This window comes from Agrobacterium sp. SORGH_AS_0440 (assembly GCF_031453135.1).
Classification (GTDB): domain Bacteria; phylum Pseudomonadota; class Alphaproteobacteria; order Rhizobiales; family Rhizobiaceae; genus Agrobacterium; species Agrobacterium pusense.
In genome coordinates this window covers 343631-400506 of sequence record NZ_JAVIYR010000001.1, presented here as the reverse complement: position 1 = coordinate 400506, position 56876 = coordinate 343631, and the positions used below count along the sequence as shown (strand labels likewise).

Sequence of the window (56876 nt, the reverse complement as noted above, 5' to 3'; positions counted from 1 at the left end):
GAATAGGTATAGCCATGGCCGACCGCCGCTTCGCCTGCGAAATCGGCAATCGTGTCGTAGACATGATCAGCCATGAATACTGCGCCCATCGGCACGTAGCCGGACGTGAGGCCCTTCGCCGCGGTGATGAAGTCGGGCACGATATCTTCGTCGGCGCAGGCAAAAAGCGGGCCGGTACGCCCGAAGCCGGTGATGACTTCGTCGGCGACGAAAAGGATGCCGTATGACTTACAGAGGTCCCGCATGGCCTTGATCCAGCCGGGCGGCGGCACGAGCACCCCGCCGGAACCCTGAATGGGCTCCGCATAAAAGGCGGCGACGCGCTCCGGACCGATCGTCTCGATCTTGTCCTTCAGAATTTGCAGGGAAGAGGTGATGATGGCGGCGGGATCGCTTCCGGCCGGGTTGCGATAGGCGTAATGCGACGGGATTTTGTGCTGCCAGTCGTAAGGCACGCCGAAACCAGCATGGAACGCGGGCAGGGCGGTGAGGCCCGAACCGGCGGTGGTGGAGCCGTGATAACCCTGTTCGATGGAGATGAACTGGTCACGCTGCGGCTCACCCCTGGCGTGCCAGTAATAGCGGATGAAACGGATGGTGCTGTCCACGGCATCGGAGCCGCCAAGCGTGAAATAGACATGGTTCAGGTCGCCGGGCGCTCGGTCGGCGAGTTCCGAAGCAAGCCGGATGGCCGGCTCGCTGCCAATGTCGAAATAGGCTGTGGCATAGGGCAATTCCCGCATCTGTCTGGCCGCGGCCTCAACGATGCTGTCATGACCATAACCGGCATTCACGCACCACAGACCGGCAAAGCCATCGATGAGCTGGTGGCCGGTGATGTCGGTGACGGTGGCGCCGCTTGCCGATTTCAGCACCCGCACGCCCAGCTTCTCATGGCCGCGGAAGGAGGAGACGGGGTGCACCAGATGGGCGCGGTCCAGTTCGATCAGGGAATTGCTTAACATGGGTCTCTCTCCGGATTCAGCCGAGTGCCTGGCTGGTCAATGCAAATGTTTTGAATTTTCTGCCGGGGGCGATATCGGTCTTCGGTCGGCGCATGGCGATGCCGCCGCCGACATGGGCAAGACCATTTTCGACGAGCCATGGGGCGAGACCCGTATCGGCGGTGGTGTCCACCCGCAGGAACATGCCGGGGCGCTCGGCAATGACGAAAGCGATGAGGGCCTTTGCAGTTTCAGCATTTTCTGCCACGACCGGGCCTATGACCTCACCGCGCCCGAAGGCGCGCAGGGCTGCAAAGCCCTTGAGGACGCCCTCCTGCCGGACTTCGGCAAAACGCGCTCTCGCGACAAGCGCTGCAAAGAGCGGGGTGCGGTCCGCACCGAACGCCTGCGCATCAAGCACCGCAAGCTCCCCTGGAACGACGGTCTCGAGCCAGGCGACACCCGCCGGCTTTTCGCCAGGAACAGGAACACCCTGATGCTGGAGCACTTCCCCCGAGGCGACAAAGCCCATTTTTTCATAGAGGGGAAGGCCATCGGCCGTGGCGACCAGGCGGCATTCGCGCTTTTCGGTGGCGCCGATCGCCGCATCCATCAGACGGCGGCCAAGACCGCGCCCGCGCATTGCCTCATCCACGATCACCATATTGACGGTGGCGCAGCCATCTCCCAGCAACGTCGCCATTGCGGTTCCGACGACACGGCCGTTTTCGAGCGCGACGAAGCCATTGCTGATCGAAAGGACAAGCGCCCAGTCTTCCTTGCGATGCGGCCAACCGGCCTGGCGCGAGAGTTCGACGGCGGCGTCAAGATGGTCAGGTTGAAAGGACTGGATGTCGATGGGGCTGGCGTGCATGCCGAAACTCCGTTTGCTCTGCTGGTTCATTGATAGACTGAGGTTTGAAGAAGATTGTCCCGACAAATGGGAAGGTTCGATATGTTTCGCTGTTGCTTTTATCCGTTGCCGCATCTTATGCCGCCTGTCGTGCGCGCCTGGCGGCAAACCGGGCTAGGCGAGGGCATCCGGGTTTCTCCGCGCGCAACTCTCTGCCAAACTGGCAGCTACATACGCAACAATCTGCTTTCGCGACGGGCAATTGCGGTGCGCCGACGGGACAAAGGCTTTCTATGATCTCATTATTCCGGCCACACTCGATCCCCAATCAAGGATGACGACGACATGACCATCTTCCGCCCGAAATACATCACTTTCGATTGCTACGGTACGTTGATTAACTTTCAGATGGCCGAGGCCGCCCGCGATCTTTACGGCGACCGCCTGGATGAAGCGCAGATGCAGGAATTCATCAAGAATTTCTCCGCTTATCGTCTGGACGAGGTCATGCATGACTGGAAGCCTTACGCTGAAGTCGTTCACAACGCGCTGTCACGGACATGCAAGCGCAACGGCGTATCCTTCAAGGATGAGGATGCCATCATGACCTATGAGCGCGTTCCGACCTGGGGTCCGCACGCGGATGTCCCCGCTGGTCTGGCGAAGGTCGCCAACGAAATTCCGCTCGTCATCCTGTCCAACGCCATGGATTCGCAGATCATGTCGAATGTCGCAAAGCTCGGTGCGCCGTTCCACGCCGTCTATACGGCCGAGCAGGCGCAGGCCTACAAACCGCATTTCAAGGCTTTCGAATATTTGTTCGACATGCTCGGTTGTGGTCCGGAAGACATTCTGCACGTCTCGTCCTCATTCCGTTACGACCTGATGTCGGCCCATGATCTCGGCATCAAGAACAAGGTCTGGGTCAATCGCGGCCACGAACCGGCAAACCCTTATTATGGTTATGTCGAGATCGCCGATATTTCCGGTCTCGCGGGTGTTGTCGGACTGTAAGGAAAGGACCAGGCCATGAAGCTCGTCTCCTACTGGCACGATACTGCCCCCTCTTTCGCGGGGGCGGCGGAAGGTCCTGTAGAGGGTCACTATGATGTGGCCGTCATCGGCGGCGGCTTTACCGGTCTTGGTGCCGCGCGCCAGCTCGCGAAAGCGGGCGCGCGCGTCGTTGTTCTGGAAGGGCAGCGGGTCGGCTGGGGTGCTTCCGGCCGCAATGGCGGGCACCTCAATAACGGCCTTGCCCATTCCTATCTTTCCGCCAAGGCGGAGCTTGGCAAGGAACGGGCCGTTGCCCTTTACAAGGCGCTGGACGCGTCAATCGACACGCTGGAGAGCCTGATCGCCGAGGAAGGTATCGACTGTAATTTCCGCCGGGCGGGCAAACTGAAGATGGCCTCGAAGCCGCAGCATTTCGAAGGGCTGGCGAGGAATTTCGACGCTGTCCACGCCGAGGTCGATCCCGATACGGAGCTTCTGTCCGCCGCCGATCTTACGGCGGAAATAGGATCGCCCTTTCATGGCGCCATGCTCTCGAAGAAGAGCGCCATGATGCATATGGGCCGTTATGTGGCAGGGCTCGCCGAAGCTGCCAGCCGTCATGGCGCGGTGATCTTCGAAAATGCGTCGGTGACGAAACACATCCAGAACGGCGGGCTTCACGAACTTGAAACCGCGCGCGGCAAGGTGACCGCGGACAATGTTCTCGTTGCGACGGGCGCTTACACGCCCTCCGGTTTCGGTTATTTTCGCCGGCGCATCATCGCCGTCGGCAGTTTCATCATCGCCACGCGGCCGCTGACGGATGCAGAAGTGAAGGCGTCGGTTCCGAGCAACCGCACCTATGTCAACTCCATGAACATCGGCAACTACTTCCGGCTGGCTCCGGATAACCGGCTGATCTTTGGCGGCCGTGCACGCTTCTCCGCCACGTCGGACCAGCGTTCTGACGCCAAGAGCGGAGCGATCCTAACGGAAAGCCTCCATCGCATTTTTCCCCAGCTTTCGCATGTGCGGATAGACTATTGCTGGGGCGGACTGGTGGACATGACCAAGGACCGCTATCCGCGGGCCGGCTATCACGATGGCGTCTGGTATGCCATGGGCTATTCCGGTCACGGGGCGCAGCTTTCCACACATCTCGGCATGGTGGTGGCGGACGCCATTCTGGGGCGGCCGGACAACAACCCGCTAAAGGGGCTTGAGTGGCCGGCGGTGCCAGGTCATTTCGGCAAGCCCTGGTTCCTGCCGCTCGTGGGTTTATATTACAAGATGCTGGACAAGATACAGTAGCCGGCCGCAATTTGTGGCCGCGCCAGCCAGGCGCGGCCTCTCCTTGAATGCCCCGGATGAACGGTCAACCCGCGCGCTTCAGTTGAAGGTGGGATACACCCGCTGCAACATTCACGCCGGTTCCCACTTCGGCGCTGATCGGCTGCAGGGCAAAGTTTTTGGCATTGCCGCCGATCAGCGCATTGGCACCGAGACCGACCCCGACCGACGCTCCTGCGGAAGCGCCGACATAATCACCGCTCAGCGCGCCGTCACCCACACGGCTTGCCGCCGTGTTCAGCACGATCCAGCTCATATAGGTCTTGCCGGTCACGCCGATGTCGAGACCGAGCTTGCCGATCTTTCCCGTGTAGCGCTCAGTCTTTCCTGAGCGCTGGCGGAATTCGCAGTTCACCGCCTTGCTGGATCCGACGACGAGGCCGACGCCGCCGGCGATTTCACACGACAGCGTGCCGACACGCTCCTTCTGCGCGGTTTCCGTAGCGCGCTTGCCGTTGTGCTTCGTCTCGGCGGAAGCGAGTGGGGCAATGGCCAGCGTTGCAATTGCAGTTGCGAGAACGAGTTTTTTCATTGTCTGTCACTCCTGTTATCATTCACGAGGCGGATGCGTGGGGAAGAGGCATCCAGATAGGGATAGGGCGGCTGCCGGATCGCCAGATCCGCAATGATCGGCCGCGATGCGAAACATTCCGCGATGATCACCGCACGTTCGAAGGCAGAGAGCGTTTCAACCTCGCCCGAGAGCACAATACGGCCCTCGACCGACGTGACGGAGATTGAGCTTTTCTCCTGTCCGTCCGCATAGGCGATTACGGCCTGCAAGGCGGCGCAGAGGCTGACCTCCTGCGGAAGGCAGCTTGCCGCCGGGTTTGCTTCGCATGCAAGCATCATGGTGAAACCTCCTGCCTTGAACATTGACGGTTCACTTGAATGCTTTTTTGACGGTATCCTTCGTCTGGCCCAGCTTTTCCTGCGCCTGGCCGGCCAGTTTTTCGGCCTTGCCTTCAGCCTGAAGCTTGTCATTGCCGGTGATCTTGCCGGCTGCTTCCTTGATCGTGCCCTTTGCCTGACGGGCGATACCTTCGATACGGTTATTGTCCATGACGAACTCCTTCCATCGTTTGAGCGTGCCGCGGTTGGTAACGGCATGATGGAAAGGTAGCCCTGGAATAGTGCTCCTTGCAGAGCATTAGCTACTAGTTCAACTGGTACAAATTGACCTATTTTGCGGGTGGCGAATGTTGTTTTTACCGGCGGCCGGCAAAACCGCGCTCCCTAGCCCAGATGACCGCCGCCGTGCGGCGGTTGACGCCGATCTTGCCGTATAGCGACGCGATATGATTGCGGATGGTATGTCTGGACAGGTTCAACCGGTCGCTCATTTCCTTGTCGCTGCAGCCGTCGCAGATCAGAGACAATATCTGCTCTTCACGCTCGGTGAGATCCTTGAGCGAAGCGGAGGATGACGCCCCGCGGGAATTCTGCCTGAGCCCTGCCAGCCGTTCCACCACGGTGCGACTGAACCATGATGTATCGGCCATGACGCTCTCGATCGCCTCGATCAGTTCGTTCTCGGAGCGGCGTCGCTCCGTCACATCCTGTATCGCCCAGATGACACAGAGCTGGTCATTGATCTCGGCGCGTTCTGCAGAAACGATACATTCGGCCGCGCTGCCATCGGCAAGGTTCATGCGCAGGTTCTCGTTGCGGATCGGGATATTGTCCTTCAGCCGCTTTTCGACATCGCGCCGTGCTGCCACATCGTCCCACAATTTCAGTTCGCTCGCCGTCTTGCCCACCACCTCGGCTTCCTTGCGTCCGCACAGCGTCAGAAATGCATCGTTGACTTCTGTCAGCACGAAATCTTCAAGCCTCGAAATCGCAGCCGGTGCAGGCGAGAGTCGGAAAGATTTGAAAAAGCGCTCCTCGCTCTGGCGAAGGGCATTTTGTGCTTTCCGGCGGCCGTCGAGATCGGCGAAGGTAAAAAGCATGCACGGCTCTTCGGCAACGGCGATGGTTTCTCCCGCCACAATCACCAGCCGGTCGCCGCCGGGAATGGGGATGAGCGCCTCACGCTGGCGTATGACACGTCCTTCATGCAGGCGTTTCAGCGCATCCTCGCCGGTATCGCATTCGGAAAACAGGCCGAGTTCCTCGACGCTGATGCCGATAATATCCTCCCGGCTGAAGCCGGTCATTTCCAGAAAGCCCTGGTTGACGCGAATGAAGCGCTGGTCTTCAAGCCTGCAGATGAGACCAGGTGCGGGATTTGCGTTAAAAGCACTCTCGAAACGTGCCTCCGCTTCGTAGCGCGGCGTCTCGTCACGAATGATCAGCACCAGCACATCCGGTTTCGCGCCGGCATCTTCCAGGATGAGGCCACGCACGGTGTGCACCCAGCATTCGGTTTCATCGTCACTCGGAGATATTTCCACAGTGACGTCTTCAAAGGTCTCGCCGGCAAGAAGCCGCTCAAGCGGATATTGCCCTGCGTCTAGAAGGTGATTATTGCGATACCGAAGCGTGAAATTCCGCCGGTAGCTTTCGGTATCGTCGCCGAGTTCGGATACCGATTCTATGCGGTGCATCACAAGCGCCGCCCTGTTCGCCCAGGCGATTGTTCCGTCGTTTTCGAGAAGGATCAGCCCGTCGCTCAGCCCGGTTACCAGATTTTGCAATACGAGCCGGTTGATCTTGGGAATGGTCACGCTGTCGTCCATGTCGCCCCTGGCATCTACAAACTTTATGCCTTTATAACGCCAAGTTCCGCCAAGTGTTGCAAGGCACGGATAGACGACACGATAACGCGCCGCTTGACCGCGATAAGCGCGCCGGAATCGGATGGTGCGGATTTGTTGGCTGTCCGTCATCCCGTCACCTCAAAGTTCATTTTCGCCCCCTGCAAACGCGGCGGTGATCACTTGCTTATGGGCGCGCCCATCGGACATACTGCCTCTTGAACCACAGATGCCAAGGGCGAGACGACGCCAGAGACTTGAAGCTGGATCGCGCAGCCATCCGAGAAGATTGAGCCATGAATACCCGATTCCTCGAAACCTTTCTCTGGGCTGCTCGATTGAGCAGCTTTTCGGCAGCCGCGGAACGCTTGCACACGACCCAGGCATCTGTTTCAAACCGCATCGCCGCGCTGGAGCGGGAGCTCGGCGTCGTGCTGTTCACGCGTGATGTGCGCTGCGTCAACCTGACGCCCGCCGGTCGTCTGGCGCTGCAACATGCCGAAAAGATCGTCAACCTCACCGGCGAATTCCGGCAAATCGTCAGCAATCGGGAAGCGCTGAGGGGGACTGTGCGGATCGGTGCTGCCGATACGATCGTGTATGCCTGGCTGCCGCTTCTCATCCGCCGCATGAACGAGCAATATCCCGGCGTCAGTCTGGATCTGACAATCGATACCAGCCTGAAACTTTCACAGCGTATCCAGAACGGCGAGGTGGATGTCGGCTTCATCATGGGGCCGATCATGGCTGCTGACATCTATAACTCACCGCTTTGCACCTTCGAATCCTGCTGGGTGGGCGCGGTCGAACTGCCGCTGCCGGAAACCGGCGTGACGCTTGAAGATATCGCGCATTTTCCGTTGCTTACCTTCTCCACCGGCTCGCAGCCGCATCAGGCGTTGCGGGCGCTTCTGGATTCGCACGGCCTGTCCGACAGCCGGATTTATAATTCGAATTCGCTGTCGATCATGACACGCCTCGTGGCCACGGCCGTCGGCGTCGGTGCGCTGCCGCGTGTCTTGGTGGACGGCATCATCAAATCTGGCGAAGCGCGTATTCTCGACATCACGCCATCGGTGCCGCCCCTGACCTTTCACACGGTTTACCAGGAGCGAGGCGACAATGCGCTCGCCCGCGCGATCGCCGACATGGCGACGGAAATCGTCAGTGAAACCACGATTCAGTGGATGACCGCCGCAGCTTAATTTTTATGCTGCATTGCAAGATGATTAATCTATAAGCTTATCTTATGGGTTTCGATAGAGTTTTTCCGTTTGTCACGAAAACAGTTCCCGTTCTTAATTCTCCTCGCAACATGAGAGGAGAGCAACGTGAAAGTCTCACTTGTTCAAATGAATACCCAGAATGACAAGGCAGAGAACCTGAAGGTTGCTGCCGATTTGATTGAGAAGGCAGTCAAGGCGGACAATCCTGACCTTGTTGTTCTTCCTGAATACTTTGCATTTCTTGGAGATAATCCTCAGGAAATGCATGAAAGCGGCGAGGAATTTCCCGGCGGTGAAATCTATACGCTGCTTTCGGGGCTCGCGAAGAAGCATGCCATAACGCTCCATGCCGGCTCCATCGTCGAGAAGGAAGGCAACCGCTTCTATAATTCGACCCTCGTTTTCGGCCCTGATGGCAAGCAGATCGCCCGTTATCGCAAGATTCACCTGTTCGACGTCGATACGCCGAACGGCATCAGCTACCGCGAATCCGATTCCGTCGCCCGCGGCGAAGAGGTCGTAACCTATAAGGTTGGCGACAAGACGGTCGGTTGCGGCATCTGCTACGATATCCGCTTCCCGGAACTGTTCCGTGCGCTGCGGGACAAGGGCGCGGATGTCATCGTTCTGCCGGCTGCATTCACGCTGATGACGGGGAAGGACCATTGGGAAGTGCTGGCCCGCGCCCGCGCCGTCGAGACGCAGACCTATTTCCTCGCCGTGGGACAGATCGGCACCCATGCGGGTGGAAAGAAAGCCTGCTGGGGACATTCCATGGTCATCGATCCGTGGGGTCACATCGTCGCGCAATGCTCCGACACTGTCGGTACAGCCGGCGCCGCTCTCGACTTCGACTATTCGGCCAAGGTGCGCGCCAACGTGCCGGTGGCGAACCACCACGTTCTCTGATCGGAGAAAGACCCAATGTTTATCGTTAACCCCATGCCGGAACAGATCGGCCCCGACATCATCGAACTTCTTGAAAAGGTCGAAGTCGCGACGATCGGCCATGTGCTCCATTCCGGTTTCGTCGATCCTGAAATCCGGGCGGTCCTTCCGGGCAAGCGCGTAGCGGGCACCGCCGTCACGCTTCGCATCCCGAATGCGGATTCGACCATGCTGCACTACCTGACGCAACTCGTGCGTCCGGGCGATATCGTTCTCATCGACCGTTGCGGTGATACCCGCCACGCCTGCTGGGGCGGCGTCATCACCAACACCATGAAGATGGCCGGTGTCAAAGCCGGTGTCGTCGATGGTCCGGCGACCGATTTTTCGGAGTTCACGAAGGTGGACATGCCCATGTGGTGCCGCGGCCCGTCGCCGATCACCACGAAGATCCTCGGTCTGGAAGGCGCGGTCAATATTCCGATCAGCGTTGGCGGCCAGGTGATCAATCCGGGTGATGCGATCCTGTGCGATGAGAGCGGCGTGGTCGCCCTTCATCCGAGCCAGGCTCGCGCCATGGCGGAGCGCGCCATCGGCATGCAGGAAGCCGAGATCGTGCTTCTGGAGCGCCTGCGCAACGGCGAGAAGCTGCCGGATATTTCGGGCGCCAATAAATTCGTCCAGGCCAAGCTCAGCGCCTGACACAGGCTTACGGGTGGCGGATCCGTTCGCCACTCCCAATAACAATAGAGGAGAACAGGACAATGAAGAAAACGATACTTCTGAGTGGGATTCTCATGCTCGGTGCGGCTGCCCTGCCGGCGCAGGCTCAGCAGACCGTGACGTTCCTCGGCTATAGCGGCCTTTTCCAGGAGCGTTACACGAAGGCCGTCATCGAGCCTTTCATGGCCGCCAACCCTGACATCAAGGTCGAATATTTCCCTCAGCAGGGTTCTGCCGCCATGCTCGGCTCGCTGCGCGCCCAGAAAGCTGCACCGCAATCCGATATCGCGCTGATGGATGTCTCTGTTGCCAAAACCGGCACGGATGAAGGCCTGTTCGACACGATCGATGAAAGCGTGACGAAGAATGTCGCCGACCTTTATCCGAACGCGCGCTTCGAAGGTGTGGCCGGTGTTGGCGTGACTTTCGACAACCTGGTTCTCATCTACAATACCGATGCGGTGAAGACCGCCCCGGACAGCTGGAATGCCCTGAAAGACAGCGCCTTCAAGGGCAAGGTCGCCATGCTGAGCGCCCCTGACATCGTCGGTATCGGCACGACGATCATCATGGATCACATGAATGGCGGCAAAGACTTCATCAAGAATATCGACGCCGGCATCAATGCGATGGCGGAAGTCGCGCCGAACGTCCAGACCTGGGAACCGAAACCGGAAGTCTATCCGAGTGTCGTCAATGGCCAGGTATCGCTGGGCGTGGGCTGGAACGCCCGCAGCCAGGTGAATGCCGATGGTTCCAAGGGCAAGATGAAGGTCGTTCTTCCGAAGGAAGGTACGATTCTCCAGATCAATACGCTCAACCTCGTCAAAGGAGGCCCTTCGTCCGAGGCGGCCCGCAAGTTCGTCGATTATGCATTGAGCCCGGAAGCCCAGGCCGCCTTCACCGCCGCCATGTATTATGCGCCGACCAATGCCAAGGCCACGGTGGCTGCCGATGTCAGCGATCGCACGGTCGTCAAGGCGATGGACAAGGTCATTCCGGTTGACTGGATCGGCCTCTCGAAGGTTCGTGACCAGATCACGCAGGACTGGCGTCGCAAGGTCATTCCGCTCAGCCGCTGAGGCTTTTCGCGCCTGGCGTGAGAAATGGCAAGACTTCCGCACCCCTTATCGGCTGCGGAAGCAGCATACCAAACCCCTCGGTTCATCTTCCCCACCGACGCTCGGATCGGTGGCGAGGTGGGTCGGCGCGCAAGGGACAGGACATGTTCAAGACGCCAAGTGTCTGACATGCTCTGGAGAAAGGCAAAAAGCCAGAATGGGAACTTCAGACATCATGCAGCCAGGATTTCTCTCAATTCGTTCACTGACCAAGCGCTATGAAACCATGGTAGCCGTGGATAATCTCAATCTCGAGATACCCAAGGGCGAACTGGTCGCCTTTCTCGGTCCGTCCGGCTGCGGCAAGTCGACGTCGCTGCGCATGATTGCCGGGCTTGCCCCGGTGACGTCGGGCTCGATCCTGATCGATGGCAAGGACGTAACCCGGCTTGCGCCCTACAAGCGCGATATTGGCCTTGTCTTTCAGAGCTATGCGCTGTTCCCGCATATGACGGTTCTCAAGAACGTCATGTTCGGTCTTGAAATGCGCAAGGTGCCGGCTGCGGAAGCGGAACGGCGTGCCCGTGAGGCAATCGCCATGGTGCGTCTGGAAGGGCGCGAGGACCGCCGACCGGCCCAGCTTTCCGGCGGCCAGCAGCAGCGTGTCGCACTGGCACGTGCTCTCGTCATCCAGCCCTCCATTCTCCTGTTCGACGAGCCTCTTTCCAATCTCGACGCCAAGCTGCGCGACGAGATGAATCCGCTCTGAAATCCGCCGTATCCAGAAACAGCTCGGCATCACTTCAATCTTCGTCACCCATGATCAGGTGGAGGCGCTCAGCATGTGCGACAAGGTCGCCGTCCTCAATGGCGGGCGTCTGGAACAGCTCGGCACGCCGCACGACCTCTACGAGCGCCCGGCGACGGCATTCGTCGCCTCTTTCGTCGGCCGCACCAACCGCCTGGTCGGAAACGCGGTCGGCGATCACATCACGGTCGGTGATGCGGTATTGCGGGCGCCCGGTTCGCACAATGGCAAGATCGACCTTATGGTCCGGCCGCATCGCATGGCCATGACGGTGGCCGGTGACGTCGCGCCCGATTTCGAGGGAGCGCCGGTCAATCGTATCGCCGGTGAAGTCCGCGATGTCTATTATGCCGGTGACATCCTCCATTACGAGATCGCCGCGGGCGGCCAGACGCTGTCCGTAGAGCGTGCCACATCAGGCGGCGAAACGCCGGTGGCGGCGGGCAGCGCGGTCAGCCTCGTCTGGCGCGTGGAGGACACGCTGGTCTTCGGAGCAAATCAATGACAGCGGCGGTCATGATCACGGCTCCCGGCAGCCGCACATCCTCCATGGTGTTTCTCGCAACGCTTCTTCTCGGGCCGATCATTGCGGTCAACGGCCTTGCCTTTGTGATGCCGGTCTTCAACCTGCTCCTGCTTTCCTTCCGCGAAAGCCTCGGCGGCGGCGGTCTTGGCGAAGCCCACACACTCGACAACTGGACATCGACGCTGACCGACGGTTTTTATATCGAACTGATCGGCCAGAGCATTCTGACCAGCCTCTTGATCACCGTCCTCACGCTTATCGCTTCCTATCCCATCGCGCTCTATCTTCACCGGGCGCAGGGTCGCTGGAAGACGCTGCTGCTGGTACTGGTCATCTCGCCGCTTTTGACCTCGGCCGTGGTGCGTACCTATGGCTGGATCGCGATCCTTGCCGATGACGGCCTCATCAACAATATCCTCTTCGCATTCGGTGCAGAAAGCGGTGTGCGGCTGCTGTTCAACAAGGTCGGCGTTGTCATCGGTCTCACCGAAATCCTGATGCCCTATATGATCCTGGCGCTGCTTGCCGGTTTCGGCAGGCTCGATCCGCGTGTCGAGGAGGCGGCCGAAACACTCGGCGCATCGCCCTGGAAGGTGTTCTGGCGCATCATCGTGCCGCTCACCATGCCCGGTGTCGCGCTCGGTTGCCTGCTCTCTTTCGTCCTCGCCGTCAGTTCGTTCATCACCCCCAAGCTGCTTGGCGGCGGGCGTGTCTTCCTTCTGGCGACGGAAATTTACGATCAGGCCATCGTGACGCTCAACTGGCCGCTCGCTGCGACGTTGTCTATGATCATTCTCGTGATCTTCGGTGCGGCTCTGGTGCTTTATTCCCGGCTTCTGCGGGCCATTCTTTAGGGGAGATCGAAGATGGAAGAACGTCCCGTTCCGCTGGCACTGAAAATCGTCGCCTTCATCATGTTCGTTTTTCTGCTGGCGCCCGTGGTGCTCGTGGTGCCGATCTCGTTTTCGGCCGATAGCTACATGGCTTTCCCGCCTTCGGGCTGGAGCCTGCGCTGGTATGTGGATCTCATGCATAATTCGAAGATGATGGGAGCGCTGGGCACCAGCACCCTTCTCGCCATCATCGTCACCGTGCTGTCCATGCTGATCGCGCTGCCGGCCTCCTATGCCATCGTTCGCATGCGGGTCATCGGCGCGGACGCGCTTCTCGCCTTCTTCACCGCGCCGCTGCTGCTGCCGACAATCGTTCTCGGCCTTGCGATCCTCATCGTCTTTGCCGGTGCCGGTCTGCTCGGCACCTTCGCCGGTCTGGTGATCGCGCATCTTATCATCGTGCTGCCTTATGCGCTGCGTGTGCTTACCACCTCGCTTGCCGGCCTGCCGCTGATCTTCGAAGAGGCCGCCTCCACCCTGGGCGCATCGCCGCTCACGGTTTTCCGCCGCGTGACCATGCCGATGATTGCGCCGGGTGTCGTGGCGACGGCGGCGCTTTCCTTTTTGGTGTCGTTCGATGAAGCCGTGATTTCGCTGTTCCTCACGGGTCCGCGCATCACCACGCTTCCGGTCGCCATGTATCAGCATGTGGAGACGCAGGCGGATCCGCTTGTTGCGGCCATTTCCGTTCTCTTGATCGTGCTTACACTTGCCGTCGTCTTCATCGTTGACCGCACGGCGGGCCTGACAAAGACTTTTGTGAAGTAAAGTCGCGGGGGTCGCCGGCCGGTGCCGGCTGCCCCTGACTGGCAAAGGCGAAGATTTCATCCCCGTTTATCAACACCGCTGCTGCATCGGTGCGACTCGTCGCGCCTGTTGATCTCGCTTGGAACGACGAAGGCAAAGGTAACCCCATGGCCGAGACCCCCTCTACGGAATTTGATGTCGCCGTCATTGGCGCCGGTGTCGTCGGTTGCGCGGTCGCCCGCCGTTTCGCACTGGCCGGTGCGAAGGTGGTGGTGATCGAAAAAGGCCCCGACATCCTCTCCGGCGCTTCCAAGGCCAATAGCGCCATCCTCCATACCGGTTTCGATGCGCCGGAAGGCAGCCTGGAGCTGGAACTGGTGAAGGCAGGCCGGGCGGAATATCTCTCCATTCATCGCCCGATGGGTCTCAGCATCGTCGAAACGGGCGCACTGGTCTGCGCCTGGAACCCGGGCGAAGCGGAAAAACTGCAGGCGATCGCCGAACAGGGGCGGCGCAACGGCATTGCCGGGCTTGAGTTACGCACGGCCGAGCAGGCCCGTGAAGCCATGCCGGGCCTGTCCGGCCGCCTTGTCGCCGCACTTGACGTTCCGGGCGAACATATCATCGATCCCTGGTCCGCGCCGCTCGGCTATCTCACGCAGGCGGTGGCGCTGGGTGCCCAGCTGCTGCGCAACGCGGAGGTCCTGTCCGGTGCATTCGACGGCGTGTGGCAGATAGAGACGACGGCAGGCACTATATTTGCCGCCAGCGTCGTCAATGCCGCCGGGCTGTTCGGAGATATCGTCGACGCACGTCTGGGATTTCCGCCCGACTTCACCATCAAGCCCCGCAAGGGGCAGTTCGTGGTGCTTGATAAAGCTGCCCGTCGGTATGTGCCGCGCATTGTTTTGCCCGTTCCGACCGAAATCACCAAGGGCATCGTGGTGTGCCCGACCGCCTTCGGCAACGTTCTTGTCGGTCCGACGGCGGAAGAGCAGGAAGATCGCGAACGCGCGACGGTCGAGACGGCGACGCTGGAAAGACTGCTGGAACGCGGTGCGGAGATCGTTCCCGCGCTGGCCTCCGTTTCCGTGACGGCTGTTTATGCCGGTCTGCGCCCGGCCTCTGAAAAAAAGCACTACCGGATTTCCACCCGGCCAGACCGGCGGGCGATCACGCTCGGCGGCATTCGCTCCACGGGCCTCAGTGCCGCGCTCGGACTGGCGCAGCATGCGCTGAGGCTTCACGAAGGTTTCGGTACGCGTTTTAACCCGCCATCCTCAATCCCTAAAGTGACGATGCCCAATCTGACCGAAACCTGCGGGCGGGACTGGCAGCGTGCCGATCACGGCGAAATCGTCTGTCATTGCGAACTCGTCACCCGCAGGGAAATCGAGGCGACATTTTTGAGCCCGGTGCCACCCGGCGATTTCGGAGGCCTGCGGCGGCGTACCCGCGCCGGCATGGGGCGCTGTCAGGGCTTTTATTGCAACGCGCGGTTGGCCGCGATGACCGGCGACCGTCTGGCAACGCCGCTTTCCGTCCGGGAGGGAGCGGACCTATGAGCGCCGGGGAGCCGTTTCAGCGCGTGCATCAAAACCTTGAGAATGCAGATGTCATCGTGGTCGGCGGTGGTCCGGCGGGCGTGGCTGCGGCGCTTGAGCTGAAAGCGCGCGGTATCCCCCGCGTGATGATCCTCGACCGTGAACCCGCTCTCGGCGGCGCGACCCGGCATTGCGTGCATTCGCCCTTTGGCATGCGCGAATTCGGACGCGTCTATTTCGGCCCGGCTTATGCGCAACGCCTGCAGCGGCAGGCGCAGGAAGCGGGTATCGATATCCGCACCGGTCATTCCGTGGTCGAACTGCGGCAGGATGGCACGCTGCTGGTGACATCGGCACGCGGCGTCGAGACACTGAAGGCCCGGCGCATCGTGCTGGCCACGGGCGCGCGGGAAAAACCACGCTCCGCGCGGCTTCTGCCTGGTGACAGGCCGGTGGGCGTCCTCACCACCGGCACGCTGCAAGCCTATGTCGCCTTTCACGGCATCATGCCATTTCGCAGGCCGCTGATCGTCGGTTCGGAACTGGTTTCCTTTTCTGCGCTTTTGACCTGCCTTACGCATCATGCCCGGCCGGTGGCGATGATCGAGCCGGAACGTTATCCATTCGCGCGGTGGCCTTTTCGATGCTTCCCGCCGGTTGTTGGGGTGCCCTTTCATTGTGGCGCCGCACTCACGGATATCCGCGGACGCGGCCGGGTCGAGGAGGCGGATATCCGTCTGGTGGATGGTCGTATCCTGACAGTTCAATGCGATGGTGTTCTGCTCACCGGGCGGTTCACGCCGGAGGCGGCGCTTGTCGATGCATCCCCGGTAGAGATGGCGGCAGGCAGTGCCGGGCCGTTGATCGACCAGGACGGGCGAAGGGCCAATCCGATCTTCTTCGCCGGCGGAAATGTCTTGCGGGCCGTGGAAACGGGCGGCTGGGCGTTTCGCGAAGGCCGTCGGGTTGGCGCGGCGGTGGCAAACGATCTCGCCCGGGCACCCTGCAGCGCGCCGGGCGTTCTCGTCACGTTCGCTGAACCGCTCAAGCTGGTAGTCCCCGCCATGCTGCGGCCTGGCGGGTTTAAACGACCGGCTTTTCGCGACTTCCAGCTTCGTTTCACCAGGCGCGTCCGAGGCCTGCTTTCGCTTCATCTCGACGGAAAGGAAGTGTGGAGCAAGACCGGCCAGTGGTTCCCTGAACGCCGTGTGCTTGTGCCCATTCCCGCTGCGGCGTTTGAAGCGGCTCAGATTTCCTTTCATTTTCAGGAGACCAGTTGATGCGCATTGCGGCGATCGACCAGGGGACGACGTCAACCCGGTGCCTTGTGGTGACCGATGGCGGCACGGCGGAGGTGGTGGCCAGCCGGCGTCACGCACAATTTCACCCCGCCGCCAATCATGTTGAGCATGATCCGGAAGAACTGCTTGTTAATATCCGCGCGGTGCTCGCCGCCGCCGGGCCGGTGGACGCCATCGCCATCGCCAATCAGGGCGAAAGTTGTCTGGCGTGGGATGCCGTCAGCGGTGAGGCGCTCTCGCCAGTCATCGTCTGGCAGGATGCCCGCACCGCCCAAACGCTGGCCGCCCTGCCGCCCTCGGCAACACATCTTTCGAAAGAGATTTGCGGGCTGCCTCTCGATCCGTATTTTTCGGCCAGCAAACTGGCCTGGCTGGTCAGGCACAATCCGGCAGTGGCAGAGGCGAAGGCATCCGGGCGTTTGCGGCTGGGCACCACCGACGCGTTCTTTCTGGACCGGCTGACGGGCTGTTTCCGCACCGACCTTGCGACGGCGTCGCGCACGGGGCTGCTGGATCTTTCAACCGGAGACTGGAGTCCGGAGCTCTGCGCGCTGCATGGCGTGACGATGGATTGCCTGCCCATGGTCGGCCCTGTCGACGGCGGCTTCGGCTCGATCGAGGGAACGCCCATCCGCGTTTCCATCGTTGATCAGCAGGCCGCACTTTATGGCCACGGCTGCCGCACGGCAGGCGATTGCAAGATAACTTTCGGAACGGGGGCCTTCCTGTTGTCCGTTGCCGGTAACGGGCGCCCATCGACGGGAGAGCTTCTGCCAACAATTGCCTGGCAGATGCAGGGCGCGCGTGCCGTTTTTGCCATTGAAGGCGGCGTCTATGATGCCGGCGCGGCGGTCGAATGGGCGAGAAAGATTGGCTTCTACGCTGAAAATGCCGAACTCGATTGTTTTGAGGGGCCATCGGCCATTCGCCGTGGTCTCGCGTGTCGTACCCGCGTTTTCGGGCCTTGCCGCGCCTTATTGGGACAGACACGCCGCGCCGCTGTTCATCGGTATGAACCACGCCACCGAGCGGAGTGACATGGTGCGCGCGGTGCTGGAAGGCATTGCCCTGCTGACGGCGCGGCTGATCGAAGCGGCATCGGCGGTTGCTCCCATAGGCGACACGATCTCCATCGATGGCGGCCTGTCGAACAGCCGCTATTTTGTCCGTTTTCTGGCAGCAGCCAGCGGCCGGACCATTTGCGTGCCGGCCATGCGCGAGTTGACGGCGCTCGGTCTGGCCGAACTGTGCGGCATAGATGTCGCCGCCATGCGGCGCGAGACCGAGATATTCGCGCCCGATGGATCAGTCGGCGCCGAAGATCATGCCCGGTTCGCACGCGCCATAGACAATGCCCGCTGCTGGGGGCGGTAAGGCGCCTCGGCAACAGCTGTCACACCTCCCTTGGCGTAGAGCGACCAGTGGGTGGAATTGAACAGGCGACAAAGGCGACGAAATTTGATAAATTACAAGTCGGCCGGTTGCTGTTTGACGCACGGGTGAAAGTCGCCGGGCGTTCCCATACTGCCAGCCGGATCATGGCGCAGGAGGAGAAGTGCTATGACGGCATTCCATGTCATGGCCGGTGCGAGTGGCGAATTTGCCCGCCCGGAAGTCCGCAAGATTGGTATTGCAGATATAGCCGACGCGTTAAGGCTGGGACTGGAGGACTTTAAAGAAAAGCCGTCCCATTATTTTTTTCTCTGTCTCATGTATCCGATCGCCGGTGTTTTCATGGTGATGTGGAGTGCCGGCGCTAATATGCTGCCGCTGATCTATCCTCTGATGTCGGGTTTTGCACTGATTGGCCCAGTCGCGGCGATCGGCCTCTATGAAATCAGTCGACGGCGCGAACAGGGGTTGGATAGTTCGTGGCGGCACGCGCTGGAGGTTCGTCACTCTCCGGCACTGCCGTCGATCATCGCGGTCGCCGTCATGCTGCTTGCGCTTTTCGCCGTCTGGCTGATTGTTGCGCAGCGCATATACTCCGTGAATTTCGAGGCGACGGCACCGGTTTCGCTCTCCACCTTCCTCTCCGATGTATTGATGACCTCGCAAGGACTCTCTCTCGTCATCTGGGGCAATCTGGCTGGCTGCGTTTTTGCCGTCATCGTGCTGGCGACAACGGTGGTGACGTTTCCTCTGCTGCTTGATCGGGATGTCGGCGCGGTCGCGGCGGTGGATGCAAGCATCCGTGCCACGCTTGCCAACCCGGTTCCGGTGGCGCTGTGGGGCTTGATTGTCGCTGCGCTGCTCGTTCTCGGGACGATCCCGGCATTCGTCGGTTTAGCGGTTGTCGTGCCCGTTCTCGGCCATTCTACATGGCACCTTTATCGGAAAATGATCGTCCCCGATTATTCCAGCCGTATGCCTTGAATTTATCGAGCAAACCTGTCGTGCCGTTCTTGCGGTGATGACGGGTAACCTTCGAAAGCGGCGGTTCGTAAGATCGGCGCAACCACATTCAGGATTGTGGAAGCAGCACGCCAACGGCAAATTCTTCCTCGGTTGCCGTGTGGCCTGCCTGTGTCTTGCGATATTCGCTGGGCGTAAAACCGCGCTCGGTTCGAAGCGTACGGGAAAGGTGGGGTGCGTCGCAAAAGCCGGTGGCAAGCGCGATCTGGGTGATTGGGTCGTGCGTGGTGCGCAGGAGCGAGAGCGCCCGGTCGAGACGGAGCTCCAGATAGACCTTGGATGGCGTGGCCTTCAGATCATTGAGGAAACGCCGCTCGAGGCTGCGGCGGCCAAGGCCGAGGTCGCTTGCCAGTTCCAGCACGGTCTTGGGAACCTCGATATTCTGCTGCATCCGCAGGATCGCTTTTTTGACAAGGGGATCGCTGGCCTTACGTGTGCTCTGCTGACCGGGCTGGGGTTTCTCACCGCTCAGCGCGCTGTCGATCATCATGATGTTAAGGCTCTTGATGGCGGCGGATTGGCCGACATGGCGCTCGACGAGGAAAGCCGCCAGATGCGCGGCACCATGGCCGCCCGAACAGGTCAGCCGGTCGCGGTCGATGACGAAGATCTGGTCGGAGATCATCTGAACCGTATCGAAACGGTCGAGAAAATCCTGGTGGTGGAACCAGCTTACGCAACAGCGATAGCCATCGAGCAGCCCCGCTTCGTGGAGGATGAAGACGCCGGTGCAGAGGCCGACAATCGGAACGCCTGCCGTTGCGCGGTCTTTCAGGAAGCGCAGTGCTTCCGGCGGCAGGGCGCTGTGATCGCTGATCAATCCGCCGACAACGACGATGTAGTCGTAGTGACCGGCATCGCTCAGCCGCGTATCCGGCTGCACTTTCACGCCGCAGCTCGACTGCACACTGCCGAGCGTTCCGGAGAGCACCGACCATTCGCAGAGGATGGGTCGGGAGCGGTCCGCCTCGTCCGCGGCTAAGCGCAGCACGTCGACGAAATTCGCAAAGGCTGACAGCGTAAAGCGGTCGGCAAGCAGGAAGGCGACGCTGAGGCGTTTTTTGGCGGCGTGCGATTTCATGACGCAAATATTCATGCAAACAGACGCGATTGTCCAGCCGGGCGATGGCAAATGATCTTAGCTTTTACGACAACAGATTTTCCAACCGTCGGGTCCGATCATGACGCGTTTTAATGCTTTCAGTCTTTTGAAGAATGCCCTGACGGGCAATAAAAACTGGGAAGAACAATGGCCCGACAGCCAGCCGAAGGCCGAATATGACGTGATCATCGTCGGTGCCGGCGGCCATGGTCTTGGGGCGGCCTATTATCTGGCCAGCCAGCACGGCATCACCAATGTTGCGGTCATCGACAAGGGCTGGCTCGGCGGCGGCAATACCGGCCGCAACACGACGATCATCCGCTCCAACTATCTCTATGACGAAAGCGCCCGTCTTTACGATCACGCCGTCGATCTCTGGGAAAATCTCAGCCAGGAACTGAACTACAACGTCATGTATTCGCGGCGCGGCGTGCTGATGCTGGCCCATAATGTTCACGACGTGCAGAGCTTTAAGCGTCATATCCATTCCAATCGCCTGAACGGTGTCGACAATCGCTGGCTCACGCCTGAGGAATGCAAGGAATATTGCCCGCCGTTGAGCCTTTCGCCTAATGCGCGTTACCCTGTCATGGGGGGCGCATTGCAGGAGCGTGCGGGCACGGCGCGCCACGATGCGGTCGCCTGGGGTTATGCGCGCGGTGCCGCCGCCCGCGGTGTGGATATCATCCAGAACTGCCCGGTCACCGCTATTCGCCGCAACGCCGACGGTTCCGTTGCCGGTGTCGAGACGGCGAGGGGCTTCATCAAGGCAAAGAAGGTCGCAGTTTCGGCCGCCGGCCACACCTCTGTCGTCATGGATACGGCCGGTGTCCGCCTGCCGCTCGAGAGCTATCCGCTACAGGCGCTGGTATCGGAGCCGATCAAGCCGATTTTCCCCTGCGTTGTCATGTCCAATGCGGTCCATGCCTATATCAGCCAGTCGGACAAGGGCGAGCTGGTGATCGGTTCGGGCACGGACCAGTATACGTCCTATTCGCAGCGCGGTGGCCTACCGCTGATCGAGCATACGATCGCCGCCATCGTCGAAATCTTCCCGATCTTCAACCGCATGCGGATGTTGCGCAAATGGGGCGGCATTGTCGACGTCACGCCGGATCGCTCGGCCATCCTCGGCAAGACCCCTGTCGCTGGTCTTTATGTGAATTGCGGCTGGGGCACTGGCGGGTTCAAGGCCACGCCGGGTGCTGCCCACACCTTCGCCTGGACCATCGCCAAAAACGAACCGCACCCGATCAATGCGCCGTTCACGCTGGAACGCTTCCGCTCCGGCCGCCTGATCGATGAGGCCGCCGCCGCCGCCGTGGCGCACTGAGGATAACGACCATGCTTTTGATCCGCTGCCCCTATTGCAACGAAACGCTGCCCGAAGCCGAGTTTACCTATGCCGGGCAGGCCCATGTCGTCCGCGCTGCTGATCCCTCGTCGCAGAGTGATGAGCAATGGGAAGAATTCCTGTTCATCCGCGAAAACGTCAAAGGTCCGCATTTCGAGCGCTGGCGGCACCTGCATGGTTGCGGCCGCTTCTTCAACGCCGTGCGCGACACGGTAAGTGACCGTTTCCTCACGACCTATCGTGCGGGTGAGCCGCGCCCTGAACTGTCCTCCCTGACACGCTTGACCGCAAGCTCCGAGGTGTCGAAATGAACTCCTATCGCGTTTCCGGCCGGGGCCGGGTGGATGCTTCCCGTTCGGTCAGCTTTACCTTCGACGGCAAGACCTATCGCGGCGTCAAGGGCGATACCGTCGCCTCCGCGCTTCTCGCCAATGGCGTGCATCTCATGGGCCGCTCGTTCAAATACCACCGCCCGCGCGGCCCGGTGGCGGCGGGTTCCGAGGAGCCGAATGCGCTGATCGGCACCCGCCGCAGCGCCGGCCGGTTCGAGCCCAATACCCGCGCCACGGTGCAGGAAATCTGGAACGGGCTGGAAACCACCTCGCAGAACAAATATCCGAGCCTGAAATTCGATATCGGCGCTGTCAATGACATGGCCTATATGCTGTTTTCGGCCGGGTTCTACTACAAGACGTTCATGTGGCCGAAGAGCTTCTGGAACAAGGTCTATGAGCCCTTCATCCGCGCGGCCGCGGGTCTCGGCGTTTCGCCGACGGAAGAAGACCCTGATACCTACGCCTCGCGTAACCTACATTGCGATGTGTTGATTGTCGGTGCCGGCCCCGCCGGTCTCGCAGCCGCGCGCGAGGCGGCGGTGGATGGCCTCAAGGTCGTGCTGGTCGATGAAAATGCCGAAGCCGGCGGAACGCTGCTATCTGAACCGCAGGCGAAGATCGATGGCAAGCCCGCATGGACCTGGCTTGCTGATGAATTGAAGGCCCTGAAGGATCAGGACGTCAAGGTGATGACACGCACCACGGCGATTGCCTATTACCACCAGAACATGATCGGCCTTTGCGAAAAGCTGACCGACCATCTCGAAACCGTGCCGAAGGATACGCCGCGCGAACGCCTGTGGCGCGTCCGGGCACGTCAGGTGGTGCTGGCGCAGGGTGCACTGGAAAAGCCGCTGGTTTTCCACGGCAATGACCGGCCGGGCGTGATGCTCGCGGGTTCCGCGCAGACCTATCTCAACCGCTATGGCGTCAAGGTCGGTAACCGGCCGGTGGTGGTGACGAGCCATGACAGCGCCTGGTATGCCGCTTTCGATCTTCACGGTGCTGGCGCACCTGTTCAGGCCATTGTCGATACCCGCGCCAAGGTGCGCGAGGAGCTGGTAAACGAGGCGCGTGCGCTCGGCATTCCGGTCAAGCTCTCACATACGGTCACGGCGACGTCGGGGCGGTTGCGCGTCAAGTCGGTTCGCGTCAATCCGGTGAATGGTTCCACGGTCGGCGCAGGTCAGGAAATTGCCTGCGATGCCGTGTTGATGTCTGGCGGCTGGACGCCGTCGCTGCATCTCTTTTCCCACACGCAGGGCAAGATTGCCTGGGATGACGAGCGCACGACCTTCCTGCCAGCGCTCACCAACGAGGATTGCGTGATAGCGGGCGCCGGTCGCGGGCTTTGGGGCATCGAGGCCGCACTGAAGGACGGTGCGGAACGGGGCCGTGAAGTCGTTGCAGCCCTTGGCAAGAACGCCAATGTTTCCAGCCATGCGGTCGATCATGATCGCATCGGCAGCGGTGTATCGCACACGGAACTACCAAGCGACCGCGATGCCGGCAAGGCCAAGGCCTTTGTCGATTACCAGAATGATGTGACCGCCAAGGATCTGCGGCTTGCCGTGCGAGAGGGTATGCGCTCCATCGAGCATGTCAAACGCTACACCACCAATGGCATGGCCACCGATCAGGGCAAGATGTCCAACATCAACGGCCTCAACATCGCTGCGGAAGCACTGGGCAAACGCCAGCCGGAAGTTGGGCTCACCACCTTCCGTCCGCCCTATACGCCGACAACCTTTGGTGCCTTCGCCGGTTATCACCGCGGCGCGCATTTCGAAGTGACGCGCAAGACGCAGATCGACAGTTGGGCTGAGGCCCATGGCGCGGTTTACGAGCCGGTCGGGCAATGGCGTCGCGCCTGGTATTTTCCAAAGCCTGGCGAGAATATGGATGCCGCCGTTCGCCGCGAATGCCGGGCGGTGCGCCAGAGTGTGGGCATTTTCGATGCCTCGACGCTGGGCAAGATCGAGGTCGTCGGTCCTGATGCGGTCGAGTTCATGAACCGCATGTATACCAATCCCTGGACAAAGCTGGCTGCCGGTCGCTGCCGTTATGGTCTGCTGCTTGGCGATGACGGCTTCATCCGTGATGATGGCGTTATCGGCCGCATGACCGAAGACCGTTTCCACGTCACCACCACCACGGGCGGTGCCGCCCGGGTGCTGAACATGATGGAGGATTACCTCCAGACGGAATGGCCCGATCTCAATGTCTGGCTGACCTCGACCACGGAGCAATGGTCCACCATTGCGCTAAACGGCCCGAACGCGGCAAAGCTGCTTGCGCCGCTGGTGGAAGGTGTGGAGCTCACGGAAGAGGCCTTCCCGCACATGTCCTGCGTGGAATGCACCGTTGCCGGCATGCCGGCGCGGCTGTTCCGCGTCAGCTTCACGGGCGAGATCGGCTTCGAGGTCAATGTGCCGGCACCGCTCGGTCGCAAGCTCTGGGAAATCCTGTGGGAGGCCGGTCAGCAATATGGGATCACGCCTTATGGCACCGAGACCATGCATGTGTTGCGCGCGGAAAAGGGCTACATCATCGTTGGCCAGGATACTGACGGCACGGTGACGCCCTATGATGCGGCGATGGGCTGGGCCGTTGGCAAAAACAAGCCCGATTTCGTCGGCAAGCGCGGTCTTGCGCGACCCGATCTCGTCGCCAAGGGGCGCCGCCATCTCGTCGGTCTACTGACGGAAGACCGTTCGAAGCTGGAAGAGGGCGCGCAGATCGTCTTCGACCCGAAACAGCCGATCCCGATGAAGATGGTTGGCCACGTAACGTCATCCTACCATTCGGATGCCGTTGGCCAGCCGATCGCGCTGGCTCTCGTGGAAGGCGGCCATGAGCGGATGGGCGAGACCGTCTACATTCCCATGCTGGACCGCACCATTGCCGCAAAAATCACCGGGATGGTCTTTGTCGATCCCGAAAACACCCGCCTTAAAATCTGACCCGGAGCCGACAATGAACATGCGCGTTTCCTCCTCCGTTTCCGGCGTGCTTGCCGAAAGCAAAGCGGCACGGGTCAGCATCTCGGCCGCACAAGCCCGGTTTTCGCTGCGTGCGCGCGGCGATCTGGCGCCGCTCAACGCTGCCCTCGGCCTCGACTTGCCCGACCGGATCGGCGCCCGCGCCGCTTCCGGTGAGATTGAAGTTCTGCGCCTTGGTCCCGACGAGTGGACCGTCGTTGCACCGACGGCCGAAATCAACAGGCTGATCGCGGCCTGCGCAGACGTTTATGCCGACCTTCCGCACAGTCTTGTCGACATTTCCGGCCGTGAAGTGACGATGTTAATCGAAGGTCCGCGGGCTGCTGAGTTGCTGACATTGGGCTGCGCCCGCGACATCGACACGATTGCCGTTGGCGAGGGACGCCGGACGATTTTCGACGGCGTGTCCGTGGTGCTGTGGCGAGATGCCGAACACCGGTTCCGCATGGATATCTGGAACAGTTTCGCGTCGCATCTCGGCCATCTGCTTGAGACCGGCTGCAGGGAGCTCGCCGCCGAAACCGCGTGAACGCGTTGCAGTTTCAGAACCGTCCAGGAGCTGATCCACCAAGGGGAGCAGGATTTGACCACCTATGTCATGAAAGTCTCGTGCCCGGCGCGCAGCGGCATCGTTGCGGCCGTATCCGGATATCTCGCGCGGTCCGGCTGCAATATCAATGACAGCTCGCAATTCACCGATCAGGAAACCGGCCGTTTTTTCATGCGGTTGAGCTTCGTTTCGGAGCAGGGGCTGGAGCGGGACGCTCTCGCCGAGGGTTTTGGTCCGGTCGCCGTCGACTTCGACATGCAATACGACATCCACGACCTTTCCCGCAAAACCAGAGTGGTGATCATGGTGTCGCGCTTCGGTCATTGCCTTAATGATCTGCTTTATCGCTCCCGCATCGGCGCATTGCCGGTGAAGATCGTCGCGGTGATATCCAATCATCTCGATTATCAGAAGCAGGTCGTGAACGACGACATTCCGTTTCATCATATCCGCGTCACGCCTGAGACAAAACCGGAAGCCGAAGCGGAAATCCTGCAGGTGGTGCAGGATACTGGCGCGGAACTCGTCGTTCTCGCCCGTTACATGCAGGTTCTGTCGGACCGGCTGTGCCAGGAAATGTCGGGCCGCATCATCAACATCCACCATTCCTTCCTGCCATCATTCAAGGGCGCAAATCCCTACAAGCAGGCCTATGAGCGCGGGGTACGGCTGATTGGAGCAACCGCCCACTACGTCACCGCCGATCTCGATGAAGGGCCGATCATCGAGCAGGACACGATCAGGGTAACCCATGCACAGAGCGCGATGGATTATGTGTCACTCGGCCGCGACGTGGAGAGCCAGGTGTTGGCGCGCGCGATACATGCCCATATCCACCACCGGGTTTTCCTGAATGGCAACAGGACCGTGGTTTTCCCCGCCTCGCCGGGAGAATATGTCTCGGAGCGGATGGGCTGAGCGCGGCGCTGCCGTAGCCCCGGCTCCGCCATCCCCTTGAACAGGCGCGGGCTGCTGAACGGCAGCCGCCCTCGTCCGGTGCCGGGTCAACCGTCATACTCATCGTCGGAGACCTGTTCCAGCCAGTCCACCACCTTGCCGTCCTTGACTTCCTGAAGCGCGATATGGGTCATGGCCACATCAGGTGCGGCCCCGTGCCAGTGCCTCTCGCCCGGTGCGAACCAGACGATATCACCGGGGCGGATTTCCTCCACCGGGCCACCGTCACGCTGCGCCCGGCCGAGACCGGAAACCACGATCAGCGTCTGACCGAGGGGATGGGTGTGCCATGCCGTTCGCGCCCCGGGTTCAAAGGTAACCTGAGCGCCCTGCACCCGCTCTGCATCGAAAGGGTTGAAGAGCGGATCGATGCGGACCGTGCCCGTGAACCAGGCCGCGGGGCCTTTTGCCGATGCCCGTGTTCCTGCGCGCAATATTTCCATGGTCATTCTCCTGACTGATGTTCCAGGCCGGCGGGAAGCGCGGGGCCTGCCGTCGCCCACAGGGCAGGGCGGGGTCATCGCTTTCCGCATTCTGTGAAGCCCTGCCTCCGGTCTCCGCCACGCGCTTCATTCTCGCGCGTTTCCGACAGTTGCGCCGGCCGCTTCCGGGACTTTTTCAGACCGCTCGACAAAAATCAATCTCGGGATTGACTCACTTATGAAAACGGTTACATTCGCTGATGTAAACGGTTTCATAGTTGATATCCGTTGCTTGGAGGAGCAAGTTTTCATGTTTAGACATTTGTTGGCTGCTACCGCGATGGTGCTGGCGGCGGGCACGTCCGTGCACGCGCAGGAACAGAGTTTCAAGATCGGTCTTTCCAATTCTTTCGTCGGCAGCGAATGGCGCACGCAGATGATCGAGGAAGCTCAGGCTGCCGCGAAGGCGTGGGGCGAAAAGGGCGTCAAGGTCGAGGTTGTCGTCCAGAGCGGCAATGTCGACGTGCAGGGGCAGATCGGTCATATCCGAAATTTCATGAACCAGGGCGTTGATGCGATCCTCATCAATCCTGGCAGCCCGACCGCCTTCGATCCAATCTTCGCGCAGGCCAAGGCGCGCAACATCCTCGTCATCGCAACCGACGCCGAAGTGTCCTCCAAGGATGCGATTTATGTCGGTATCGACCAGAAGGCATGGGCCGCGCAGTCGGCGCAATGGCTGGCGGATGCGCTGAAGGGCAAAGGAAGCGTCGTCGCCATCAACGGTATCGCGGGCAATCCGGCAAACGAAGCCCGCGTCGCCGGTTATCGCGAAGTGTTCAAGAAATATCCTGACATCAAGGTGCTGAACGAAGCCAATGCGAGCTGGGATCAGGCGCAGGGGCAGCAGGCCATGCAGAACCTGCTTGCCACTTATCCCGACATCAGCGGTGTCTGGGTGCAGGACGGCATGGCCGACGGCGCGTGGCGCGCCATCGAAGCCGCCGGCAAGACCAAGGACATTGCTGCGACCGGTGAAATCCGCAAGGACTTCATGACCCGCTGGGAAAAGGAAAAATTCAACTCCGGCGCCTCGGTCAATCCGCCCGGCGTGATGGCCAGTGCGCTCAATGTCGCTGTCCTGAAGCTTCAGGGCAAGGAATTCAAGGACGGTATCTTTGGCGGCACCTATGGCAACGCCATCTATATTCCGATCCCCTTCGTCAGCAACGAAAACCTTGCTGACAATATCAAGGCTGCAGAAGGCAAGCCCGGTTACTGGTCCGTCACGGCGACCGTGACGCCGGAACAGGCCGGCGAGTTCTTCAAATAAGAACCGTCCCGGGCCGGCGGAAGCGCCGGCCCGAACCGGAATTTCGAGTGCGGACCGCGCGTTGGCTGGCCGCCTGTGACAAGCATTATTCGGGGACATGCGATGGCGAACGCTTTGGAAGCGGCCGGCATAACGAAGAATTTTGGCGCCGTACGTGCGCTTTCGGACGGCAGGCTGACTGTTGGTCGCGGTGAAATTCACGCGCTGCTGGGCGCCAATGGCTGCGGCAAGAGCACGCTCTGCAAAATCGTTGCGGGCGCGGTGGCGCCGACGAGCGGCACGGTCAAATTCAAGGGCGAAGATGTGCGCTTCAAGAGCCCGCGTGACGCCGAAGACGCCGGTATTGCGCTGTTTTACCAGGAACTCAGCCTTGTTCCGCAGCTTTCGGTTGCCGATAACATCTTTCTCGGCCGGGAGCCGAAACGTGGCATTTTTGTTGACCGTAAGGTGCTGAAAGCCGAGGCGGCAGGGCTGATCGCCCTGTTTGAAGGCGTGGCCGGCGAAGGACTGGAGCCGGATGCGATCGTTGGCACTCTGCCGCCCGATCAGCGCCAGCTCGTCGAAATCCTCAAGGTCTTTGCCCAGAATGCCAGCCTCATGATTATGGATGAGGCTACGGCAGCGCTCGATGGCCGCCAGTCCCAGCGTTTTTTTGAGATACTCCGGGCCAAGAAGGCCGATGGCGTCTCGACCATCATGATTTCCCACCGTCTCGACGAGGTTTTTGCCGTCTGCGACCGCATTACCGTGATGCGAAACGGCGCAACGATTTCCGAGCTCGATACGGCGGCAACCACGCGTGAAGCTGTGGTGCACGATATGGTCGGCGATGTCCGCGCAGCACCTGCCCGCCAGCAGGGACGCGCTGCCGCAACTCCCAGCCTCAAGGTGACGGATGTTACAGGCGAAGGCGTGCGCGGTGTCAGTATTGACGCCTATCCGGGTGAAATCGTCGGTCTGGCCGGCCTGCAGGGGCAGGGACAGTCGGCGCTTTTGAAGGGGCTGTTCGGCGCGACGCCCTTTGCGACGGGCCAGACATGGTTCGATGGCCGTGAAATTACCATCGGCAAGCCATCGCACGCGGTTCACAACGGTTTTGCCTATGTCTCGGGCGACCGCGGGCGTGACGCTTCCCTTCAGGGCCGGTCGATCTTCGAAAATCTCGTCGCGGCCCTGATGGTGCGCGAAAAGATGCGGCTGGTCCGACCCGCCACGCTGAAGCCGCGGGTCCAAAAGGTCGCTGATGATATGAAGACGAAGTTTGCCGGCCTGGATATGGCGATCGGCACGCTTTCGGGCGGCAATCAGCAGAAGATATTCATTTCCCGCTGGCTTGCCACGGCACCGAAACTGCTGCTGCTCGACGATCCGACCAAGGGCATCGATCTCGGCGCGAAGGCCGACCTCTTTGCGCTGATGCGGCAGCAGGCCGATGCCGGCGCGACCATTCTTCTCTACTCCTCGGAGGATGCGGAAATCCTCGAATATGCCGACCGCATTCTTGTGTTCAACGGCGGACGCATCTCTGCGGAACTGACCGGAGCCGACATGACATCTGTAAACATGACCCGCGCCGCTTATGGAGATGCCGCATGAGCGTCTCCGGTTTCCTGCGCAGGCAGCCATGGGTCATCACCCTCGTCGTTCTTGCCGTTCTCGTCGCCGTGAATACGTTTCTGCAACCGTCCTTCGTTCAGCCCTCGGTGCTGCAATCGAACCTGACGACGTTCCTGCCGCTGATCCTGGTCGCCATCGGCCAGACCTATGTCATTCTGGCGGGCGATATAGATTTGTCGGTCGGCAGCATCGTGGCGCTCGCCAATGTCGTCACCGTCAGCGTCATTGCTGCTCTTGGCGGCACGACTGGCGCTGTCTTCGCCGGCATGGCAGCGGGTGTAACCGTTGGGCTACTCTGCGGCCTGGTCAACGGCCTCTTCATTTCGAGCCTGCGTTTCCAGCCGATCGTGACCACCTTCGCGACAGGCATCATCTTTGCCGGGATGGCGATCTGGGTTCTGCCGCAGGCTGGCCTGCCGGTGCCGGAGGCCTATTGGCAGACCTATTCCGGCAGCTTCGTCGGCCTGCCCTTCGTGCTTTGGGTGCTGATTGCCGGCATCGCCTTCACGCTTATCGTGTCGCGTATCCCTTTTCACACGCATCTGCTTGCGGTGGGTGGCAATCGCACCGGCGCCTTCCAGACGGGGCTACGCCTCTCTGGCATCCGTATCGGCGCTTACATGACCTCTGGTCTTTTCTCCGCGCTGGCGGCGCTCTGCCTGACGGGTGAGACGGCCTCCGGCGATCCGCTTCTCGGTGCAAGTCTGGCGCTATCTTCCATCTCTGCGGTGGTCTTGGGCGGTACGGCGCTTTCCGGCGGCTTCGGCAGTTCGACCGGGTCGATCGCGGGCGCGCTGGTGCTGGGCATGATCGGCAATGTGATCTTCTTTGCGGGCCTGCCCTTCGAGTACCAGACACTGGTGCAGGGTCTGATCGTGCTGACGGCTCTGGCCGGTGGCGTTCTGGTGACGAGGCGTTGATATGACCAATCCCGGCTTGCAACTCAAAACCCTTCTCACCGATCCCCTGACCATCGCCATTGGCGCATCGGCTTTCCTGCTGCTTGTCGGCGAATTGTTGTCGCCCGGCTTCGCACAGGGATCGCAGATCGTGCGGCTGCTGACGATTGCCGCCATTCTCGGTATCGTCGCGGCGGGCCAGAATCTCGTTATCCTCGGCGGACGCGAAGGCATCGACCTTTCCGTCGGCGCGATGATCTCGCTCGGCGCGGTGCTTGCCGGCAATATGATGAACGGGCAGAATGCCGGTATTCCCCTTGCCATTCTGGTTGCGGGCGGCATTCCGTTCCTGATCGGCCTCATCAACGGTCTCGGCATCACCTTCGTGCGCATTCCGCCGCTGGTAATGACGCTCGGCATGACGGCGGTCATCCAAGGCGGGCTGGTGGTTTATTCGCAGGGCGTTCCGTCAGGTGCGGCGGCTCCGCTGCTCGCAGGTTTCATCAACCGCCCCCTCATCTTCGGCATTCCCGGTGTACTCTTCGTCTGGCTGGGCATCGCCGCGATCATGCTCTTCGTCCTGCGCCGCACGGCTTTCGGCTTCGCCATTTACGCCATCGGCTCCAACGAGCGGGCGGCGACGCTGGTAGGTCTTCCTGTTCCGCTGATCCGCACGCTGCTTTATGGCCTTTCCGGCCTGTTCGCTGGCCTGACCGGAGTTTGCGTCATCGGCTATACCGGCACGTCCTTCATCTCTGTCGGCGACCAGTATGTGCTTCCGTCGATCATAGCAGTGGTCATTGGCGGCACCTCGCTGGCCGGCGGGGCTGGCGGATATGTCGGAACCATGGCCGGCGCAGTTGCGCTCACCATTCTGCAAAGCGTACTGATAACGCTCAACCTCGATGTATGGGCACGGCAGATCATATTCGGTGTCACGTTGCTAGCGCTGATGCTGCTTTATGGCCGCCAAAAGCAGTTGCGTGTGTGACAGATGAGCAAAGACCACAGTTCGAATATCAGGGAAGTTGCAGCTCTCGCGGGTGTCTCCATCGCGACAGTATCGCGCGCGCTGCAGCAACCCGACAAGGTTCGCCCGGAAACCCGCAAGAAGGTTTTCGATGCCGTTCGGCAGGCGAACTTCGTTCCCAATGCGCAGGCGGCCAGTTTCCGCCGCCAATCCAACAACACCGTCATCCTTCTCGTTCGCGATATCGGCAACCCCTTCTATCTCGAAATCTACAAGGGTGTTGAGGAAGCGGCGGGCGAAGCGGGCTTCAAGGTGCTTATGGGCGATGCCCGCAATGACGAGCACCGTGTGGCGACCCATATCGATATGGTAAGGCAGAAACATGCCGACGGCCTCATCCTGATGACCGGGCAGTTCCCGTCCGAGCTTCTCGATCAGGGCGATGCGCTGCCGCCGATCGTCATCGCGTCGGAGACGGTGCCCGGCCTCGAGCTGCCGACCGTCAAGGTGGACAACCGCGCCGCATCGATGAACGCCGTGCGTCACCTCATGGAAGCGGGACATGAAAGGATCGTGCATCTGGCCGGTCCCGTACCGGAAAGTCTGGCGCAGGAACGTTTCGACGGTTACCGCGCGGCACTTGCGGAGGCCGGCATAGCTTATGCCGACGAACTGGTGGTGACGGGTGATTACAGCATTGAGGCCGGCCGGCAGGCGATTGCGGGTCTTCTCGAAGGCGGCATTGTCTTTACCGCGATCTTCGCATCGAGCGACCAGATGGCGATTGGCGCGATCAGCGAGTTGCGGGGCAGGGGCCTGTCGGTCCCGGGTGACGTTTCCGTCATCGGCTTCGACGATATCATCTTCGCCAATGCCTTTGAGCCGCCGCTGACGACGGTGCGTCAGCCCCGGCAGGAAATGGGCCGAAGGGCCATGGCGCTGATGGTGGACAGGCTTAATGGCAAACGCACCGCCGAGACCATCGTGCTGGATACCGAACTGGTGGTGCGCGGCTCGGTCGCGCCGTGCCGACCGCCGCACCGGTAGCGGCCAGACTGTGAATGCAAGGAGTGTAAGGACATGAAGACGATCAAAGGCCCGGCGATTTTCCTCGCGCAATTTGCCGGAAACGAGGCCCCTTTCGATACGCTCGACAATCTCGGCCAATGGGCGGCTTCGCTCGGCTACAAGGGCATCCAGGTGCCGACCGACCCCAAGCTCTTCGATCTGGAAAAGGCTGCGAAATCCAAGGACTATTGCGACGAGATCAAGGGCCGTCTGGCCGAGATCGGTGTCGAGATCACCGAGCTTTCGACGCATATTCAGGGCCAGCTCGTTGCCGTTCATCCCGCCTATGACGAGATGTTCGACGGTTTCGCTCCGGCCGAACTGCGCGGAAAGCCGCAGGCGCGGCAGGAATGGGCGGTCAATCAGCTGAAATGCGCAGCGAAGGCGTCGCGGCATCTCGGCCTCAAGAGCCATGCGACCTTCTCCGGCGCGCTCGCCTGGCCGTTCGTTTATCCGTGGCCGCAGCGCCCGGCGGGCCTTGTCGAAATGGCCTTTGCCGAGCTCGGCAAGCGCTGGACACCCATTCTCGATGCCTTCGAGGAAAATGGCGTGGATCTCTGCTACGAGCTGCATCCGGGTGAGGACCTGCATGACGGCGTCACCTTCGAGCGATTTCTCGAAGCCACCGGCGACCACGCGCGCGCCAACATCCTCTACGATCCCTCGCATTTCGTGCTGCAGGCGATGGATTATCTCGGCTTCATCGATATCTACCACGAGCGTATCCGCGCCTTCCACGTCAAGGATGCCGAGTTCAATCCAACCGGCCGTTCCGGCGTTTATGGCGGGTATCAAAGCTGGGTCGATCGGCCGGGCCGTTTCCGTTCGCTGGGCGACGGGCATGTCGATTTCGGCGCGGTTTTCTCGAAGCTCACCCAATATGATTTCGATGGCTGGGCGGTGCTGGAATGGGAATGTGCGCTGAAGCACCCGGAAGACGGCGCGCGCGAAGGCGTCGCCTTCATTGAAAACCACATTATCCGTGTGACCGAGCGGGCCTTCGACGATTTCGCCAAGAGCGGCGTCGATGATGCCGCCAATCGTCGCCTTCTCGGCCTCTGAAAGGGATAGCCATGTCTTCCGCACCAAAAAAATTCGACAGCCGCCGTATCCGTCTCGGAATGGTCGGCGGCGGTCAGGGCGCCTTTATCGGTGCGGTGCACCGCATCGCGGCCCGGCTGGATGACCGTTACGAGCTCGTGGCCGGAGCGCTTTCCTCCGATCCCGCGCGTGCGGCCGCTTCGGCAACCCTGCTCGGCATCGCGCCGGAGCGTTCCTATGCCTCATTCGAGGAGATGGCCGCGGCAGAGGCCGGTCGAGACGACGGTATCGAGGCAGTCGCCATCGTGACGCCCAATCACCTCCATTTTGCGCCCTCAAAGGCCTTTCTCGAGGCCGGTATTCACGTCATCTGCGACAAGCCTGTGACCGCGACACTTGAGGAAGCAAAGGCGCTGGCCGAGATCGTCAGGGCGTCCGACAGCCTGTTTGTCCTGACGCATAATTACACCGGCTACGCCATGCTGCGGCAGATGCGGCAGATGGTGGCTGATGGAGCCATTGGCAAACTGCGCCACGTTCAGGCCGAATATGCCCAGGACTGGCTGACCGAGGCGGTTGAGAAGACCGGTGCGAAGGGGGCGGAATGGCGCACCGATCCCAGCCGCTCCGGCGCGGGCGGCGCCATCGGCGATATCGGTACCCACGCCTTCAACGCCGCCGCCTTCGTTACCGGTGAAATCCCGAAGAGTCTTTATGCCGACCTGACCTCTTTCGTGCCGGGCCGGCAGCTGGATGACAGCGCCAATATTCTTTTGCGTTACGAAAGCGGCGCCAAGGGCATGCTTTGGGCAAGCCAGATCGCAGTCGGCAATGAAAACGCGCTGTCGCTGCGGGTCTACGGCGAAAAGGGCGGGCTTGAATGGCACCACCGCGTGCCGGATGAGCTGTGGTTCACCCCTTACGGGGAGCCGAAGCGGCTCATAACCCGCAACGGCGCAGGCGCAGGAGCCGCGGCCAACCGTGTCAGCCGCGTGCCATCGGGGCACCCGGAAGGATATCTCGAGGGTTTTGCGACGATCTACCGCGAAGCCGCAGATGCCATCATCGCCAAAAGGGAGGGAAAAGCAGCCGCCGGGGAGGTGATTTACCCCGGCATGGAGGACGGCCTTGCGGGTCTCGCATTCATCGATGCCGCCGTTCGCTCCAGCCAGACCTCGACCTGGGTCAGTATCGATATCTAGGTCGCAGCCTATCGGAGGAGACGACACAGGGCGCCGAAGGTGGTGCCCAGCAAAGGTACACGTGTCGTCACATTGATCAAACGGAAAGGGAGTTACGCGTTTGAAAACGTTCAAGTCAAAATTCGCAGGCATGGCAGTCGTCGCAGCATTGGCGGCCGGTTTCGCAAATCCGGTTTTTGCCGATGACAGCAAGACCCTGCCGATTGCCGCGCAGATGTATACGCTGCGCAATTCCGGAACGCTGGAGGAGCAGCTGACGATCCTCAACCGCGCGGGCGTTTCCGCGGTGGAAACGGTGGACATGCAGAAGGTCAGCGCCAGCGAATTGAACACGCTTCTCGAAAAGCACAAGATCAAGGTCATTTCCTCGCATGTGCCGATCGACAAGCTGCGCGGCAACCTCGACGAGGTCATCACCGAACAGAAGGCTGTCGGCAACCCTGTCGTGACAGTACCTTTCCTGAAGCCGGAAGACCGACCGAAGGACGCGGCTGGCTGGACCGCCTTCGGCAAGGAACTGGGTGGCTATGCGGACAAGCTGTCCGCTGCGGGCCTTTCCATGGCCTATCACAACCACGACTTTGAAATGGCAAAGTTCGATGGCAAGACGGCGCTGGAACTGTTGCTCGACGCCGCCGGCCCGAAACTGCAGGCCGAAGTCGACGTCGCCTGGGTGGCGCGCAGCGGCAATGATCCCGCAGAATTCCTCGGTACCTTGAAGGGCAAGGTTTTTGCCATCCACGCCAAGGACAATGCACCGGCGGGCACGGCGGAAAACGAACGCGGCTTCGCCATACTCGGCACCGGCACGCTTGACTGGAAGACGATCCTGCCGGCGGCCAAACATGCCGGCGCAAAATGGTTCATCCTCGAGCACGACCTTCCGCTCGATGCCGAAGCGGTCGTAACCAAGGGCAACGCGTTCCTCAACGAACACCTGCCGACCATTCAGTAAACGCTGCCAGTAAAACCAGAACCGCTCCCCGGCGGCCGGTTTCGGCGGGGAGCATGAGGTTCGACAGACGCATGTCCATTTTCCGCCGCGCCGCGACGGGAAGCGCTTTGCCCTGTCGTTTTTTCCAAGCTCACATCGGAGGAGTTATCATGGCAAACAATCATTATGATGCGATTGTTGTCGGCTCGGGCATCAGTGGAGGCTGGGCCGCAAAGGAACTCACGCAGAAGGGCCTGAAGGTTCTGATGCTGGAGCGTGGCCGCAATATCGAACACGTCACCGACTATCAGAATGCCGACAAGGAAGCCTGGGACTATCCCCATCGCAACCGCGCCACGCAGGAAATGAAGGCGAAATATCCCGTTCTCAGCCGCGATTATCTGCTGGAAGAGGCGACGCTTGGCATGTGGGCCGATGAGCAGGAAACGCCCTATGTCGAGGAAAAGCGGTTCGACTGGTTCCGCGGTTATCATGTCGGCGGCCGCTCGCTGCTGTGGGGACGCCAGACCTACCGCTGGTCGCAGACCGATTTCGAGGCCAATGCGAAAGAAGGCATCGCCGTTGACTGGCCGATCCGTTATGAGGACGTGTCCCCCTGGTATGACTACGTCGAGCGCTTCGCCGGCATTTCAGGCAGCCGCGAGGGGTTGGATATCCTTCCTGACGGGGAATTCCTGCCGCCCATTCCTCTCAATTTCGTGGAGCAGGATGTCGCAAGCCGGCTGAAGAAGGCGTTCAAGGGCACGCGCCACCTCATCAATTCGCGCTGCGCCAACATCACCCAGGAACTTCCCGATCAGGAACGCACGCGCTGTCAGTTCCGCAACAAATGCAGGCTGGGCTGTCCCTTCGGCGGCTATTTCAGTACGCAGGCATCCACCCTGCCGGCAGCGGTCGCTACGGGAAATCTCACGCTTCGTCCCTTCTCCATCGTCAAGGAAATCCTGTATGACAAGGACAAGAAGAAGGCACGCGGTGTCGAGATCATCGATGCCGAGACAAACCTGACCTATGAATATACCGCCGACATCATCTTCCTGAACGCATCGACGCTGAACTCGACCTGGGTGCTGATGAACTCGGCCACCGATGTCTGGGAAGGCGGGCTTGGCAGCAGCTCCGGCGAACTCGGCCATAATGTTATGGATCACCATTTCCGCATGGGCGCCACCGGCCAGGTGGAAGGTTTCGAGGACTTCTATTTCAAGGGCCGCCGTCCGGCGGGCTTCTACATTCCGCGGTTCCGCAATACCGGTGACGACAAGCGCAAATATCTGCGCGGTTTCGGTTATCAGGGCTCCGCCAGCCGGTCGCGCTGGGAGCGGGAGATCGCGGAACTGAATATCGGCGCCGATTACAAGGAAGCGCTGACCGAGCCGGGTGGCTGGACCATCGGCATGACCGCCTTCGGTGAAATGCTGCCCTATCATGAGAACCGCGTGAAGCTGGATCATGAGAAGAAGGACAAGTGGGGCCTGCCGGTCCTTTCCATGAATGTCGAGATGAAGCAGAACGAACTCGACATGCGCGAAGACATGGTCAATGACGCCGTCGAGATGTTCGAGGCGGTTGGCATCAAGAACGTCAAGCCCAGTCGTGGCAGCTATGCACCGGGCATGGGCATTCACGAAATGGGAACGGCCCGCATGGGACGTGACCCGAAAACCTCTGTCCTTAACGGCAACAACCAGGTCTGGGATGCGCAGAACGTCTTCGTCACCGATGGCGCCTGCATGACTTCGGCCTCCTGCGTCAACCCGTCCTTGACCTATATGGCGCTGACGGCGCGTGCGGCCGATTTCGCCGTTTCCGAACTGAAGAAGGGGAACCTGTGATGAACAGACGCGAACTGCTGAAACTCATAGCCGTTGCGACCGGCCTGCCGCTGATCGGTGCGGATATCCTGACAGCCGCCGAAAACGCTTCCAGGCCCGCCGGGGGTGCCCATGTCTTTACCCCCGAGGAAATCCGCTTTCTGGACGAGGTGGCGGAAACCATCATTCCGCGCACCTCCACGCCGGGCGCGAAGGACGCGGAAGTCGGTGCATTCATGGCCGTCTATGCGGCCGATTGCTACACTGACGAACAGCGGACACTCTTCCTTTCGGCCATTTCCGATATTGAGAAACGCAGTCAGGCCGAACACGGGAAGGCCTTTGTGGATTTGACCGCCGAACAGCGCCAGGCGCTGCTTTCTGTGCTGGACAAACAGGCCAAAGCGGAACAGTCGCCGGCAAAACCGCATGCTTTCACGCTGGTCAAGCAGCTGACACTGCTTGGTTTCTTCACCTCGAAGATCGGCGCCACGGAAGTTCTCGTCTATGACGAGATTCCCGGTGGCTTCGAGGATCGCGTTCCCTACAAGAAGGGCACGCCTGCCTGGGGCACGACCTGAAGAAAATCGCCGACCCGTCTGCTTCCGCGGACGGGTCGTACTCAAGCGGCAAGACAAGGATGACACGATGCGCAAAATAACAATCATCGCGGCGGCAATGTTTGCCGCAAGCGCCATTCCTGCTTTTTCGGAGGGCGATGTTGCCAAGGGCGAGGCCGTCTTCAAGCGGTGTTCCGCCTGTCACGCCATCGGTGAGGGCGCTAAAAACAGGGTCGGCCCGCAGCTTAACGGGATTATCGGCCGCGCGGCGGGCGGCGTGCCGGACTATACTTACTCGGCTGCGATGAAAAAAGCGGGCGAGGAAGGCCTCGTCTGGGCGCCGGAAGAATTGCGGGCATTCCTGAGCGCGCCCAAAAAGAAAATCCCTGGCAACAAGATGGCGCTGGCCGGCATCGGCAAGCCGGAAGATCTGGACAATCTCATTGCCTATATTGAAAGCGCGGCTTCGAAACCTGCAGAGTGATGGCGGCCGAGGCGGGGGAGGATAGGCTGGTCCTCCTTCCGGCTGCTGCCGGGAGAGGACGGCCAATGTCATAGAACCCGCCCCGCTTCCTCGATGAATCTTCGCACCAGCGGCAGATGTCGTCTTTCGGCAAGGCAGATCGCATATTCATCGATGAGTTCGGTGGCATCGCAGAGCGGCACGAAGGAAAGGCGCGCGTCGTGACCGAATTCCAGATCGGCCACCACGCCGCATCCCACACCGTTGGCGATGGCTTCTCGCACGCCCTCGCGGGAGGAGATTTCTATGACGGGCTGGATGGAGATACCGTGATCGGCAAGGTTCTTTTCGAAGATTTCGCGGGTGCGCGATCCCCGCTCTCGCATGACGAAGGACAGGCCTTCAAGCTCTGCCACGAAGACGCTCTCCCGCGCCGCCAGCGGGTGAAAGACGGGCACGCACAGGCCAAGCCGCATGCTGAGGAATTTGACGCTATAGAGGCGCGGATCATCAGGTGCACGGGCGGTAATGGAAAAGACATGCTGGAAGGCGGTGACGGCAACGACACGCTGCTGGCCGGTGCCGGCAACGACATGGTGGATGCGGGCGCTGGCAACGACCGTGTTGTTGCTGGTGACGGCAACGACATCGTCGAGGGCGGCGCCGGCAATGATGTTCTCCACGGCGGTGCTGGCAACGACCAGCTGAACGGCGGATCGGGCGATGACACGCTGATCGGCGGGGCGGGCAACGATGTGCTGACCGGTGGCAGTGGTGCGGATACCTTCGTTTTCGCGGCCGGCAGCGGCCGGGATGTGGTGACGGACTTCCAGGCCGGCGCTGACGGCAAGGATGTCGTCGAACTCTCGAAGGACGTCTTTGCGGATTACCAGGCGTTTATCGCCTCCGGGGTCTTCACGGATGGCGACCACGGTGCCGAGATCGCCTTCAAGGACGGGTCGACGATTACCTTCGATGGTGTGAAGACCGAGCAATTCGTCATCGACGACTTCCGCTTCGCGTAAACCACCAGGGCGCGTCCATCCGGGTGCCCTTCAAATCGCGCCAAACCCGCCGATTTCGGCGGGTTTGTGCTTGAGGGAGCCTGGCATGAGTGGCCCACCCTGTCGGCAAAGACGAAGTAAGAAAACGTCTTCGTCATTGGCCCCCCGGGGGCCGGAGAGCACGCTGTCGCCAATATTGCTGCAGCGGACGTGCTGACCGGCGCTGGCGCTGGACGCGATCGCCCATATTCGGACGGCGACCTGTTGGATGGCCAGCGTCGAACCAGCTGTCGGGGAATATCTCAAATCATAATCGATGTAGGGGAGGGCGGTTTTCATCGCCGATGCGTGTGATGACTCATGAATTTTCTTGATCGATTGTCGGAAATGCACGCGCAAGATTGACGTTTTTCCGGTGCGGCGCTACCACCTGTGCCGGTGCCCGTCAGCCGACGGTCATTCGCTGAAATAGCGGCTGGTCGGCGTGCTCGGGTTGTCGTGTCAAAGGGGGAACCGTCCTTGTCGCTTTATCCTGTTCTCCTCGGCAGGCTTGCCCGGCCGGATCTGTTTTCCGATCTTGCAGGCATCGCTCTCGGCGGCAAGGCTTGGTCGGGCGCGGAATTCGATGTTTTAAATCCTTCGACCGGTGCGCTGCTTGCGCGGCTGCCGGATATGGGGCCCTTGGAAACCCGGGACGCGATCGATCGCGCGGATGAAGCACAGGGCGTGTGGCAGAGCCTGCCGGCCAAGGATAAGAGCGCGGTGATGCGCCGCTGGCACCAACTGATTAGTCTCCATTCGGACGACCTCGCAACGATCCTGACGGCAGAAATGGGTAAACCGCTGACGGAAGCAAAATCCGAAGTCGCCCATGCCGCTGCTTACGTGCAATGGTATGCCGAGGAGGCGAACCGCATCTATGGCGAAACGATTTCCGCCCCTTCCAACGATCGGCGGATGCTGGTTATCAAGCAGCCGGTGGGCGTGGTCGGCACCATCACGCCGTGGAATTTCCCAGCATCCATGGTCGCCCGCAAGATTTCGCCCGCACTTGCCGCCGGCTGTGCCATCGTATTGAAACCAGCGGAACAGACGCCGCTGGTGGCAGGGGCAATGTTCGTGCTCGCGCGGCTTGCCGGTTTTCCGGAGGGGGCGCTTAACCTTATCTATGCCAGTCACGGTGCCGATGTCGGTGCGGAATTGTGCACCAATGCCAGGATACGCAAGATCAGCTTCACCGGCTCAACCGAAGTCGGGCGGCTGCTGATGAGCCAATGCGCGCCGCAGATAAAGAAGCTCAACCTCGAATTGGGCGGCAATGCACCCTTCATCGTTTTTGACGATGCCGATATTGATGAAGCCGTGGAAGGCGCCATTCAGGCGAAATTCCGCAATGGCGGCCAAACCTGTGTTTCGGCCAATCGCATCTATGTCCAGTCGGCGGTTCACGATGAGTTTTCGGAAAAATTCGTTGCGCGGGTGGCAGAATTGAAGGTTGGCGACGGCTTCGATCCCGAGGTGACCATCGGTCCGATGATCGACAGCCACGCCATCGACAAGATCGAGGCACATCTGGCCGACGCCAGCGCAAGAGGCGGCTCAATAAGGTGCGGCGGCAAGCGTGTCGGCAATGGCGGAACCTTTTTCGAACCAACGGTCCTCACCGGCGTCACCAGCGCGATGCGGGTGGCGCAGGAAGAGACTTTCGGACCTTTAGCGCCGATCATCCGTTTCGACGATGCGGAGCAGGTTGTGCGTGAAGCCAATGACACGATCTACGGTCTGGCTGCCTATTTCTACGCCTCCAATCTCAAGCGCGTGTGGCGTGTTGCCGAAGCCCTGGAATATGGCATGGTCGGTATCAATACCGGCCGCATGTCGTCGGAAGCAGCTCCTTTCGGTGGTGTCAAACAATCCGGCATCGGCCGCGAAGGCTCGCGCCACGGCATGGAGGATTATCTTGAAATGAAATATCTCTGCATGGGCGGCATATAGCGGCCGGCCGTCACGGGTTCCCGTGGATCATCGCCCTCAGTAACATTTGTGCGCCAGCGACGCTGGCTGCGATCAGCCTGTCGTTCATCAACGAGAAACGCAGGGTGGGCTGGTGAAGCAGCATCCCTTTACGAAACCGATGGCCGCCATGGGAAATCCCTATGGCGCGTTTACGATTTTTCAGGTCTCCGTCATCCGCACGTTAGCCTTTGCCGCTAGGCGTGCCGACATGGCTCTCGGGCCACTCCCGTGTCGCGAAGGAAGGGCAGGAGATGACGACCTCTTCAAACATGATCGCCGGCCCGCTCGCGATGCGCTTTTTCCCGTTCGCGGAAGATTGTCACAGGCGTGCTGCCGCCGGGGCTGGAAGCGAAGCGTTTGCATTGTGTGAGTTTCAAAAAGTTTGAATTGACCGCCTCTCACGGCGAGGCAAAACTTGGGGCATTGGCAAGGGAGAGCAAAAATGGACCAGCCGTGGCGTCACATGACAAGCGCACCGAAAGACGGCACCCGGATTCTCGTGACGATCCGCTCGTCGGAGCAAGGCCCGGCACAGGTGGATCTTGTTTATTGGTCCAATGGCGACCGGCTCGGAGCAGAAGGCTGGCGAGCTTCGGATTCCTCACCGGGTCGGATAATTGAATATGCGGAACCGGAGCTGAAGTGCTGGATGCCGGTTCCGGCGGCGAATACCGGTGGGCTCTCGGCGCCATCTCCCTGGGAAGGGGATGATGACCGCGAGCTTTTCGGATCCGGAATATGACGGGGGGAATTGCAGTGAATTTGCGGGAACGCCGCGGGGTGTGATCAAGTATCAAGGCCGCCCCCTGCCTCGTCCGCGGAACTGATATCGCAAGTGCACCTGCATCATCCTGATGCCCTGCGCGCAGGATCGCGTGCGGGTATGGATGTCATGCTCAGAGCATTCTCGATTGCAGCGCCTGAGGCGGTGTTGTCGAAGACGCACCAACCGTCAGGCGCAACGAGTTCGCAAAAGTGCCTGATCTCATCGTCGCTATAAGTGGAATAATAGATCTTTGGTTTTCCGTGCAGGCGAACATATCGCGGGGGTTCGTTGAAGGTTTCCGCAGGCCACACGAGCGCCGGATCGGCGAAAACGCGGTCAATCTTGTATGTTCTCAGCAAATCAATCGCGTCCTGCGACGCCCAGCTCTCGTGCCGGGCTTCAATGACAATCTGCCCTTTATCAGACCCACGCATCGCCTCGAACGCCCTGTCTGACGTCCGGATATCAAAGGCAAGCGATGGCGGAAGCTGACACAGAAGCGGTCCACGCTTTCGACCCAGTGGCGCAAGGTCTTCTATGAAAGTTTCAAACGGTTCGGCTATATCGTTCATTCTGCGCGTATGCGAAATCTCTTTGGGCATCTTTGCAGAGAAACGGAAGGTGTCGGGCACTGATTCAGCCCACCGCGCGAAGGTGGACGCCTTGTGCCGACGGTAGAATGTGGAGTTGATTTCGACTCCATCAAAGACCGAGGCGTAACGTTGAAGGCCGCTCCCCTCGGCCGGGAACCGGTCGGCCACCTTTCTCGGGATGGACCAGGCCGCAGTGGCAATGATTGGCAAATTGTGTCTCCTTCACCTCACCGGATCCAGTTCAACTCTTTAAAGCTCGATTTCAGCTCAAGAATTTGCTCCAGCCAAGTTCGTCTTAAAACCTCGTCGGCTGACAAGGTTCCGCGACGGTGATCCGGTCGGCGGTCCAGCCGGCTCTTTTCAGTGTCGCTCGCTGGTAAATAGCCGGTTGCAGCATCGAGACGGACCCGGGTGCTCGAATAGTATTCCCGTTACACAGTGTTGGGTGTTGGCGTCTGCGTCTTCCCGTGAGAGTAGCGCTGAAACAGGACAATGACCCGGAGCCGGGACTGACCGATGATTGAAATTTCCGCTGCTGCCAGTTGGCTAATGGCTGAGTTCCGACCGGGCTTGGAACACTTCGACAAGGTCCGCGGTTTGTACCAAGGGTCAAGGCGGAAAAGAGAGGAGATAGCATGTCTAACTCAAAATCCACGGATGGCGGTTACGCCGAAAACACGGGTACGACCGATAATCGGTTCGGCTACTCGCTTGAAAGCCAGGCTCAGTTTGACGATGCCACCGAGATAGCGCGCGGAACGGCCGCCGGCGAAACCCTCAATGTTTATCGCCTTGAACCTGTTGCGGCGCCGGACGACCCACGCTGGCAGAATGCGCCTGCCCACGGAACCGTGGTCGTCGCAGCGCGGACGGCGGGTGATGCACGGGTTGTCGCTGCAGGTGCGGAACTCGATTTCATGGAGATCGACGCCCTTCCCGCTGAAGACGTGTCGACGTTGAATGCAAGCGCCTTTAGAGATGAAAAACTCTATACGGTGATCGAAGTGGAACACGGTCGACAGGGTCTGACGCGAGGGGTGATGGACGGCGATGTCCGTATAGACACCATCAAGCCAGTGCAGATCTGAGAACGTGCCGACCCGAAGGGCTGCGGGATTCTCCGTTCTGCCGCAGGCTTTCAGTTATCAGCTCCGATCTGGGTAACGATATGATCGTCAGCTCACCCGGCGGGCCTGCCCCCCGTCAGGGGATACGCGTTCCGGGCCAAGCTGCGAGAGCAAGGTCGATCAGCCGCTTCAGCAAGGCGTTGCAGGCGCCGTCGCAGGCTTGGGCGGACATGCCCTGGATGATTGCACCATAAAAGCGGGCAAGCGTGTCGGTATCGGTTCCCGCCGGCAGTTCCCCTTCGTCGACTGCACGGTCGAAGCGGGTCTTGAGGGCCTGCATTGATGCCTCGCGCAATCTTGCCGTCAGACGCGCTACGGATGCATTTTCTTCCGCATGCTGCAGGACGGCCGTGGAGACCATGCATCCGCGCGGCTTGTCCGGCTGGGTGTCTCCATCGGCAATATCGTAGAGGTAAAGCCTCAGAGCTTCGTAAAGCGGCAGATCGGACTGCAATATATCGGATCGACGGCTGTTTTCACGAGCAATGCTGAAATCCAGCGCCTGGCGGTACAACTCCTCCTTCGATCCGAACATCGAATAGAGCGTCGGTGGATTGATGCCCATCGCTTTCGTCAGATCGGCGGTCGAGGTTCCTTCGTAGCCGCGCTCCCAAAACAGCCGCGCCGCGATGTCGAGCCCAACGTCGCGATCGAGCAGGCGGGGTCTGCCTCGTCTGCGGACTGGTGTCTCCATAAAATAGTGATCCCTATTAAATTGTTGACAGATGTGTTTCGCTCCTTATTGTAGGGGTCACTATTTATTTTTGCAACGGAGTGATCAATGTCCAGACGACTTGCAGACAAGACAGCCCTTATCACTGGAGGTTCACGAGGGATCGGCCGGGCGGTTGCCCTTGCCTTTGCCAGGGAGGGTGCCGCGCTGATTGGCGTGCATTATGCCGCCAACGCGGATGCGGCCAATGCCACAGTGCACGAGATCGAAGGGCTCGGCGTCAAGGCCGTCGCCGTGAAGGCCGATCTCAGACAGGGCAAGGACGCGGCCGACAGCCTGTGGGCGCTGTTCAGCGAAGCAGCGCAGATCGAGACGGGCTCGACCGCTCTCGACATTCTCGTGAACAATGCCGGTATCGCGCCCGCACTGCCATTGACGCAGACGAGCGAAGCCGCGTTCGATGAGGTGATGACGATCAACTACAAGGCGCCGTTTTTCCTGATCCAGGCCGTGGCCGACCACATCCGTGAAAACGGCCGTATTATCAACGTCTCGACCGGGTTTACGCGGATCGCAGCACCGACTCATCCCGCTTACGCCGCGTCCAAGGGCGCGCTGGAAACGTTGACATTGGCGCTGGCACCGGAGTTTGCCACGCGCGGTATCACGGTCAATGCCGTGCTGCCGGGTGTCACGGAAACCGACATGAATGCAGAGTGGCTGTCGTCTCCGGAAGCGCGCGCTGGCGCCGAAGCCCTCTCTGTATTCTCGCGCGTCGGAAAGGCGGAGGATATCGCCGACGTGATTACCTTCCTCGCATCCAGCGATGCCCGCTGGACGACGGGGCAGATGATCGATGCAACGGGCGGCGCCCGCATCTAGGGTACGTTGCTCTTGCTTTAGCTAAAGCTGTTCAAGCAAAAGCAGCCCACGAGGAGAGTCTGATTAAGTTCAGCTTGCTTGTCGTTTATCATCACATCCACGGGCGCTACGCGTGTCCGTGGCGTCGTTATACCCTTGTGCGGTGCCGCCGAGCTACGCGCAAACGTGGTCGCGGACATGTGACGCGCCGATCCCTGCAGATTGATCCTGCCGGCACGCCGTCTAAACGCTTTGCACGACCATCGAGCGGGATGCAGCCTAAGGCAAAGCCACCGGCGCTGTCGCGGCGGGTTCAGCCAAATTCCGATAGTGTTCCGTCGCGCCTGCAGACTGCCTTGGCAAAAGCCGTCCATTTCTAAATTATTCTGCGGCGATTGTTACGTTTCCGAAACGAGCTTTGACGAGAAGCGCGGCTTCCGCGATTGCCTGATTTACCCGGGCGTTCACCACGGGAGAAACCTGCCCTTCCACGTAATCACGGCTGGAGGTGTAGATTGCGGTCGGCGTCACGAAGGCTTCGAAAAAGGCAAATAGCGGCCTGAGTTGGTGTTCCACCACAAGCGAGTGCCGGTCTCCGCCGCCTGTCGCCGTCAAGATGACAGGTTTGCCCCTGAGGTCGGCGGGATCGAGAAGATCTATGACGTGTTTGAAGAGGCCGGTATAGCTTCCCTTGTAAGTCGGTGAACCGATCACCAGAGCTTCAGCGTCGATGATGGTCTGAATGACCTGCCGCGCGCTGCCTTCCAGGTCCGCTACGGATCGTGCCGAGCTTAGGGAGGGGCCGAGATCCTCAACGTCGAAAACCTGATGTTGCAGGCCCAGTTGGCCGGCCAGCGCCTCGCTGACGCTTTCGACGAAGCGCTTTGTGCTTGATGGCCGCGATGTGTTGCCGGAGAAACCGACGATCAGATTGTTGCTCATTGAACTTTCTTTCGGGTGATCCTGCATAAATGCGGTCTATGTCTGCGCGCCCTAGGCCGTCTTGAGAATTGACAGCCCGGCCGGATGTGCCGGTCGATCATTCTCGCCGGTCTTCCACTTCTCAAAGGCGGCGCGTCCGAGAATGGCGACGGACGTGTCTTCCTGAGGTGCATGGACGAGGACTGACTGGATATCCCGGAAATGACGCTCGAGCCCGAGATCGGCATTGAGACCCGGGTTGCCGATGCCGCGGACCGCCAGCTGGACAGCGTCGCGGATTTGCCTCCCGGCGAGAAGGCGGGCCCTTATCAGGTGTTCGGCATCGCCAATATGGTTTGCGAGCGCGCCAAAGATGATCTGGCGGGCGCCGGCAACCAGAAGGTCGATTTCACCCGAGAGCTCAATGAAACGTTCCGTTTGCGCAATCGGGCGGCCAAGATTAGCCGGCACGCGCTCATGCGCGAAGCGGATGAACGCTTCTTGGGCGGCTTCGGCCGCGCCCAGATAGATGGCAGTGAGTGCAAGCGTCATTGCCGCGTGGCCGCGATTATCCTGCTGGGCGACCGAGGGATCAACGAGCTCCAGCACATTTTCTGCCGGGATTTCAACTTCGGTGTACTCGACATCGTGCGAACCGGTCGCCCGCATGCCGAGGCTTTTCCAGTTCTCGATAATCTTGATGCCGGGCAGACCGTTGGGGACAACGAAGGTGCCGACCCGCGGCTGAACCTCATCGGTATGCGCCCAGACGAGAAAATGGGTGAGGCCATAGGCACCCGTTACGAAGCGCTTGCGGCCCGTGATCGACCAGCCATTTGCCGTCCGGTGCGCACGCGTGGCCGGCAATCCGCCGCGGGCCGGCGACCCCAGCTCTGGTTCCACACGCGCGGCGTTCAGAAGAAGCGGCTGCTGCTTTGCCTGTGAAAGAAGTTCCCTATAGAGACCGTCCGGCCAATGGCCTTTCGTGGCCTGCCCGAGATGTGTAAAAATCGTCATTGCGCTGATAAGCGCTACAGAAGGATCGCCTCGCCCGAGCGCCGCCAGAATATGGGCTGCGGTGCTCAACGTTCCTCCCGGTCCGCCATAACGCGTGGCCACCGTGCTTTCGAGAAGTCCAGCCTGATGAACGGCGCGAATACCGGTCCAGGGAAACTGACCGGTCTGATCCGCATCCGGAGCGGCTTCGGAAAGGACGCGCGCGGCTGCGTCGAGTGCGGTGGGGTCATAGGACATGCGGATAGCGGCTTTCTCATGGTCGGCAGGCGGGATCATCCGTCACAGGGGTGGATGATCCCGGTCTTGGAAGAGAGGTGGATCGGTCCGACGGCGTGGTCGGACTGCCGTGATCAGGCGGCTGCCTTCTTCTTCGCCTCTTCGCGTTCGCGAATACCCTCGCGGACGAGGGGCAGGATGTATCGTCCGTAGTCTACGGCATCATTATAGTTGTCGTATCCACGGATCGAAATCAGATCGGCGCCAAGGTCGATATAGTCGAGAATGGAGTCGGCGATCGTGCGTGGCGACCCGACCAGGGCGGTCGTCGCGCCGCTGGCATTGGTGGCGGTAACTGTCGGATACCAGAGCGCGCGGTCATGGACGTCGCCGCGCTTGGCGATATCCAGCAGACGCTGGGACCCGATATTGGCAGGAGGTGCTGCATTGACCGGGGCACGAGACAGGCCCTTCTGGCGGTTCTCGTTCAGACGGTCGAGAACCCTGTGCGCCTTTTCCCAGGCCAGTTCATCCGTTTCGGCGACGATCGGCCGGAATGTAACCCAGATCCGGGGGCGGTCGGTGCGTCCGGCTTTTGCGGCTTCGGCGTAGATACGGTCAATCTGCTGTTTTGTTTCAGCCAGCGGTTCGCCCCAGAGGCCGAAAATGTCGCAAAGGGAGCCGCCGATACGATAAGCAGCATCCGAAGAGCCGCCGAGCGAAATCGGGATAAGGTCATTGGTCGGACGCACGGCGCTGCGGAACTGCTTGAACTGGTAATATTTGCCTTCGAAATCGAACGGCTCCGTCGAAGTCCATGCAAGGCGAAGAATGCGGATATATTCTTCCTGACGCTCGTAACGCTCTTCCTTGTTGAGGAAATCGCCTTCGCGTGCCTGCTCCTCGTCGCTCCCGCCCGCGATGAAGTGGACGACAACGCGCCCGCCGCTCAACTGGTCGAGTGTGGCGAGGGACTTGGCCGCAACCGTCGGATAAACGGTGTTGGGGCGGAGCGCGACAATGATCTTGATGTTCTTCGTGTGCGCAAGCACCGTCGCACCCAGCGTGAAGGGATCGAACGAAGAGGAGGAATAGGGAATGAGCGTGTAGTTGAACCCGTAGTCATCCAGTGCACGCGCGTAACGTTCCAGAAACAGCGGATCGACCGGAGCATCAGGGATGGGGTTCAGATCATTGGATGCGTTGGGAAAGCTGACGCTGATGAATTCCGCAGCCATGGGAGCTCCTTGCTGTTTCTAAATGTCGAGTGAAAGCTAAAGCCGACGTGGCATATGAGGAAGACAGGTCTTTCTATTTCTATGGAAAATGTAGAAAATATTGCCCGACTATTCTGATGGCCTAGAACCGGCGATTGCCGCCGGGTCCGCATCTGCGTCGTAAGGGCCGGGTTTCCACCCAAGGGAGGGAGCAACCGTCGTCGCAAGATCGGTGAGCAATCTTACGTTTTCGGTCAATCCGAAAGCCGGAGGCAAAAAGAGGACGAGCTCATCTGCGGCCGCCAGCCCGGGGTCGCTCAGTACCGCCTCAATGACCGTATCCGGTGCGCCCTGAAAAACGGGGGAAATCATGGCACCAGCCGGTTGGCCGGCAGGAGCCAGCGCACCCTTCGGGCGTGAGGCCGCAATGCCGACTGTGCGACGTTCAAGGTCATAGGCGGCATATTTTTCCCGCAGTTCCGGAGTGGCGCCGACCAGGATCGACGCTGCAACGGCGACCGGAGGCGGCGTTGTCTTCCAGATCCGCAGCCAGTGGGTGCGATAGGCATCGATGATACGCGCCTGATATTGGCCAAACGTCTCGCCTTCGTCCTGATCGTGAAGGACGGTACCGGAAATCAGGCCGATACCGAGTTCGGCGGCCTGAATCGCTGAATCGATACTGGCGGAGCCCTGTCGGATACGGCTGCGCAAGGTAGGGCTGTGTGGGGTCACCCGCAACTCGGCTCCCGGAGGCGCACCAACGTCGTTCGGCGTAACAACGTGCAGAACATCACCGGCAATGGCGGCAAGAAAACGCGACTGTCGCCGCTTTGCCTCTGTCCGGGCATCGGTATCCACGGATCCGAATACGGCATCGAACGCCCCATTTGCCCCGGTTGAAATCGCAAGTTCAAGCCGGCCGTCGATCAGCAGGTCGGTCGTGCCCGCCGCTTCGGCCAGCAGAATAGGGTCCTGATAACGCATCGGAATGACGGCGGAGCCAAGCGTAATGTGCCGCGTATGCTGGCCGACCGCCGCAAAGAAGGGCAACGGGGAAGAAAGATAGTGGTCGAAATGGCGCTGATAGGCCCAGCCGGACTGATACCCCAGCCTTTCCGCCTGTCTGAACAATTCTATGCCCTGCCGGAGCCCCTGTGCCGGACCGTCATCGTCGTTGAATGATACCCGCGTATTGAAACCCAGCCGGCTTTTCGGCCGGAACAATGCGGGAAGGTCGCGCGACGCTGCTGCAATATTCATGCGAGTTGTTCCTTCCGCAGCGCGTGCGGGGCTGCATGGGTGCGGGCCGTTCCGGCGATGCCCGATGGGATGGAGTTTAGCAGCGACGCGGTGTATTCGTGTCGCGGATTGCCGAAAATCTCGGTGACGGTCCCATGTTCGACAATGCGGCCTCGCTGCATCACGGAAACGCTGTGCGCAAGTTGCCTGACGAGGGCGAGGTCATGCGAAACAAAGACATAGGTCAGTCCGAGCTTCGCCTGCAGCGACAGCAGAACCTCGACGATATCCGCCTGAACGCTGACATCGAGAGCGGATGTGGGTTCGTCCAACACGATCACATCAGGCTTGAGGACCAGCGAACGGGCAATTGCCACACGCTGACGCTGCCCGCCTGACAGGGCTGATGGCTTGCGTTCCATGAGGTGCTCGCTCAAGCCGACATTTGCGAGAGCTTGCCGCACCTGCTCGGATCGCTCCTTCGGAGTACCGATCTCGAATCTGTCGAGCGGCTCACGAACAAGCTGGCCCACCTTCCATGTCGGGTCGAGTGACGTGAACGGGTTCTGGTAAACCAGTTGCAGATGCCGCCATACCGACCGCAGGGAAGCGCGGCTCTTGCTTGTAACGCTCTCGTCGGCAACCATGATGGTGCCGCTTTCCGGCTGCTCGAGCCCCAGCAGCAGGCGGATGGTCGTGGTTTTCCCGGAGCCGGATTCGCCGACAAGCGCGTGTGTCGTGCCTGTCGGAACCGTAAACGAAATATCGTCCACAGCGGTCAGGGTTTTGCCATCGACGGTGAAGCGCTTGGTAACGCCGCTGACAGCGATCTTTGGCGATTTGTCACTATCGAGAAGGCTGAACCCCGGATCGCGAAATTTGGCATAACGCTCCGGGTTGAGCGCGGGCACGTCGCCATGGAGTTTTTTGGCATAGGGAGAGGAGGGGGAGGAAAAAACAGCCGATGTCCTGCCCGCTTCCTGCACGACGCCGTTCTTCAGCACGACGAGATTGTCCGCCCTCTCCGCCGCTATTGCGAGATCATGGGTGATGAGAAGCAGGCTGATGTTCAGCTCATCGCGAAGACGGGAGAGGAGATCGAGAATGCGTTTCTGGATTGTGACGTCGAGCGCCGACGTCGGCTCATCCGCCACCAGCAGCGCGGGGCGCGGTAATATTGCGAGCGCGATCAGCACGCGCTGCAGCATTCCGCCCGACAGTTGATGCGGATAGGAATCGTAAACCCGTTGCGGATTGTCGAGACCCACCTTTGCGAATGTTTCCAGAATGAGGAGCTTGCGGATTGCGGGGTTGGCCTCTTCCGTCAGCGCTGCCGCCTCCAGCGCCTGCGCGCCGATTGTTCTCACAGGATTGAGAGAGTTGCCCGGATCCTGCGGCACGAAGCCGATTTCGCGGCCACGAAAAGGCCTGAAGCGCCGTTCCGGCAATGCGAGAATGTCCTGCCTGTCGAAAACAACCCGGCCCGTGGCGTTTGCGCCGTTGGGAAGCAGTCTTAGTACAGCCTTTGCGATGGTCGACTTTCCCGAACCGGATTCTCCGATCAGCGCAAGACTTTCGCCACGCCCAAGCTCGAAGCTGACACCGTGCACGACCTCCTGCCGCCCGTAGGACACGGCAAGATTTTCAACGCCGAGCAGGGGTATGGCGGGCTGCGGAGCCTCTGCCACTATCCGGGGAGGGGTCGGCGCTGTTTTCAATGCGATTTGCGAAGCCATCGGCTGATCCTGTTGACAGAGAGGACGGTCACGATCGTAACGAACGCGGGCGCATAAACGAGCCAGGGCCATTTGAGGTAGTCCTTGCCGATCGAGATCAGCAGGCCCCAGTCGGAAGAGGGCGGCGGATCGCCGTAGCCGAGGAAGGCGAGGCTGGCGATGACGAGAATGGACTCGCCGAATTGCAGGACGGCCAGCGGCAACATCGAGCGGGATGCGTTTGGCAGCACATGTCTCAGCACAATGTAGCCGCGTGAGCCACCCGAGAGAAACGATGCCTCCACGAAGGTCGCCTGACGCGTCTTGATGACCTCTGAGCGCGCCACACGGGCGAAGAAGGCGATCGCCGATATGCCTGTCGCAATGGCGGCGTTGATTGTCTCGAAGCCGATTGCGGTGACGATGATGACCGCCAGCAGGAACTTCGGGATGGATAACAGCACGTCGACAAAACGTGCAAAGACGATATCCACCCAGCCGCCGAAAAATCCGGCAAGCAGACCGATCACACCGCCGATGACGACGCCGATGACGACAGCGACCAAAGCGCTCGATACAGATGAAGCGGTGCCATAAACGACCCGTGTATAGAGATCGCGCCCGAGATGATCCGTGCCGAACCAATGGGCAAAACTTGGCGCAAGAAGCTTGTCAGCCGGGACGCCGTTGATCGGGCTTTGGGTGGTGAAAAACTGCGGTGCAATCGACCAGGCGACGACGATTGCGATGACAAGCAGGGAGAGGGCGACCGTTGCAGTTATGTTGAGAGTTTTCAGTCTCTCCAACGGATTGCTGATGGAAGCCGGGCTGGAAATAAGGCTCATGGTTTGGCCCCCGTTTCAAGGCCAAGCGACGTGTCATCGATAGTCGACAGGCGGCGTTTTCGGCCAACGATAATTTTTACCCTTGGATCGAGCAGCGGATAGAGGAGATCGGCGATGAGGTTGACGACGACGAACACCACGGCCCCCAGCGAGACGATCGCCTGCAGGACCGGCAGATCCTGAGTGCTGACGGAACGCTGGACGAGACTGCCGATACCGGTGCGGCCGAATACCGTCTCCGTAATCAGCGAGTTGCCCAGAAGTTCGCCGACGGTGAGGGCGATAACCGTCACCACGGGCAAGGAGGCAGGCTTGAGGAGATGTGTTGTGAAAAGCCGTCTTGGCCCGATGCCGCGACTGCGGGCAACCGCTGCGTAATCCTGCTCTGCCTCATGATCGAGATTGGCGACCAGAACCTCCGCGATCTGTGCGGAAAACGGTATGCCGATGGTGATCGCCGCAAACAGCGTGGCCCAGAAACTGTCGGGTTCGATGACCCGGAACAGCCTGAGCTGAAAACCGAAAAGGTGGATCAGAAACAGGCCGATGACGAAATTGGGTGTCGACAGGAACAGGGAAGGGAAGGCGCGCAGCAATCCCTGTCCGTAACGCTTCGGCACGACCTGCGTGCCGTAGGCGACCGCAAAGGCGAGGATCAGCGCCACGGTCAGCCCGGCGGTGGCCAAGACCAGCGTCGATGGCAGCACCTCGGCGATGAGCGTCGAGACCGGTCGGTTGGAGCGCATCGAGATGCCCAGATCGCCTGTCAGGAAGGCCGACAGGGAATGCCAGAGCTGCACGATGATCGGCCTGTCCAGCCCCTGCGCTGCAATGATTTCGGCGATCTCCTGCTCGGTAAAGCCGTTCTGCGGGTTCCGCAGAACGCTGGTGATCGGGTCGCCAGGCAGGACGCTGACGACCACGAAGGTGAAGACATAGGCCAGAAGGATGACGACGATCGCCTGGCCGAGCCGCTTTGCGGCGTAGGTTAGGTAGGCATTGCTCATGCCGTCACCTCCTTGACGTTACTCGGTGGGTGCTGGCGTCATTCGGCAATGAACGCTGTGTAATAGCTGGCATAAGCGACGCCGTTATAGACTTCGCCCTTCAGCTTCGGCGATTGCACGTAAATGCGCTGAACGATTTGCGTGCGCGGGATGAAGTAACCCTGTTCCAGCACGTATTTTTGCAGGCCATCGAGCAGAGGCTTCCGATCCTCGACGGAACCTGCACCAGCGATCTTGTCGCGCAGGTCGTTGAGCGTCGCATCACGCTCGTCCAGCGCAAACCAGTTCTCGCCATTATTGGCATTGGTCAGGATGCTGGCGACCGTGCCGGCGTCGATGAAGCTGCGCGTGACTTCATATGTGGGAACGGCAGCGCCACCGAATTTGACCTTCTCGCCATAGGTCACGACATCATAAGCCCTGATATTGACCTTCCATCCAAGCCTGCCGAGCTGCTGGGCAATCAGCTCATCGACTGATTTCGAGGTTGCCAGATAAGGATTGGAATGGATCGTCAATTCCAGCGGCTTGCCGTCCTTCACGCGAACGCCGTCCGCACCCTTGACCCATCCGGCTTCGTCCAGAAGCTTTTCCGACTTGTCCGGGTTGTAGGCGAGGAGATCGCTGTGATCCGTGGCTCCCGGGACGTTGCTCTGGATGAAGGACGTCGCGAGCTTCCAGTCCTGCGTATAGACTGTGTCGATGATTTCCTGACGGTTGATACCTGCCTGAAGTGCCTGACGCACCTTCACATCATCATAGGGCTGAAGCTTGGTGTTGACGGCCCAGCCGTTGACGAAGCCGAGATAACGCGGGGTCGCGATGGTGAAGCCTTCCTCCTTGAGCGATTTCAGTTCCTGGGGCGAGGCGTTGTACGCGACATCCGCCTGACCGGACTGAACGGAGGCGACGCGAAGGGATGGCTCAGAGACCAGCTTGTAGGTGATGGTATCGAGATAGGCGGGGCCGGTGTGGCCGACTGCGGCGGGACCCCAATTATAGTCCTTGCGCTTGACCAGGGTGACGTGGTCGCCCTCTTTCCAGGACTCCACCACATAGGGTCCGCTGCCGGCGGTCTTGCTGAGGTCCGCCTGCTGGCCGGCAGGCTGGGCAATGGTCTTGGGAGAGATCAGGATGGAGCCGTGGTAGCCAAGCGTCGGAATGAACCCGAGCGTGGGCTTCTTGAAGAAAACCTTGACCGTCGTCGCATCAACCGCTTCGGCGTGATCATAGGTCTTGGGGAAGAGGCCGATCGGGTTGATGCCCTCGTTCTTGCGGCCGGCATACCAGATGTCGAGATTGGCAACGACGGCCTTGGCATCCAGCGGTTCGCCATCGGAGAAAGTCACGCCGCTTTTGAGGTGGAGGGTGAACTCCGTCGCGGTGTCGTTCTGCTCCCAGCGCTCGGCAATCCACGGGCTGACCTTGCCTTCGGCATCGACGTACAGCAGCTTATCCGTGACATGACCCCATATATGGCCCTGGAAACTGGAGATCGCGCTGTTGTTGGGGATCCACGTGTCGCCCAGGGAATCGATCAGAAACGTGATGTCACCGCCATCATGTGGCGTGTCTGCGGCCACAGCACTCAAAGGTGCAGCCGTCGATAAAAACAACGAGGCGGAAACAGCGAGCGAAGCCGTAAGAAGCAGGCGGCGACGCGAAAGAGACGATGAGAAAGGACGCTTTGTCATTGTATGATCCTGAAAATTCCAAAGTTTTTCGTTGCAATTTCGGCATCTCCTGGGATGCGCGTGCTTCTGCGGTGGCTGCTCAAACGCATGTCAAACCGTTGCCGCGCCGGCCTCTCGGCCGAGCAGGAGATGCTTGAGTTCATTGGTGGCCTGATTGGGCGACGCGACGCTAGCGAGCGGTTCCCGAGAACCTGCGTGGCAGAGGAGCGCGCCCGCTTCTACATATTCCAGTCATGGCGCGATCCCCTTCTGCGCTGTCCGTCTTGCCCTTAACCTAGCAGTCAGGCGTGAGGGAGAAAGACTGGTTATTCTTTTTCTATGGATTTAGTGAATTATTTTATCGTCATTTCGGCGGCTGTTTGGATTGGTGTTTCAGGGCCCCTTGGAATGCGGGGTTCCGGCGTGGAGTGACGACGGCTCGGCGTCTGGGCCGACCTGGTCTCGCGATACAAATCGCATGGCCTGGAAAATTGTCACGGGCGGCAAAGCCCCGGTGAAGCGCTCGATATCCACCTTCGCGATCTGGCCGGTCGATGCCTGCGACAGTTTCGATGTGCCGATATCGCGGGTCAGAATATTTGGATTTCCGTGGATGCATATCGAGTTTTCGGCAGTTGGATCCTCTGGTTCGAACCAGGCGCCGGTAGCGAGCTGCATTACCCCCGGCATGATGTCTTCACTGAGAAGGGCGCCCGCCAGGCAGCTGCCGCGCTGATTAAAAAGCCTCACGACATCGCCGTCAGATATTCCACGGGCCGAGGCGTCGGCTGGATGGATACGGACGGGCTCCCTGTCCATGATCTTGGTGGAACGGCTGAAATCGCCATAGTCCAGCTGACTGTGCAGGCGTTGATATGGTTGATTGCAGACGAGATGCAGCGGATAGAGGTGCGCATCGTTTGGAATTTCCATTCTGGGTGGATACCAGCGCGGATGACCCTTGCAGTCATCATAACCGAAACCCTCGACGGTCCCGGAAAAAATCTCGATCTTTCCTGAGGGGGTCGCCAGCGGTTTCGTTGCGGGATTCTCAAGGAAAGCGCGCGCCGGTCCACCGTCGTCCGGCTTGACTGGAAGGGGCATTTCTCCGCGTTTCCAGAAGGTTTCAAAGTCCGGCGCCTCATGGCCCGACGCGGCAAGTGCCTGACGGGTCGTTTCGTATAGAAAGGCAAGCCATTCTCCGCTGCTGCGGTTTTCGGTGAAGGCCTCGAACCTGCCGAGTTCGCGGGCAATGCCGGCGAATATTTCGTAATCGTCGCGTGCTTCGCCGACGGGGGCGATCAGGCGCTTCATGGCGATCATCAGCGGATCGCGATCGGCGGCGCCGATGTCGTCACGCTCAAGCGT

General features: G+C 60.3%; 54 protein-coding genes and 2 pseudogenes (2 of these 56 running past the window's edge). 35 read left to right on the top strand and 21 right to left on the bottom strand.

All coding sequences use genetic code 11. The features are described 5' to 3' along the window. Together QE453_RS01850 and QE453_RS01845 are read right to left on the bottom strand one after the other, a co-directional pair. On the bottom strand, window positions 1–965 hold the 5' portion of the coding sequence (locus QE453_RS01850) for an aspartate aminotransferase family protein (protein ID WP_309776260.1). Its footprint begins 409 nt before the window's first position; only the first 965 of its 1374 coding nucleotides appear in the window; its start codon is at window positions 963–965; its stop codon lies off the left edge, out of view. Window positions 966–981: 16 nt separating this feature from the next. After that, window positions 982–1818 carry a GNAT family N-acetyltransferase gene (locus tag QE453_RS01845; RefSeq protein WP_142182634.1) on the bottom strand — a complete coding sequence of 279 codons (837 nt, stop codon included), beginning with the start codon at window positions 1816–1818 and terminating at the stop codon, window positions 982–984. A gap of 324 nt (window positions 1819–2142) precedes the next feature. On the opposite strand from QE453_RS01845, the gene QE453_RS01840 reads away from it, so the two are divergent. Both QE453_RS01840 and QE453_RS01835 read left to right on the top strand, forming a co-directional pair. Beyond that, on the top strand, window positions 2143–2811 hold the full coding sequence (locus QE453_RS01840) for a haloacid dehalogenase type II (protein ID WP_022562868.1): 669 nt from the start codon (window positions 2143–2145) through the stop codon (window positions 2809–2811). A gap of 15 nt (window positions 2812–2826) precedes the next feature. Further along, a complete protein-coding gene (locus QE453_RS01835) occupies window positions 2827–4101 on the top strand; it encodes an FAD-binding oxidoreductase (RefSeq protein WP_309776259.1) in 1275 nt (424 codons plus the stop codon). Between the two features lie 64 nt (window positions 4102–4165). Here the strand turns inward: QE453_RS01835 and QE453_RS01830 are convergent, their stop codons facing one another. The 4 genes from QE453_RS01830 to QE453_RS01815 form a co-directional block, all read right to left on the bottom strand. Next, window positions 4166–4672 carry a DUF992 domain-containing protein gene (locus QE453_RS01830; protein WP_072493123.1) on the bottom strand — a complete coding sequence of 169 codons (507 nt, stop codon included), beginning with the start codon at window positions 4670–4672 and terminating at the stop codon, window positions 4166–4168. Further along, the gene (locus tag QE453_RS01825; RefSeq protein WP_006698410.1) at window positions 4669–5016 is read right to left on the bottom strand and encodes a BON domain-containing protein; all 348 of its coding nucleotides are present in this window, start codon (window positions 5014–5016) and stop codon (window positions 4669–4671) included. Before QE453_RS01825 ends, QE453_RS01830 begins: the two co-directional genes overlap by 4 nt. 7 nt (window positions 5017–5023) lie before the next feature. Next, window positions 5024–5203, bottom strand: a complete 180-nt coding sequence (locus tag QE453_RS01820; protein WP_004445431.1) for a CsbD family protein — start codon at window positions 5201–5203, stop codon at window positions 5024–5026. Between the two features lie 145 nt (window positions 5204–5348). Then, complete coding sequence (locus QE453_RS01815) at window positions 5349–6821, bottom strand: helix-turn-helix transcriptional regulator (protein ID WP_309776911.1); 1473 nt, start codon at window positions 6819–6821, stop codon at window positions 5349–5351. 314 nt (window positions 6822–7135) lie between these two features. Here QE453_RS01815 and QE453_RS01810 point away from each other — a divergent pair, with 314 nt between their 5' ends. The 11 genes and pseudogenes from QE453_RS01810 (at window position 7136) to QE453_RS01760 (ending at window position 18932) form a co-directional block, all read left to right on the top strand. Beyond that, window positions 7136–8044 carry a LysR family transcriptional regulator gene (locus QE453_RS01810; protein WP_004445429.1) on the top strand — a complete coding sequence of 303 codons (909 nt, stop codon included), beginning with the start codon at window positions 7136–7138 and terminating at the stop codon, window positions 8042–8044. Window positions 8045–8191: 147 nt separating this feature from the next. Next, complete coding sequence (locus QE453_RS01805; RefSeq protein ID WP_037091354.1) at window positions 8192–8974, top strand: carbon-nitrogen hydrolase family protein; 783 nt, start codon at window positions 8192–8194, stop codon at window positions 8972–8974. Window positions 8975–8989: 15 nt separating this feature from the next. Then, window positions 8990–9655 carry an RraA family protein gene (locus tag QE453_RS01800; RefSeq protein ID WP_309776258.1) on the top strand — a complete coding sequence of 222 codons (666 nt, stop codon included), beginning with the start codon at window positions 8990–8992 and terminating at the stop codon, window positions 9653–9655. A 62-nt stretch (window positions 9656–9717) separates the two neighbouring features. Beyond that, entirely contained in the window at window positions 9718–10758 is a 1041-nt protein-coding gene (locus QE453_RS01795) for an ABC transporter substrate-binding protein (protein WP_309776257.1), read from the top strand. A gap of 214 nt (window positions 10759–10972) precedes the next feature. Further along, a pseudogene (locus tag QE453_RS01790) lies at window positions 10973–12050 on the top strand (ABC transporter ATP-binding protein). Further along, on the top strand, window positions 12047–12925 hold the full coding sequence (locus tag QE453_RS01785) for an ABC transporter permease (RefSeq protein WP_004445419.1): 879 nt from the start codon (window positions 12047–12049) through the stop codon (window positions 12923–12925). Before QE453_RS01790 ends, QE453_RS01785 begins: the two are co-directional and overlap by 4 nt. Window positions 12926–12937: 12 nt before the next feature. Next, window positions 12938–13732 (top strand): ABC transporter permease, encoded by a 795-nt coding sequence (locus QE453_RS01780; RefSeq protein WP_309776256.1) that lies wholly within the window; start codon window positions 12938–12940, stop codon window positions 13730–13732. 146 nt (window positions 13733–13878) lie between these two features. Further along, window positions 13879–15276 carry an NAD(P)/FAD-dependent oxidoreductase gene (locus QE453_RS01775; protein WP_309776255.1) on the top strand — a complete coding sequence of 466 codons (1398 nt, stop codon included), beginning with the start codon at window positions 13879–13881 and terminating at the stop codon, window positions 15274–15276. Next, on the top strand, window positions 15273–16535 hold the full coding sequence (locus QE453_RS01770) for an FAD-dependent oxidoreductase (protein WP_309776254.1): 1263 nt from the start codon (window positions 15273–15275) through the stop codon (window positions 16533–16535). The genes QE453_RS01775 and QE453_RS01770 overlap by 4 nt, the downstream gene beginning before the upstream one ends. Further along, window positions 16535–17930: pseudogene (locus QE453_RS01765) on the top strand (FGGY family carbohydrate kinase). Before QE453_RS01770 ends, QE453_RS01765 begins: the two are co-directional and overlap by 1 nt. Before the next feature lie 186 nt (window positions 17931–18116). Next, window positions 18117–18932, top strand: coding sequence for a DUF2189 domain-containing protein (locus QE453_RS01760; protein ID WP_309776253.1), 816 nt, complete (start codon window positions 18117–18119; stop codon window positions 18930–18932). 88 nt (window positions 18933–19020) lie between these two features. Here QE453_RS01760 and QE453_RS01755 read toward each other — a convergent pair whose 3' ends face one another. After that, window positions 19021–20067 carry a GlxA family transcriptional regulator gene (locus QE453_RS01755; protein ID WP_006698401.1) on the bottom strand — a complete coding sequence of 349 codons (1047 nt, stop codon included), beginning with the start codon at window positions 20065–20067 and terminating at the stop codon, window positions 19021–19023. Between the two features lie 85 nt (window positions 20068–20152). Here QE453_RS01755 and QE453_RS01750 point away from each other — a divergent pair, with 85 nt between their 5' ends. Genes QE453_RS01750 through purU form a run of 5 tightly spaced genes read left to right on the top strand, consistent with a single transcriptional unit; the run spans window position 20153 to window position 26232 of the window. Continuing rightward, window positions 20153–21406: a sarcosine oxidase subunit beta family protein gene (locus QE453_RS01750; protein ID WP_006698400.1), complete on the top strand. Its 1254-nt coding sequence runs from the start codon at window positions 20153–20155 to the stop codon at window positions 21404–21406. 11 nt (window positions 21407–21417) lie between these two features. Then, complete coding sequence (locus QE453_RS01745; RefSeq protein ID WP_004445406.1) at window positions 21418–21738, top strand: sarcosine oxidase subunit delta; 321 nt, start codon at window positions 21418–21420, stop codon at window positions 21736–21738. Then, window positions 21735–24725 carry a sarcosine oxidase subunit alpha gene (locus tag QE453_RS01740; RefSeq protein ID WP_006698399.1) on the top strand — a complete coding sequence of 997 codons (2991 nt, stop codon included), beginning with the start codon at window positions 21735–21737 and terminating at the stop codon, window positions 24723–24725. The genes QE453_RS01745 and QE453_RS01740 overlap by 4 nt, the downstream gene beginning before the upstream one ends. A 13-nt stretch (window positions 24726–24738) precedes the next feature. After that, entirely contained in the window at window positions 24739–25293 is a 555-nt protein-coding gene (soxG, locus tag QE453_RS01735) for a sarcosine oxidase subunit gamma family protein (RefSeq protein WP_006698398.1), read from the top strand. A gap of 54 nt (window positions 25294–25347) precedes the next feature. Continuing rightward, window positions 25348–26232, top strand: coding sequence for a formyltetrahydrofolate deformylase (gene purU, locus QE453_RS01730; protein ID WP_004445401.1), 885 nt, complete (start codon window positions 25348–25350; stop codon window positions 26230–26232). Window positions 26233–26318: 86 nt separating this feature from the next. On the opposite strand, the gene QE453_RS01725 is transcribed toward purU, so the two are convergent. After that, the gene (locus QE453_RS01725; RefSeq protein WP_309776252.1) at window positions 26319–26714 is read right to left on the bottom strand and encodes a cupin domain-containing protein; all 396 of its coding nucleotides are present in this window, start codon (window positions 26712–26714) and stop codon (window positions 26319–26321) included. Window positions 26715–27003: 289 nt separating this feature from the next. On the opposite strand from QE453_RS01725, the gene QE453_RS01720 reads away from it, so the two are divergent. From QE453_RS01720 to QE453_RS01670, 11 genes are all read left to right on the top strand, one after another. Then, the gene (locus tag QE453_RS01720; RefSeq protein WP_309776251.1) at window positions 27004–28026 is read left to right on the top strand and encodes a substrate-binding domain-containing protein; all 1023 of its coding nucleotides are present in this window, start codon (window positions 27004–27006) and stop codon (window positions 28024–28026) included. Window positions 28027–28128: 102 nt separating this feature from the next. Further along, window positions 28129–29622: a sugar ABC transporter ATP-binding protein gene (locus QE453_RS01715; protein WP_309776250.1), complete on the top strand. Its 1494-nt coding sequence runs from the start codon at window positions 28129–28131 to the stop codon at window positions 29620–29622. Further along, complete coding sequence (locus QE453_RS01710; RefSeq protein WP_112766216.1) at window positions 29619–30563, top strand: ABC transporter permease; 945 nt, start codon at window positions 29619–29621, stop codon at window positions 30561–30563. The genes QE453_RS01715 and QE453_RS01710 overlap by 4 nt, the downstream gene beginning before the upstream one ends. 1 nt (window position 30564) lies before the next feature. After that, a complete protein-coding gene (locus QE453_RS01705) occupies window positions 30565–31533 on the top strand; it encodes an ABC transporter permease (protein WP_004445396.1) in 969 nt (322 codons plus the stop codon). Between the two features lie 3 nt (window positions 31534–31536). Beyond that, window positions 31537–32559 carry a LacI family DNA-binding transcriptional regulator gene (locus QE453_RS01700; protein WP_006698393.1) on the top strand — a complete coding sequence of 341 codons (1023 nt, stop codon included), beginning with the start codon at window positions 31537–31539 and terminating at the stop codon, window positions 32557–32559. Window positions 32560–32592: 33 nt separating this feature from the next. Beyond that, complete coding sequence (locus tag QE453_RS01695) at window positions 32593–33642, top strand: sugar phosphate isomerase/epimerase (protein ID WP_006698392.1); 1050 nt, start codon at window positions 32593–32595, stop codon at window positions 33640–33642. Between the two features lie 11 nt (window positions 33643–33653). Beyond that, window positions 33654–34823, top strand: coding sequence for a Gfo/Idh/MocA family oxidoreductase (locus QE453_RS01690; protein ID WP_309776249.1), 1170 nt, complete (start codon window positions 33654–33656; stop codon window positions 34821–34823). A gap of 100 nt (window positions 34824–34923) precedes the next feature. After that, window positions 34924–35778, top strand: a complete 855-nt coding sequence (locus tag QE453_RS01685) for a sugar phosphate isomerase/epimerase (protein WP_037091376.1) — start codon at window positions 34924–34926, stop codon at window positions 35776–35778. A gap of 149 nt (window positions 35779–35927) precedes the next feature. Then, complete coding sequence (locus QE453_RS01680) at window positions 35928–37613, top strand: GMC oxidoreductase (protein ID WP_112553737.1); 1686 nt, start codon at window positions 35928–35930, stop codon at window positions 37611–37613. After that, complete coding sequence (locus tag QE453_RS01675) at window positions 37613–38173, top strand: gluconate 2-dehydrogenase subunit 3 family protein (protein WP_309776248.1); 561 nt, start codon at window positions 37613–37615, stop codon at window positions 38171–38173. The genes QE453_RS01680 and QE453_RS01675 overlap by 1 nt, the downstream gene beginning before the upstream one ends. A gap of 67 nt (window positions 38174–38240) precedes the next feature. After that, on the top strand, window positions 38241–38636 hold the full coding sequence (locus QE453_RS01670; RefSeq protein ID WP_309776247.1) for a cytochrome c family protein: 396 nt from the start codon (window positions 38241–38243) through the stop codon (window positions 38634–38636). 68 nt (window positions 38637–38704) lie between these two features. Here the strand turns inward: QE453_RS01670 and QE453_RS01665 are convergent, their stop codons facing one another. Next, window positions 38705–39091, bottom strand: coding sequence for a LysR substrate-binding domain-containing protein (locus tag QE453_RS01665; protein WP_404977878.1), 387 nt, complete (start codon window positions 39089–39091; stop codon window positions 38705–38707). Between the two features lie 63 nt (window positions 39092–39154). On the opposite strand from QE453_RS01665, the gene QE453_RS01660 reads away from it, so the two are divergent. Then, a complete protein-coding gene (locus tag QE453_RS01660; protein ID WP_309776246.1) occupies window positions 39155–39640 on the top strand; it encodes a hypothetical protein in 486 nt (161 codons plus the stop codon). A gap of 30 nt (window positions 39641–39670) precedes the next feature. Here QE453_RS01660 and QE453_RS01655 read toward each other — a convergent pair whose 3' ends face one another. Next, the gene (locus tag QE453_RS01655) at window positions 39671–40018 is read right to left on the bottom strand and encodes a hypothetical protein (protein WP_309776245.1); all 348 of its coding nucleotides are present in this window, start codon (window positions 40016–40018) and stop codon (window positions 39671–39673) included. A 165-nt stretch (window positions 40019–40183) separates the two neighbouring features. On the opposite strand from QE453_RS01655, the gene QE453_RS01650 reads away from it, so the two are divergent. The 3 genes from QE453_RS01650 to QE453_RS01640 all read left to right on the top strand — a co-directional run bounded on the left by QE453_RS01650 (window position 40184) and on the right by QE453_RS01640 (window position 42377). Then, the gene (locus QE453_RS01650; protein ID WP_309776909.1) at window positions 40184–41614 is read left to right on the top strand and encodes an NAD-dependent succinate-semialdehyde dehydrogenase; all 1431 of its coding nucleotides are present in this window, start codon (window positions 40184–40186) and stop codon (window positions 41612–41614) included. A 272-nt stretch (window positions 41615–41886) separates the two neighbouring features. Beyond that, window positions 41887–42021 (top strand): hypothetical protein, encoded by a 135-nt coding sequence (locus QE453_RS01645; RefSeq protein ID WP_309776244.1) that lies wholly within the window; start codon window positions 41887–41889, stop codon window positions 42019–42021. Between the two features lie 56 nt (window positions 42022–42077). After that, on the top strand, window positions 42078–42377 hold the full coding sequence (locus tag QE453_RS01640; RefSeq protein ID WP_004445373.1) for a hypothetical protein: 300 nt from the start codon (window positions 42078–42080) through the stop codon (window positions 42375–42377). A 104-nt stretch (window positions 42378–42481) separates the two neighbouring features. Here QE453_RS01640 and QE453_RS01635 read toward each other — a convergent pair whose 3' ends face one another. Further along, the gene (locus tag QE453_RS01635; protein WP_309776243.1) at window positions 42482–43204 is read right to left on the bottom strand and encodes a DUF72 domain-containing protein; all 723 of its coding nucleotides are present in this window, start codon (window positions 43202–43204) and stop codon (window positions 42482–42484) included. A gap of 425 nt (window positions 43205–43629) precedes the next feature. On the opposite strand from QE453_RS01635, the gene QE453_RS01630 reads away from it, so the two are divergent. Continuing rightward, on the top strand, window positions 43630–44082 hold the full coding sequence (locus QE453_RS01630) for a hypothetical protein (RefSeq protein ID WP_072493103.1): 453 nt from the start codon (window positions 43630–43632) through the stop codon (window positions 44080–44082). Window positions 44083–44197: 115 nt separating this feature from the next. Here the strand turns inward: QE453_RS01630 and QE453_RS01625 are convergent, their stop codons facing one another. Then, the gene (locus tag QE453_RS01625) at window positions 44198–44815 is read right to left on the bottom strand and encodes a TetR/AcrR family transcriptional regulator (protein WP_077985660.1); all 618 of its coding nucleotides are present in this window, start codon (window positions 44813–44815) and stop codon (window positions 44198–44200) included. Between the two features lie 87 nt (window positions 44816–44902). Here QE453_RS01625 and QE453_RS01620 point away from each other — a divergent pair, with 87 nt between their 5' ends. Beyond that, entirely contained in the window at window positions 44903–45676 is a 774-nt protein-coding gene (locus QE453_RS01620; protein ID WP_309776242.1) for an SDR family oxidoreductase, read from the top strand. Window positions 45677–46036: 360 nt separating this feature from the next. On the opposite strand, the gene QE453_RS01615 is transcribed toward QE453_RS01620, so the two are convergent. From QE453_RS01615 to QE453_RS01575, 9 genes are all read right to left on the bottom strand, one after another. Next, window positions 46037–46597 (bottom strand): NAD(P)H-dependent oxidoreductase, encoded by a 561-nt coding sequence (locus tag QE453_RS01615; RefSeq protein WP_309776241.1) that lies wholly within the window; start codon window positions 46595–46597, stop codon window positions 46037–46039. A gap of 51 nt (window positions 46598–46648) precedes the next feature. After that, a complete protein-coding gene (locus tag QE453_RS01610) occupies window positions 46649–47830 on the bottom strand; it encodes an acyl-CoA dehydrogenase family protein (protein WP_309776908.1) in 1182 nt (393 codons plus the stop codon). A gap of 113 nt (window positions 47831–47943) precedes the next feature. After that, window positions 47944–49047 (bottom strand): LLM class flavin-dependent oxidoreductase, encoded by a 1104-nt coding sequence (locus tag QE453_RS01605; RefSeq protein WP_309776240.1) that lies wholly within the window; start codon window positions 49045–49047, stop codon window positions 47944–47946. Between the two features lie 108 nt (window positions 49048–49155). Then, window positions 49156–50289 carry an LLM class flavin-dependent oxidoreductase gene (locus tag QE453_RS01600; protein WP_309776239.1) on the bottom strand — a complete coding sequence of 378 codons (1134 nt, stop codon included), beginning with the start codon at window positions 50287–50289 and terminating at the stop codon, window positions 49156–49158. Further along, complete coding sequence (locus QE453_RS01595; RefSeq protein WP_309776238.1) at window positions 50286–52004, bottom strand: ABC transporter ATP-binding protein; 1719 nt, start codon at window positions 52002–52004, stop codon at window positions 50286–50288. Before QE453_RS01595 ends, QE453_RS01600 begins: the two co-directional genes overlap by 4 nt. Further along, window positions 51983–52828, bottom strand: a complete 846-nt coding sequence (locus QE453_RS01590; protein ID WP_309776237.1) for an ABC transporter permease — start codon at window positions 52826–52828, stop codon at window positions 51983–51985. The genes QE453_RS01595 and QE453_RS01590 overlap by 22 nt, the downstream gene beginning before the upstream one ends. Further along, window positions 52825–53835 carry an ABC transporter permease gene (locus QE453_RS01585; RefSeq protein ID WP_309776236.1) on the bottom strand — a complete coding sequence of 337 codons (1011 nt, stop codon included), beginning with the start codon at window positions 53833–53835 and terminating at the stop codon, window positions 52825–52827. The genes QE453_RS01590 and QE453_RS01585 overlap by 4 nt, the downstream gene beginning before the upstream one ends. 38 nt (window positions 53836–53873) lie before the next feature. After that, a complete protein-coding gene (locus QE453_RS01580) occupies window positions 53874–55529 on the bottom strand; it encodes an ABC transporter substrate-binding protein (protein ID WP_244455289.1) in 1656 nt (551 codons plus the stop codon). Between the two features lie 372 nt (window positions 55530–55901). Beyond that, window positions 55902–56876, bottom strand: partial view of a molybdopterin guanine dinucleotide-containing S/N-oxide reductase gene (locus QE453_RS01575; protein WP_309776235.1) — the final stretch only. Its footprint extends 1392 nt past the window's final position; 975 of the gene's 2367 nt are visible here — the last part of the coding sequence; its start codon lies beyond the right edge, outside the window; it ends in the stop codon at window positions 55902–55904.

Bases quoted from the DNA above. Each gene is read 5' to 3' on its own strand.
- QE453_RS01845 (WP_142182634.1), bottom strand. From the start codon at position 1,818: ATGCACGCCAGCCCCATCGACATCCAGTCCTTTCAACCTGACCATCTT.
- QE453_RS01840 (WP_022562868.1), top strand. From the start codon at position 2,143: ATGACCATCTTCCGCCCGAAATACATCACTTTCGATTGCTACGGTACG.
- QE453_RS01835 (WP_309776259.1), top strand. From the start codon at position 2,827: ATGAAGCTCGTCTCCTACTGGCACGATACTGCCCCCTCTTTCGCGGGG.
- QE453_RS01830 (WP_072493123.1), bottom strand. From the start codon at position 4,672: ATGAAAAAACTCGTTCTCGCAACTGCAATTGCAACGCTGGCCATTGCC.
- QE453_RS01825 (WP_006698410.1), bottom strand. From the start codon at position 5,016: ATGTTCAAGGCAGGAGGTTTCACCATGATGCTTGCATGCGAAGCAAAC.
- QE453_RS01820 (WP_004445431.1), bottom strand. From the start codon at position 5,203: ATGGACAATAACCGTATCGAAGGTATCGCCCGTCAGGCAAAGGGCACG.
- QE453_RS01815 (WP_309776911.1), bottom strand. From the start codon at position 6,821: ATGGACGACAGCGTGACCATTCCCAAGATCAACCGGCTCGTATTGCAA.
- QE453_RS01810 (WP_004445429.1), top strand. From the start codon at position 7,136: ATGAATACCCGATTCCTCGAAACCTTTCTCTGGGCTGCTCGATTGAGC.
- QE453_RS01805 (WP_037091354.1), top strand. From the start codon at position 8,192: ATGAATACCCAGAATGACAAGGCAGAGAACCTGAAGGTTGCTGCCGAT.
- QE453_RS01800 (WP_309776258.1), top strand. From the start codon at position 8,990: ATGTTTATCGTTAACCCCATGCCGGAACAGATCGGCCCCGACATCATC.
- QE453_RS01795 (WP_309776257.1), top strand. From the start codon at position 9,718: ATGAAGAAAACGATACTTCTGAGTGGGATTCTCATGCTCGGTGCGGCT.
- QE453_RS01785 (WP_004445419.1), top strand. From the start codon at position 12,047: ATGACAGCGGCGGTCATGATCACGGCTCCCGGCAGCCGCACATCCTCC.
- QE453_RS01780 (WP_309776256.1), top strand. From the start codon at position 12,938: ATGGAAGAACGTCCCGTTCCGCTGGCACTGAAAATCGTCGCCTTCATC.
- QE453_RS01775 (WP_309776255.1), top strand. From the start codon at position 13,879: ATGGCCGAGACCCCCTCTACGGAATTTGATGTCGCCGTCATTGGCGCC.
- QE453_RS01770 (WP_309776254.1), top strand. From the start codon at position 15,273: ATGAGCGCCGGGGAGCCGTTTCAGCGCGTGCATCAAAACCTTGAGAAT.
- QE453_RS01760 (WP_309776253.1), top strand. From the start codon at position 18,117: ATGACGGCATTCCATGTCATGGCCGGTGCGAGTGGCGAATTTGCCCGC.
- QE453_RS01755 (WP_006698401.1), bottom strand. From the start codon at position 20,067: ATGAATATTTGCGTCATGAAATCGCACGCCGCCAAAAAACGCCTCAGC.
- QE453_RS01750 (WP_006698400.1), top strand. From the start codon at position 20,153: ATGACGCGTTTTAATGCTTTCAGTCTTTTGAAGAATGCCCTGACGGGC.
- QE453_RS01745 (WP_004445406.1), top strand. From the start codon at position 21,418: ATGCTTTTGATCCGCTGCCCCTATTGCAACGAAACGCTGCCCGAAGCC.
- QE453_RS01740 (WP_006698399.1), top strand. From the start codon at position 21,735: ATGAACTCCTATCGCGTTTCCGGCCGGGGCCGGGTGGATGCTTCCCGT.
- soxG (WP_006698398.1), top strand. From the start codon at position 24,739: ATGAACATGCGCGTTTCCTCCTCCGTTTCCGGCGTGCTTGCCGAAAGC.
- QE453_RS01725 (WP_309776252.1), bottom strand. From the start codon at position 26,714: ATGGAAATATTGCGCGCAGGAACACGGGCATCGGCAAAAGGCCCCGCG.
- QE453_RS01720 (WP_309776251.1), top strand. From the start codon at position 27,004: ATGTTTAGACATTTGTTGGCTGCTACCGCGATGGTGCTGGCGGCGGGC.
- QE453_RS01715 (WP_309776250.1), top strand. From the start codon at position 28,129: ATGGCGAACGCTTTGGAAGCGGCCGGCATAACGAAGAATTTTGGCGCC.
- QE453_RS01710 (WP_112766216.1), top strand. From the start codon at position 29,619: ATGAGCGTCTCCGGTTTCCTGCGCAGGCAGCCATGGGTCATCACCCTC.
- QE453_RS01705 (WP_004445396.1), top strand. From the start codon at position 30,565: ATGACCAATCCCGGCTTGCAACTCAAAACCCTTCTCACCGATCCCCTG.
- QE453_RS01700 (WP_006698393.1), top strand. From the start codon at position 31,537: ATGAGCAAAGACCACAGTTCGAATATCAGGGAAGTTGCAGCTCTCGCG.
- QE453_RS01695 (WP_006698392.1), top strand. From the start codon at position 32,593: ATGAAGACGATCAAAGGCCCGGCGATTTTCCTCGCGCAATTTGCCGGA.
- QE453_RS01690 (WP_309776249.1), top strand. From the start codon at position 33,654: ATGTCTTCCGCACCAAAAAAATTCGACAGCCGCCGTATCCGTCTCGGA.
- QE453_RS01680 (WP_112553737.1), top strand. From the start codon at position 35,928: ATGGCAAACAATCATTATGATGCGATTGTTGTCGGCTCGGGCATCAGT.
- QE453_RS01675 (WP_309776248.1), top strand. From the start codon at position 37,613: ATGAACAGACGCGAACTGCTGAAACTCATAGCCGTTGCGACCGGCCTG.
- QE453_RS01670 (WP_309776247.1), top strand. From the start codon at position 38,241: ATGCGCAAAATAACAATCATCGCGGCGGCAATGTTTGCCGCAAGCGCC.
- QE453_RS01665 (WP_404977878.1), bottom strand. From the start codon at position 39,091: ATGCGGCTTGGCCTGTGCGTGCCCGTCTTTCACCCGCTGGCGGCGCGG.
- QE453_RS01660 (WP_309776246.1), top strand. From the start codon at position 39,155: ATGCTGGAAGGCGGTGACGGCAACGACACGCTGCTGGCCGGTGCCGGC.
- QE453_RS01645 (WP_309776244.1), top strand. From the start codon at position 41,887: ATGACGACCTCTTCAAACATGATCGCCGGCCCGCTCGCGATGCGCTTT.
- QE453_RS01640 (WP_004445373.1), top strand. From the start codon at position 42,078: ATGGACCAGCCGTGGCGTCACATGACAAGCGCACCGAAAGACGGCACC.
- QE453_RS01630 (WP_072493103.1), top strand. From the start codon at position 43,630: ATGTCTAACTCAAAATCCACGGATGGCGGTTACGCCGAAAACACGGGT.
- QE453_RS01625 (WP_077985660.1), bottom strand. From the start codon at position 44,815: ATGGAGACACCAGTCCGCAGACGAGGCAGACCCCGCCTGCTCGATCGC.
- QE453_RS01620 (WP_309776242.1), top strand. From the start codon at position 44,903: ATGTCCAGACGACTTGCAGACAAGACAGCCCTTATCACTGGAGGTTCA.
- QE453_RS01615 (WP_309776241.1), bottom strand. From the start codon at position 46,597: ATGAGCAACAATCTGATCGTCGGTTTCTCCGGCAACACATCGCGGCCA.
- QE453_RS01610 (WP_309776908.1), bottom strand. From the start codon at position 47,830: ATGTCCTATGACCCCACCGCACTCGACGCAGCCGCGCGCGTCCTTTCC.
- QE453_RS01605 (WP_309776240.1), bottom strand. From the start codon at position 49,047: ATGGCTGCGGAATTCATCAGCGTCAGCTTTCCCAACGCATCCAATGAT.
- QE453_RS01600 (WP_309776239.1), bottom strand. From the start codon at position 50,289: ATGAATATTGCAGCAGCGTCGCGCGACCTTCCCGCATTGTTCCGGCCG.
- QE453_RS01595 (WP_309776238.1), bottom strand. From the start codon at position 52,004: ATGGCTTCGCAAATCGCATTGAAAACAGCGCCGACCCCTCCCCGGATA.
- QE453_RS01590 (WP_309776237.1), bottom strand. From the start codon at position 52,828: ATGAGCCTTATTTCCAGCCCGGCTTCCATCAGCAATCCGTTGGAGAGA.
- QE453_RS01585 (WP_309776236.1), bottom strand. From the start codon at position 53,835: ATGAGCAATGCCTACCTAACCTACGCCGCAAAGCGGCTCGGCCAGGCG.
- QE453_RS01580 (WP_244455289.1), bottom strand. From the start codon at position 55,529: ATGACAAAGCGTCCTTTCTCATCGTCTCTTTCGCGTCGCCGCCTGCTT.